The sequence below is a fragment of the Herbaspirillum rhizosphaerae genome (assembly GCF_046025915.1).
Classification (GTDB): Bacteria; Pseudomonadota; Gammaproteobacteria; order Burkholderiales; family Burkholderiaceae_D; genus Herbaspirillum; species Herbaspirillum rhizosphaerae_A.
In genome coordinates, this window is the sequence record NZ_JAQQFR010000011.1 from 172501 (window position 1) to 228048 (window position 55548).

Sequence of the window (55548 nt, forward strand, 5' to 3'; positions counted from 1 at the left end):
GGCCAAGGATGCTGCTGCCGTGACTGAACGCTTCACAGCGCTGCGTACTGAAGGTGTGAAAATGGCCATCGCTGACGCCGTCTCCGATCGTGACTTGTACGTGTTGGGCGAGGCATGCGCTGAACTGAAACTGGTTACCGGCGGTTCAGGTATTGCACTTGGTTTGCCGGAGAATTTCCGTCGTGCCGGATTGCTGCATGCCGCGGGCGAAGCGGCGCAATTGCCGAAGGTTGACGGCTTGTCGGTGGTCTTGGCAGGCAGTGCGTCGAAAGCCACCAATGCGCAGGTCGCCGAATGGAAATCGAAGCATCCCGCTCACCGTATCGACCCGCTGGCGTTGGCGCGCGGCGAAGCGGTCGTGGCACAGGCACTGGCCTTTGCCGACGAGCACATCAAGAAAGAACCGGTGCTGATTTACGCCACCGCGACACCTGACGAAGTGAAGGCGGTACAAAAAGAATTGGGCGTTGCCAAAGCGGGCCATCTGGTGGAGCAGGCTCTGGCCGACATCGCCAAGGGTTTGCGCGAGCGTGGTGTGCGCCAGTTCGTGGTGGCCGGCGGCGAAACCTCCGGCGCTGTGGTGCAGGCGCTCGACGTGCGCGCATTGCGCATCGGACCGCAGATCGATCCGGGCGTACCGGCGACTGCCACGCTGGATGATCAACCGTTGGCACTCGCGCTGAAATCGGGCAATTTCGGCAGCGTCGATTTCTTTGAAAAGGCCTTGCGCTTTCTTGGCGGAGCCAAGGAGTGAATATGAGTAAAGAAATCCAACTGCGCGAAGAGATCTGTCGTACCGGAGCAAGTCTCTTTCAACGCGGCTACACCGTCGGCTCGGCCGGCAACATCAGCGCGCGGCTGCCGGATGGCGAAGGCTGGCTGATCACGCCGACTGACGCCTGTCTGGGCTATCTCGACCCGGCCGGTATTGCCAAGGTCGATGCGAGCGGCAACTGGGTATCGGGCGACAAGCCGTCCAAGACGCTGGCGCTGCATCGCATGGTCTACGACAACAATCCGGAGATGCATGGCGTTGTTCACACGCACTCGACTTATCTGGTCAACCTGACCATCAAGGGTGTGTGGTCGCAAGATGATGTGCTGCCGCCGATCACGCCGTATTACGTGATGAAAGTCGGTCATATTCCCTTGATTTCCTATCGTCGTCCGGGCGATCCGCTGGTGGCGGAACAAGTGAAGCAACTCGCCAACAAGGTGCGCGGCGTACTGCTTGAGCGCCTCGGCCCGGTGGTGTGGGAAAGCTCGGTGTCCAAGGCGGCCTACGCATTGGAAGAGCTGGAAGAAACCGCCAAGCTGTGGCATCTGGCCGGTGGCAATGTCGCGCCTCTGGATGAAGCCGCGTTGCAAGAGTTGCGCGAGGTGTTCAACGCGCGCTGGTAGCAATCCAGAGATTCAGCGATCCGGATCGGCTTCAATAAAAAAATAGCAATCAAGCACGGACGCCGTCTATCGCCGATATCCCAGCAGCAGCATTCACTTTTTTGCCAGCCAAGCGCTAGCCGATTTTGTACTCGTACGTCAGATTTCAAATTGCCGGCGCTAAAGCCGGCGCCATAAACCAACGGCCGTGGGAGCGGCCGTATTAAATCAACAGGAGATTGTCGTAGCATGACTGCATCAACCACACTCGGAGCCGAGTCTAAGCCTAACCTGGGTTCCAGCGCCAACGAACAAGAAAAAAACCGCGTCTATGCAATAGTATTCTGGCGCATCATGCCTTTCCTCATGCTGTGCTACGTCATCGCGTATCTGGATCGCGTCAACGTTGGCTTTGCCAAGCTGCAAATGTCGGTCGATCTCGGCTTCAGCGAAACCGTGTTCGGCCTCGGTGCCGGCGTGTTCTTCATCGGCTACTTCCTGTTCGAAGTGCCAAGCAACATCCTGATGCACAAGGTTGGCGCACGCGTATGGATCGCCCGCATCATGATCACCTGGGGCATCTTGTCGGCAGGTTTCATGTATGTCGAAACACCGATGCAGTTCTATGTGCTGCGTTTCCTGCTCGGCCTGGCTGAAGCCGGTTTCTATCCCGGCATCATCCTGTATCTGACTTACTGGTATCCATCGCATCGCCGCGCCAAGGTGATTGCCGTGTTCATGTCGGGTATTCCGGTTGCGGGCATTCTTGGCAACCCATTGTCGGGCTGGATCATGGACGCCTTTCATGGCACCACCGGCATGCATGGCTGGCAATGGATGTTTGTCATCGAAGCCATTCCTGCGGTCCTGATCGGCCTGGCGACACTGGCCTATCTGGACAACGGCATCGCCAAGGCAAAGTGGCTGAGCGACGACGAAAAGAAATTGCTGGACGACGAAATCGCCGCCGACCAGCACGGCAAGGAAAGCGTGCATTCCTTCGCAGACATCGTCGGCGACAAGCGCGTGTGGCTGATGTGCCTGATCTATTTCTGCTTCGTCATGGGCCAGTACGGTCTGACGCTGTGGATGCCAACCCTGGTCAAGGCGACCGGCGTGACCGGCAACCTGCACATTGGTCTGCTGAGTGCGATTCCTTTCGGCTGCGCGATCGTCGCGATGAACCTGATCGGCCGTAGCGCTGATGCACGCCGCGAACGCCGCTGGCATCTGATCGTGCCTGCCATGATGGGTGCGGTAGGTTTTGTCGGCGCAGCTTTGTTCGCGGACAACACCGCAATTTCGATTGCATCGCTGTCGTTGGCCGCTGCCGGTGTGTTGACCTGCGCACCGCTGTTCTGGTCGCTGCCGACTTCTTTCCTGACGGGTGCGGCGGCTGCAGTTGGTATTGCAGCGATCAATTCGGTCGGTAATCTGGCAGGTTTCGTCAGCCCGTATCTGATCGGTTATCTGAAAGATCTGACCCACAACGGCGCGACCGGCATGTACATGCTGGCAATCATGCTGGTGATCGGTTCTGCGGCTGTGCTCAAAACATCGCCTAAACTAGTCAATAAATAAGCTTTCAACAGATTTATCCGGCGCGCATCCGAACAAGGTGCGCGCCTTCATTCCAAGGAGATCACGATGCTGCGCTTTGCCGCCAACCTGAGCATGATGTACAACGACCATGCTTTCCTCGATCGCTTCGCCGCTGCCGCCAAAGATGGTTTCAGCGGCGTTGAGTTTTTGTTTCCGTATGATTTTCAACCGGAAGAAATCAAATCGCGTCTCGATGCCCACGGTCTGACGCAAGCCTTGTTCAATGCGCCACCGGGCGACTGGGCTGCGGGCGAACGTGGCATCGCCTCCTTGCCGGGGCGCGAAGACGAATTCAAGCGTAGCATCGACACTGCGCTGAAATACACCAGCGTCATCGGCAACAAGACCTTACACGTGATGGCCGGCTTGATTCGTCCTGAGCAGGACCGCGCCAAGCATCGCGCCGTTTATATGGATAATCTGTCGTACGCTGCGCATCACGCCGATCTGGCTGGCGTGACGGTGGTAATCGAGCCGATCAATACGCGCAATATTCCCGGCTTCTTCCTGAATCGTCAGGACGACGCGCAAGCCATCTGTGCAGAAATCGGCGCAGAGAATCTGAAGGTGCAGTTCGATTGTTACCACTGCCAGATCGTCGAGGGCGACGTTGCCGTCAAGCTTAAGCGCGACATGGCCGGCGTCGGTCACATCCAGATCGCGGGCGTGCCGGAACGTCATGAGCCGGACATCGGCGAGCTGAACTATCCCTATCTGCTCAAACTGATCGATTCGCTGGGTTATAAAGGCTGGATCGGTTGCGAGTATGTGCCGGCGGCCGCAACTTCGGATGGTCTGGGTTGGTTGAAAGCGTTGGCAGAGCAAGGATTGACGGAACTCAAGCCACGCTAAGTCAGCTTGCCTGATCAGATTTGGTCAGGCAGATAGTAAAAAAGCGGAGCGACCGTTGAAGGGCGCTCCGCTTTTTTCATTATTGTTTGTCGCTTACCGCTCGTTGGGTTTGACTTGAGCGGTGACGCTATGTTTTGTATTGCATTTGATACAGGTCGCGTAGTGCCAGATGGCGCTGACCGGGATTCTGTAGCCGCTCTTAAGGCCACAAGGGCCGCAGACCAGCTGGCCTTGCTCGGGGATGTTCATGTTGTGTTACTGCGTGATGATGGTTGCTCGAAGTCGCGGAGCCGTCCTGCGGGAGCGTTAATGAAAATCAAACAAAAGCATTAACTAGGGACAACAGTTCACTGACTGGCACTGATTCTACTATCGATTGGAAAAGCCTGCCGGGAGGGGCTGGTTTTTTACATTCATCAAGAAGAGGGGGGGGGGATGGTCAGACACGTAACTTCTTCGGCTGGACGAGTGTGAAAACCGCCAGCATAAATCACCAAAACGAAAAAGCAGCATTACGTGAGTAATGCTGCTTTCGGGTACAACTTTTATTTTTGGTGGCCCGGGGCGGAATCGAACCACCGACACAAGGATTTTCAATCCTCTGCTCTACCGACTGAGCTACCAGGCCAAGAGGCCGAATTATAGCAAGATAATTTTGGAATGCAAAGGGTGCTTCCACTTTTTTTATAAAAAGTTTGTTCGGCCCATTTGTTTTCCATTTGCTGTCGGCTCGCAGGCCTTTATTTATGCGGCATTTCCTTGAGTTTCTTGTGATGGAGATCAAGGAAGGTCATGCCGTGAAGCCGTTTATAATGCTGTCCCATGAATGGTCATACATTAAATTCCTCTTCGGCCGCTGCGCGCAAGGTGACGGATGCGCAGTCCAGCGATATCTGCATCGTCGGCAATGGCGCGATCGGCAAGACGGCTGCGTTGGCTTTGGCGCAAGCGGGCCTGCGTGTCAATTTGCTGGCACCGGTTCAGTCGCACGCGACCTCCGTCGAACAGTCGAGCTGGGATGTGCGTGTCTACGCGGTGAATCAGATCGCGCGTGATTTGCTTTCTTCCATCAAGGTCTGGGATGCGCTCGATGCATCGCGTGTGGCTGCCGTGGATGGTATGGAAGTCTTCGGCGACGGCGACAATCATGCGGGCAAGCTGGCCTTTGATGCGTACTCGGCACATGTCGATGCATTGGCCTGGATCGTGGAGGATCGCAATTTGAATGGCGCGCTCGATGCGGCGCTGAGATTTTCTCCCAATGTGCGTGTGATCAACGGTCGCGCTGTGTCGCTGCGCACGGATGCGCAGGGTGTGGATCTGGAACTGGAAAGCGGCGACGTGCTGAAAGCGTCTTTGCTGGTTGGTGCAGACGGCGGTCAGTCATGGGTGCGTGGGCAATGCGACATCGGACTCGACTATCGCGCCTATGGCCAACGCGCCATCGTCACCAATTTTGCGTGCGAGAAAGCGCATCAGGGCGTAGCTTATCAATGGTTCACCGCGACCGAAGGCATCGTGGCCTTGTTGCCGTTGCCGGGGCAGCGCGTGTCGCTGGTGTGGTCGGCGCCGGATGCGTTGGCCGAAACCTTGCTGCGCCAGCCCGCTGCACAATTGGCGCAACATCTGGCCAAATATGCCGGTTCCGTTCTGGGCGCACTGACGCCGCTGGAGCCGGAGCTGGTGCGTGATTTTCCCCTGACGCTGGTGAAGCCCCACGCGATGACTGCGGCACGCGTGGCGCTCATTGGCGATGCGGCGCATGTGATTCATCCGCTGGCCGGACATGGCATGAACCTCGGCTTTGCCGATGTTGCCGCGTTGCTCAACGTCATCAGCACGCGCGAGCCGCAGCGTGATTGCGGCGATGCACGCGTGTTGGGCCGTTATGCACGTGCTCGCAAGGAAGAAGTTTTGCTCATGCAACTGGCGACCGACGGTCTGGCCCGCCTGTTTGAAACCAATATTGAACCCTTGCGCGTGGTGCGTAATCTGGGATTGAACTTGGTGAATCACCTGCCTGTCTTAAAGCGGCGTTTGATGGCCCACGCGCTCGGCAAACGGACTTAATCGATTTAACTTATAGTGTGGGCAGAATTTGCATGAGCCGGCTGGCAGACAAGATATTGCTGCGAAACCGGTTGCGACGAGACTGTCCTTCCATTGGAATAAACATGAAAAAGATTTTTGCACTTCCCGCCGCACTCTCCGCAGTTGTGGCCGCTGCCGGATTGTTTCTGGCTTGTGTCGGCGGTTCGGCATGCGCTGCCGATACCACCGAAGCCACTATCAAAAAACTGATCGAGCCGCGTCTCGGCGAAGGCGCCAAGGTTGAAGCCGTGACCAAGACGCCGTACTCCGGTCTTTATGAAGTGCAGGTTGATGGCGATGTGATTTATACGGATGCCAAGGCGCAATACTTGTTCATCGGCCGCGTGGTCGATTCGCAAACCTATCGCGACCTCACCAAGGAAAAGATCCAGGCGATCAACAAGGTGAAGTTCTCCGACCTGCCGCTGGATCTGGCGATCAAGACCGTCAAGGGCAACGGCAAGCGTTTCATCGCCGTGTTTGAGGATCCGAACTGCGGTTATTGCAAGCGCTTCCAGAAGACTTTGCAAGAAGTCGACAATGTGACCGTCTATACCTTCCAGTACAACATCCTTGCGCAGGATTCGATTGAGAAGTCGCGCAATATCTGGTGTGCCGCCAATCCGAGCAAGGCCTGGAGCGACTGGATGATGAACGGCAAGGAAGCGTCGGCTGCGCCGGCATCCTGCAATGCACCGCATGAGCAAGTACTGGCGCTGGGCCAGAAGATGAAGGTCACCGGTACGCCGACCATTATTTTTGCGGACGGCTCGCGTATTCCTGGCGCGATTGACGCCAAGACGCTGGAGCAGAAGTTTTCTACATTGAAGTAATTTGCTGAAGAGTTGAAAACGCCGGCAGCCTGCTTGATGCACGCTGCCGGCGTTTTTATTTGGGCGTCGGGTTCCGTGTGAGGCGAGACTATTTCGCCGCTGTATGCAGCTGCATCATGCCGGCTTCAAACTTGCCCTCACACAGCAATGGAATTGCATCGAGGCTCTTCTCAATGGCTTCATTGATCAAGGCCTGTTCTTCCTTGCGTGGACGATGCAGCACGAAGTCGGCGACAGGCTGTTGCAGGCCCATGGTGCGCGGATGGCCGATGCCGATGCGCAGGCGCCAGTAGTCTTGCGTGCCGAGCGCGGCGGTGATGTCCTTGAGGCCGTTATGCCCGCCTGAAGAGCCGCCTTTCTTGATTTTGGCGCTGCCGGGCGGAATATCCAGTTCATCGTGCACGACCAGCACTTCTTCCGGTGCAATCTTGTAAAAACGCGCCAGTGCACCGACCGATTGTCCGGAACGATTCATGAAAGTCTGCGGTTCGAGCAACCAGACTTCATTGCCGCTGATGAATGTTTTCGCGGCCAGCGCGTTAAAGCGGGTTTCGCGCGCAAGACGGATGCTACCGGCGAGATTGTCTACCAGCCAGAAGCCGGCATTGTGCCGGGTTTGCTCGTATTCCGGGCCGGGATTGCCGAGTCCCACGATGAGACGGATAGACATGCTGGATAAAGAATTAACATTAAAGCGAGGATTATCGCGGATATCGAATCGCCTCGTCCAATTGGCGTGAAATTTATGACGATGTATTGTCAAAAAAATAGCCAGAAAATCTCCCTAACCCGCCCCAAACCGCTTGTGCGCCTAGATGCAAGCGATTTATTTCATCTATTTGGCAAGAAATAAGCCCTGTCAAGATTGGCGCATGCGGTTGAATTGCGTATCATCCAACGCTTGTTTTTCAATTCCCGGATTTCATTGTCATGTTGCCTTCCATCGAACAACGTTTAGCTCTTGAACTCGTCGCCAAACCGGTGCAGGTTGCCGCCGCGATTGCCTTACTCGACGAAGGCGCGACCGTGCCGTTTATCGCGCGTTACCGCAAGGAAGCCACCGGCGGGCTGGACGACATCCAATTGCGCTTGCTGGAAGAGCGCCTGCGCTATCTGCGTGAGTTGGAAAGCCGCCGCGCGGCCATCATCGCGTCGATCGAAGAGCAAGGCAAGATGACGCCGGAACTGCTGGATTCCATCGTCCATGCCGAAGACAAGACCCGTCTCGAAGACTTGTACCTGCCGTACAAGCCAAAGCGCCGTACCAAGGCCCAGATCGCAGCAGAAGCCGGTTTGACGGAACTGGCCGATGCGCTGATGAACGACCCGATGCTGAACCCGGAAGAAGAAGCTGCAAAGTACCTCAAGCCGGCCTTCACTACCGACAACGGCGACAATCCTGGCGTGGCCGATACCAAGGCTGCGCTGGACGGCGCGCGCCAGATTCTGATGGAGCGCTTCTCCGAAGATGCGGAACTGCTGCAATCGCTGCGCGAGTACCTGACGGACCACGGCGTGGTTGAGTCGAAAGTGGTTGAAGGCAAGCAGGATGCAGGTGAAAAATTCGCCGATTATTTTGACTACTCAGAAACCATCGGCACCATTCCTTCGCACCGCGCGCTGGCCTTGTTCCGCGGCCGCCGTGAAGAAATGCTGACCGTGACCCTGCGTCTGGATACGGAAGAAGAGAAGCCGAAGTGGGATGCACCGCATAATCCATGCGAAGGCCGTATTGCTGCGCGCTTCGGCGTGAGCAACAAGGGCCGTCCGGCCGACAAGTGGCTGTCCGATACTGTGCGCTGGGCGTGGCGCGTCAAGGTCTTCATGCATCTGGATACAGAATTGATGACCGGCCTGCGCGAGCGCAGCGAAGCGGAAGCGATCAACGTCTTCGCCCGCAATCTGAAAGATCTGTTGCTGGCTGCGCCTGCCGGCCCACGCGCCACCATGGGTCTGGATCCAGGGCTGCGCACCGGCGTCAAAGTGGCGGTGGTCGATGCGACCGGCAAGGTAGTCGACACCACGGCAATTTTCCCGCATCAACCGCGCAATGACTGGGAAGGTTCGCTGCACACGCTGGCCAAGCTGGCTGAGAAGCATAATGTGTCGCTGATCTCAATCGGCAATGGCACTGCATCGCGTGAAACCGACAAGCTGGCGCAAGACCTGATCAAGATGCGTCCTGAGTTGAAGCTGACCAAGATCGTCGTGTCGGAAGCCGGTGCGTCGGTCTACTCGGCGTCCGAATTCGCGTCGAAAGAATTGCCTGATCTGGACGTGTCGATCCGCGGTGCAGTGTCGATCGCACGTCGTCTGCAAGATCCGTTGGCGGAGTTAGTCAAGATTGATCCAAAGTCGATCGGCGTCGGCCAGTATCAGCACGATGTCGGCCAATCGCAACTGGCGCGTTCGCTGGATGCCGTTGTCGAAGATTGCGTGAATGCCGTCGGCGTGGACGTCAATACCGCATCAGCACCGTTGCTGGCGCGTGTGTCGGGTCTGAACGCTGCGGTAGCGCAAAGCATCGTGTCGTATCGCGATATGAAGGGCATGTTTGCTTCGCGGGCTGCATTGCGCGACGTGCCTCGTCTGGGCGACAAGACGTTTGAACAGGCCGCAGGTTTCTTGCGCGTGATGAACGGTGAAAATCCGCTGGACGCTTCGGCAGTCCACCCGGAATCGTATCCGCTGGTAGAAAAAATCCTGGCCGATATCAACAAGGACGTCAAAGGGGTGCTCGGCGAAGCCGCACTGTTGAAGTCCTTGAGCCCGACCAAGTATGCCGATGAAAAATTCGGTGTACCGACCGTGACCGATATCCTGAAAGAGTTGGAAAAACCAGGCCGCGATCCGCGTCCTGAGTTCACGACAGCTACCTTCAAGGATGGCGTGGAAGAGATCAAGGACTTGCGCCCGGATATGATTCTCGAAGGCGTGGTCACCAACGTGGCAGCCTTCGGCGCCTTCGTCGATATCGGCGTGCATCAGGATGGTCTGGTGCACATCTCGGCGTTGTCGAATACCTTCGTCAAGGATCCGCATACGGTGGTGAAAGCTGGTCAGGTTGTGAAGGTGAAAGTGCTGGAAGTCGACGAGAAGCGCAAGCGTATTGCGCTGACGATGCGTTTGTCCGATAGCGCACCGGTCGCCGGCAGCAAGCCGGAGCAGCGTGGCGATCGCAACGACGCACGTCGTCTGTCGCAGCATCAGGGACAGCAATCACGTCAGCAAGCACCTGCAAATAACGCCATGGCGGCGGCGTTTGCCAAGTTGAAGGGTTAAGCCTGCTACCAAAAAAATCAGCGTTTTTTCAGGAAAGCGTTGAGTTGGTGTGAATCAGGAGTAAAGAAAAAGACGCGGCATGCCGCGTCTTTTTTTACGTCTATTTTATTGTGCTGATTTTATATTCCATGTTGGCTTGTTGCCTCCAACCAGCGCGGCAGAATCGAGAAACGTCGAATTAGTAATTGATGATTTCGGTTCGGCTCGCCGTGACAGAAACAGAAACCGAGACGGTTGTGGTCGTGGAGCTGCTGCCGTCGCCGGTTGCTGGTGTCGAGCCGTCATCGGTGGTTGGATTCTTGATCGATGCGACGAAATCGGCGATACCTTTTTTGAGGATCTCGTAAGTCTTGTCGATGTTGCTGGCAATGTCGCCATTGAGTACATTCAGGCCAGACAAGATACCGCGCGCTTCGCTGAAGCCTTGGTCGACGCCTTTTTGAATCAGGCTCATGAAATTGTCAAAGGCAGCGTTATTGTCGGTGCCGGTATCGGGGCTATTGGTCGCATCCGTGCCGTCCGCGCTCTTGGAGTTATTGAGGCTGAACATCTGGAATGTGCTTTTGATAAACGACAGAATGCGCCCTGCAGTCGCTTCAGGGCTGTTGTCCTGAGACGCTGCGTTCTGGATTGCATTTTCACCAAGCTGCGGCTTCAGAATGTCATTGAGGTTTTCAATGGCTGACTTGTAGACCAATGCCAGCGGATCGTTTTGTGAGCTGATCGATACTTCCAGCGATGCCTGCAGAATCGATGCATTCAATTGCTGTTTTGCAATTTCCGGAGTCAATTTGGTTTGCGTAGCGCCATCAGCACCGGTAGTTGCGCCGGTGCCGGTCGCGGTGTCGCTGGCGTCAGTCGCCGTATTGGCCGGCAGGTTGTTGGTCTTTGGGGTGGTGCTTAAAGTATTGATGTCGGTGGTGCTGATTGCCATGGCAGTCTCCTGTACAAGGACCGCACAAAAGAGGGAATAGTACGGCAGTCCATCCCCAACTTACGGCATTAGAAAAGGAATCTGAAGGTCAGAAAGTCGATTTTCGATGTAGGACTTTGCGAGCAGATCCGAGACAATACGTATCGTTTTCGTGGAAATTGAAGATTTTTCGCTTTAAAAGCGCCGTCCCCCTAAGGTTTGGTATCCCCCTGCCGGCATCGTGAACGATTGTTTCCTTTCTTGCGCAAGAGTAATGTCGCGCTAATTCACGATCAGGCCCGCTTTTCCCACGGTTGTCAGGTCGACGTAGGTTGAACCTTGGTGGTTTGTGCTCGAAAAGTTGATGGGATATCCATCGTTCTTGTAATTCTTGCCATTGAGATTTTCCAAAGCGGCAATCAATTTTTCGCGTGTTGTGTGAGGACCTGCGCGTACCAGACCTTCGGACAGAACTCTGGCGGCGATATAACCTTCCAGGCTCAAATAGTTGAATTTTTTGATGCCAGCCTTGGTCATCGCTTTTTGATATTCACCGACAATCGGCAGGGTCGCTTTCCAAGGAAACGGGACGATCTGCGTGATGAGCATACCGGTAGCGGCGTTTTGAAGTTCGTCCGTCAACAAGGGGCTGCATACTAGCGAGGCGCAGTAGAAGTAGCCGAGGTAGCCCTTGCTACGCAGATTTTTGATCAGCGAGCTGCTGATGTCATGCGAAATGCTCATGAGCATGACGACATCGGGTTTGGATTGCAAAAGGTTGTCGGCAGTTTTGCCGACATCCATCCCCAGGCCGCTTTCAAAAGAAACCAGCTGGATGTTAGCTTCGGCCATCAGGCTCTGCATCAATGCGCGATGCGGGAGGCCCGCAGTGTCGTTGAAGATCGCCACGCGTTTGAGACCTATCTGGGCGAAACGCGGCAGCAGGTGGCGATACTCGTCGACATAACTCGCACGAATGGTAAAGATGTGGCGATTAAACGGGGTATAGAGAAGTTTTGCGCCTGACACCGGGGCGAAATACGGGATTCTCTGCTCGGTGATGAAAGGCAGAGCGGCTGCAGCAGTTTTGGCGCTCACGTAACCAAACAGGGTTAGCGCCTTTTGTTCGTTGACCAATTCCTGTGTATTTTTTAACGCTAGTTCAGGATCGTTTTTATCGTCCATGGTCAGGAGGCGGACAGGCCGTCCCTGAATTCCACCGCGTGCATTGAGCTGGGCGAAATAGACATTGGCACCCAGGTTGAACTGACGCGAAACCTGAGCGTAGATGCCGCTCAGATCGGTGGACTGGCCGATGATGATCGGGTTGTCCGGAGGGCGTTCGTCGACGGCGCTTGCATGGCGACAAGCAAGTGCGCCGAGAAGGAAAAGGATGATTGCACCGAGGTGGCGAGTCCGGTGTTGAGCGCATTTCTGCATGATTGCCTCCAGATTAAATATTCTTCCGCAGTCGAGACGTCGAAAAAATAGTCGCTAGATGGTAGCAATCGAAAGAGGCTGCGCAACAAGGGGGGCAGAAATAGTCAGAAAAAGAGAAATAGATTTGCAGACTATTAAAAATTATTCTGAATTTTCTACTAAAGTTCTTCCACCATGAACAGGCGGCGGTGTTCACGCATGGCATAGCGATCCGTCATGCCTGCGATGTAATCGGCTACCTTGCGGGCCTGGCGCCGACGCGTATCGTCGTCTTCGCCGCTTACCGGCACCGCAACCTGATAGTCCGGCGGCAGCAGGTTGGGTTGGGAAATGAACGCATGAAACAACTCGGCAATGATGCGGCGCGCCTTGCTGGTCATCCGATTGACCTGATAGTGGCGATACAGATTCTGGCGCAGGAAGCGCTTGAGGATCGCAGCCTCTTCTTTCATCGGTTCAGAGAAGGCGATGAGTGGCACCGCATTGCGCACATCGTCGATACTCTTCGGATCGACGGCGGCGATGTTGGCCTGCGACGTGTGGATCAAGTCGACGATGAGTGCATTGATCATGCGCCGCACGGTTTCATTGATGGCGCGGCGGCCGGTAATGCCCGGATAGGCTTGCGCCGCTTCGTGCTGATGGCGCGCGAAAAAATCCACTTCGCCCAGTTGTGCCAGCGTCAGCAGGCCGGAGCGCAAACCATCATCGATATCGTGATTGTTGTAGGCGATCTCATCGGCGAGATTGGCCAGTTGCGCTTCCAGCCCCGGTTGCTTCTTGTCGATAAAGCGTTGGCCGATCGCGCCGAGTTGCCGCGCGTTGGGCAGTGAACAATGCTTGAGGATGCCCTCGCGCGTTTCGAAGGTCAGGTTGAGACCGTCAAAAGCGCCATAGTGCTGTTCCAGATCATCGACTACACGCAGGCTCTGAAGGTTGTGTTCAAAGCCGCCGAAGTCTTTCATGCAGCTATTGAGCTCATCCTGACCTGCATGGCCGAAGGGGGTATGACCAAGGTCATGCGCCAGTGAAATGGCTTCCACCAGGTCTTCATTCAGGCGCAGGTTGCGCGCGCAGGATCGCGCGATCTGTGCGACTTCGATACTGTGGGTGAGACGTGTACGGAACAGGTCGCCTTCGTGATTGACGAAGACTTGTGTCTTGTATTCGAGACGGCGGAATGCTGTGGAATGGACGATACGGTCGCGGTCGCGCTGAAACTCAGTGCGCGAACCGGGCGCCGGTTCCGGAAAGCGCCGACCTGCCGATTTTGCTGCGTGTGCGGCGTAGGGAGCTAATTGGAGCGGCGCGTCTTGGGTCATGTCAGGAACTCATTTCATGAAGGTTCTTCAATGCAGCACAAAACAGGGACAGCGGGACAGGAGATCAGCGTCAAATCGGCGTCAATTCTCCGTACATGCTGCCAGTGTTTGCAGCAGGATGTCTTGCGGCACGCTGGTGATCAGTGGCTGACCGAGCGGTTTGATCAGGATGAACTTGATCTGGCCGCCTTCATTTTTCTTGTCGACTTCCATCAGTTCCAGCCAACGCTGCGTACCGAGATTCGGTGCGACGACCGGCAGGCCGGCAGCGTTGATCAGCGCGGTCAGGCGATCCTTGGTGGCGATGTCGATGAAGCCGAGGCGTTGCGACAGATCGGCCGCCATCACCATGCCGCAGCCGACAGCTTCACCGTGCAGCCATTCGCCGTAGCCGAGGCCTGATTCGATGGCGTGGCCGAAGGTATGGCCGAAGTTGAGAATCGCGCGCAGACCGCCTTCGCGTTCATCCTGACGCACAACCTCTGCTTTTATTTCGCAGGAGCGCTGGATCGAATACGCCAGTGCGGCATTGTCCTTGGCGACGAGCTTGTCGATGTTGGCTTCGATCCAGTCGAAGAAGGGCGCGTCAATGATGGCGCCATGCTTGATGACTTCAGCCAGGCCGGCCGACAGTTCGCGTGCCGGCAGCGTGTGCAGCGTCGCGGTATCGGCGATCACGGCTTGCGGCTGATAGAAGGCGCCGATCATGTTCTTGCCGAGCGGATGATTGATGCCCGTCTTGCCGCCAACTGAAGAGTCGACCTGTGACAGCAACGTGGTCGGGATTTGAACGAAAGGCACGCCACGCATGTACGACGCTGCGGCAAAGCCGGTCAGGTCGCCGATGACGCCGCCGCCCAGTGCGATCATGGTGGTCTTGCGATCGCATTTTTCAGCGAGCAGCACATCGAACACCTTCATCAGGCTGTTCCAGGTTTTCTCTTCTTCGCCGTCCGGCAATACGATGGCGGTGACTTGCTTGCCTGCGTCTTCCAGCAGTTTCTGCACTTGTGCCAGATAGAGCGGGCCGACCTTGTCGTTGGTGACGATGGCGGCACGCTTGCCGGCGACGTGGCGCGTCAGCAATTCTGGATTGGACAGCAGGCCGTAGCCGATGGTTATCGGATAGCTGCGTTCTCCCAGGTCAACTTGCAGGGCAATGGTGGAATGGGTAGATGCAGTCATGGTGGATTCGGCTGAAATGGTGTTGATTGATGCAAAGACAAATGTAGATGAGGTCGCCGCAGTAGCTGCGCTTTCAGGCCCGGCCTCTGCCATTAACATGTCGGCAGTCGGCTTTGGCGTGAGTTCAAGCTGGCTCAGTATGGATTGCACCAGAAATTGTATGTTCGGGCGGCCGGTTTCAATGACGAAGTCGGCGACTTCGCGGTAGTAAGGATCGCGCTGACGCGACAGTTCTTCGAGCTTGCGGCGTGGATCCGCTGTTTGCAGCAGTGGCCGGTTTTTGTCGCGGCCGGTGCGTTGCAGGATCTGATTGATGCCCGCGCGCAGATATATCACGGTGCCACGCTGTTTGAGGTATTCACGTGTTTCGGCGCGCAGAATGGCGCCACCACCGGTGGCAAGAACAATATCTTGCTGGGCGCTCAGTTCGCGGATGACGTCAGCTTCACGCCTGCGAAAACTTTCCTCGCCTTCGATCTCGAAGATCACGGGGATGGTTGTGCCGGTACGCGACTCGATCTCGTGATCCGAATCGACGAAGCGCTTGTTCAATTTTTTCGCCAGGGCACGCCCTATGGTTGTCTTACCGGCACCCATCAGGCCGACAAGAAAGATGCTTCCATTCATACTAGAACTCATTTCATCAATATCCATGAGTGCGAACGATCCTGTTTGGGATGTAGTGCAAGGCGCGTTGCGCAGCCAAGGGTGGTTCCCTTGGCAAGAGGCGCAACGCAGCAATACGCCAAAACAGGACGTTCCCTCCGGGTTCTTACTCAAAGAGGCACTGGCTGCGTTGCGCTCCTTGCGCGTGGGGCCGCCACGCGAGGCGTCGCAGGCCTTGCCAGTGCCTCTTTGAGTAAGTACGCATCTCACGGATATTCATGAAATGAGTTCTCGGTTCGCTGCGGGATTGTCCGAAGGCCTGTTGCGTGCAGGAGGCAAGCATGTTCTTGGCATGTTTTGTGCGCCTTCCCACGGCAACGGGCTGCAACCGTCGATTTTACCGTCTGTTGCAGTGTTGTCGTGAAAATATCGGGAAAAAGATGGCTTAAGGCTGGTTTCAGCGTGAAAAACGCTGATCCAGCACGATTTTTGGCGTCAGGAAGATTAGTAATTCCGTTTTTTCATCGATTCTGCTCGTACTTTTGAATAGATTGCCGAAGACAGGAATGTCACCCAGCAATGGAACCTTGGAAACCGTCGTCGACTCGGTCTGGGTGTATATCCCGCCAATGACGACGGTGCCGCCATTTTCAACCTGTACCAGCGTTTTGACGTGTTTGGTATTGATGGCCAGACCGCCTGGCGTAGCCGTCCCGCGGCTATCCTTGTTGATGTCGACACTGAGGATGACGTTGCCGTCAGGCGTGATTTGCGGTGTGACTTCAAGCTTGAGATTGGCTTTCTTGAACGCTGTCGATGTCGCTCCGCTGCTTGTGGCTTGTTGATAGGGAATTTCTTCCCCTTGCTCGATCAGGGCGGCTTGCTGGTCGGCGGTGACAACGCGTGGACTGGACACGATTTTTCCCTTGCCGTCCGCTTCCAGTGCCGACAGCTCAAGGTTGAGAAAGCGATTTGCAGCAGCGTTGAAGAGGCTCAGCGCAAAGCTGCCGGCGTGGGCGCCGCCGATGGCAGACGCCGGCAAATTGACTGCGTGGTTGTTGGCATAGGAGGTCGGCGTGGCTGGTGTCAGACCGGCCAGTTCTCCTACGCTGTTGTAAGTATTGCCTGCGGCGAAACCATTTGCCTTTGTCGAGAAGCCGAGCCGCACGCCGAGATTGCGGCTGAATGAATCATCGGCTTCGACAATGCGCGCCTCGATCAAGACCTGGCGCGATGCGATGTCCACTTTTTCCAGCAATTTGCGGATGTTATCGAGGACGGATGGCGTATCCGTGATGAACAACTGGTTGGTGCGTTGATCCACCATGGCGCTGCCGCGTCGCGACAGGATGCTGTTGTGGCTGTTGCCGTGAACGGTGTTGCCGCTGACGTCATCGCTGATACCGAACGCCTTGCGGAATGCGTCCGCTTTTTGATAATTCAACTGGAACACTTCCGCGCGCAAGGGCTCGAGGTCGGCGATTTGCGCACGTTGTTCGAGCTCCAATTTTTCCTTGGACAGCAATTCGGCGTGTGGTGCAATCCAGATGACTCCGCCGTTGCGGCGCATGTCCAGACCGCGTGCCTGCAACACGATATCCAGCGCCTGATCCCAAGGAACGTCCTTGAGCCGCAAAGTCAGTGCACCGCCGACGCTGTCACTGGTAATGATGTTGAGGCCGGTGAAATCTGCAATGACTTGCAGGATGGCGCGCACTTCAATGTTTTGAAAATGCAGCGACAGTTTTTCGCCGCGATATTGCTGTGTACGTTTCCCCCTTTCGGAGGGTGTATGGAGGTCAATGACGAGTTGCGTGTCTTTTTGATAGGCGTTGTATTCCCACGCTCCTTCGGCATCAATCAGTATGCGTACATTGGATGACTCTTGCGTGCTGCGTATGTTTCGTACCGGCGTGCCGAAATCACTGACATCTAGGTTGCGACGCAGAGATTCCGGCAGACCGGTGTTGCTCAATTCTGCGATCAACTGCTTTCCCTGCTGCCGGATATTGAGCATGGTGGAGGTGCCGGGAAGATCAACGACGATGCGGCCTTCCCCTTGCGATCCGCGCCGGAAATCAATGTTCTTCAGCATCGGAAGAGATTGTGGCGGCGATGGTATCGCGTTGACTTGTACGTTGGATGACGGGAGAGCCTCGATCCGCAGCAGCAGGAGATTATCTTCTATGCTGAGGGTATAAGGCATTGCTTGCCCGAGAATGAAAACAATCCGGCTACGCTCTTCCGATTGCGCGATGGCGTAGGAGCGCAGGGCGTGTAGATTGACGGTCCGATTTGATGCTTCTGTTGCGTTATCGGTAGCGGGAATGTCGATTGCAATGCGCGCCGGATTGGCCGTGGAGAAATGCGGTGGTGTGGATGTCAGTGGGTTGCGCAGTCTGATGCGCACTTCGATGTATTTTCCTGCTTTCGCTGCGTCGATCGAGAGAATGGCATTTCGTGTGTCATGCGTCTGAGCGTTGGCCTCGGAGGCTGCGAAGCTGCAGCTCAGAAGTAAGAGCAAAGCCAGCGAAACCAGGAAGGCAGATATCGCAGATGTCGTGACAAGTGCGGTGGCGACATAATGCACATTGAGTTTGCATGCGCTGTAGATGTCGGCGTGCTGATTCATTTTCCAGATCCTTGTAATGCCAGTGTTGCCTGACGGATCGTCCATCGTCTCTCCGCGGCTGGCAGCAGTTCTTCCAGTTCGATTTCGCTATCGGAAATGCGTAGGATCATGCCGAAATCCTTACCCACATAATCGCCGACGCGGGCCATATAAACTATTCCATTGGCGCGAAGCAATGCGTGGTGGCGACCATCTCGGGAAATCGTTCCGACCATTTGTATGGATTCCAGAGGAAATTCTTCCAGCGCTTGGACACCGCCTCGTTGTCTAGGGCGGGCGCGAGTCGTGTCTGGCTCGTTGGCGTCCACGGACGCAATAGTCTGGACTCGGCCGAAAGGTGTGTGATCAGTGTCCGCTTGGTAGGTCAGTGGCAGGAATGTCGACGAAGTAACTGCTTGCGGCGGCAATGCAGTTCTGTTGCTGCGCAGAGCATTTATCCATGCCTGCAGCTGCGCGCTCGTTTCGTGGTCGGCACAGGCGCTCACCCCTGCGACAAATATCAACGTCAGCGAGAGCCTGAGAGCGCTGTTGCAGTGAATGCGTCGCTTCATTGTGATCTTCTCAACGATACATCGCTGTTCTCGTCGGAGTCGCTTGCCGTCGTACCCCGGTGATAGCTCACCGCCACGACGTCCATGACGACGGTGCCATCGGCATTCACCGTGAGCTGCAGGTCATTCAACGTGACGATGTATGGCATGGCAGCGATGTCGGCAGCGAAACTCCCCAGTGCGTGATAGTAGCCGCTCAGTCGCATGCCGATGGCGTAGCTTGTGTAGTCCGGTTTGATTTCCATCTGACCGGGTCTGATGGATTCAAGCAACAAGCCATGTGTTCGTGCGGCTGACGCGATGTCTTGCAGCAGTGTGTTGCGCTCTTCCTGCGCGACGAGAGGTTGCTGTACTTGGCGTAGTGCATCGGCTGCCTGTTGTTGCTGTTGATGCAGTAACGGCAAGCTGGCGGTGATTTTAATTTTTGCCACGTAGGTGTTTTTCAGCGCTTGTTCTTCCTGCTCATATCTGGCCAAGCGAGCCATGTCGGGTTGCAGATGAAAATGCCATCCCAGTAAAACGACCAGCGCCAAGGCGCCGAAGCAGATCAGTGCTTGCCAGGCTCTCGGCCAATCTGCGGGATGGCCAAAAGGCAAGAATCGTTCCGGTCGAAAGCTGATCATTGCGCGGCTTTGCTGTTGTGTATGGCTAAGTTCGTTGCCGGAGCCATGATCTCTGCGGTGATGACAAAGCGATGACTGGTACTGCCCGGAATGTCGCTTCCCGACTGCGGGCGCGCGGTGCTGATATCCGTCAATGTGACTTGCGTCAGCATGCCGCGGTTAAGACTTGCCACGAACTGTAAGATGTCAGCAGGCGCAGGAGCATTGCCGTTGAGCGTAATGCGCGCGGCTTGCTGTTTCAAGGTTTGCAGATGAACGTTGGACGGAGTCTGATCTGCCAGTGTTTGCAGCAGCTGAGTCGTCTGATTTTGTCGCAGACGCAACCTCATCAATTCTTGTCGTCGCTGCGTCAGGTCGATAATTTTGGCGTGAAGGATTTTTGCATCGTTCAATTCCGTATCGAGTTTGCCGTGCTCCATTTGAAGTGTTTGCATAAGCAGGCTTTGTTGCGTGATCTGCTGATCGAGGGTCATCCCGACCGCCAGCACGGCGACGATCCCAGTCGTCATGAAGCCTCCTAACCATCCATAGAAGCGCTGTTGCCGTTTCTTGTTCTCGGTCAGTCGATGCGGAAGGAAGTTGAGTTTTACCATCAGTCAAACCCTCGCAACGCCAGTCCGCAAGCGACCAGGTAAGCGGACGCTTCCACCAGCAAATGTGCGGGATCAATGCCGGCTGCCAGGGCCATGCCGGCAAACGGGTTTGCATTCTCGCTTGCACCGGATAACTGCAATGCGCTTTGCCTGGCGTAACTCTCGGCATCGGCGACGGTTGTACGAAGGCCGAGCGATTCTGCTACCGCGAGGCGGTCTTCAACGCAGTCTCTGCGCGCTGCGGCGACCAGCATATTGATCTGGCCGGAAGGCATTGATGCCGGTTCGATGGTGCAAAAATCGATGCACGCATCCGCAACGTTATAGTCCAGCAAAGCGGCGATGTGTCCTTCAGCGAGTTGCTCCCGCTGACCCTCGGTGTTCGCTTGATCTGTAGCGAAGACATGGGTGGTCACTGCGCTGGGCGGGATACCAATTGCAGCCTTGCGCGCCGTGAAGTGCGATCGCTGCCACAAGCGCTGCGCTGCGGCCATGACGTGTTCCAGATCGTGAATGTCTTCGTCGTCGACGGTGCCAGCGATGAGATGTTCGCTACCATAGTTTTGCAGGCAAAAGGCAGCGGCCTTGTTGCGAGACAGCTCTACCATGCGCACGGCGTCGCGGCCGATATCGATGCCGACAAAGCTTGAGTTTGGCAGTCGGAGGAGTCGCGTGAGATCAATCACGTCAGACTTTCTGGCGGTCGGGGAAGTTTTATCAAGACAATCATGGTGAACCGGATAGTGATGATAATAATTATCATTATTGCAACATGCGGCATCCTAGCAACAAGATTTGTTGTCTGTAAAGAAATTTTCTCTCAAGTAATAAAAACCGTTTTACAACGCAAAAGAGAAACTTATTGTCGAAAATGCTCTCAGAACACCGCTTCTCGTCCGCTGCTGCGTCGGCAAGCGCACGTTGGCGCTCCGCCCGGATCGGGATTCGTCTCGATTGCCACACAATTGCCGAGCAATTGCCGGATTTTCCCTCCTTGCAAGTCGTTATAATGCGAGGATTGTCTTTCTCAAGCCCAGCCTCAACGCATGACCACCCCTGAAAACAACGGCAAAGCGCCAACTCCAGCTCCTGCTGCCGCGCCTAGCCCTGAACCAACCACTCCTGTCGCTGCTCCCAAGACCAAGAAACGTTTGCATCCGGTCATCCGCATTTTGCTGGGGACGGTCGGCACGCTGGTGGCGCTGGTGCTCATGGCGGTGCTCGTGCTGGGGTTTGTGGTGACGCTGGCCTATCCGAAGCTGCCGGATCTCGATTCGCTGACCGACTACCGTCCCAAGATCCCGCTGCGTGTGTTTTCCGCTGACGGCGTACTGATCGGCGAGTTTGGCGAAGAGCGCCGCAACCTCGTGCACATCAAAGATATTCCGGACATCATGAAAAAGGCTGTGCTGGCGATCGAAGATGATCGTTTCTACGAGCACGGTGGCGTTGACTACCAAGGTATCGTGCGCGCCAGCTTCGCCAATCTGTCGGGCGGTAGTGGTGGCGCCAGTACGATCACGCAACAGGTGGCGCGTAACTTCTTCCTGACCAGTAACGAGCCGACGTTCTTGCAAAAGGCCTCGCGTAAATTCCTCTACGAAATTCCACTGGCCTGGAAGATCGAGCGTAATCTGACCAAGGATCAGATCCTTGAGGTCTACATGAATCAGATCTACCTCGGGCAGCGCGCATATGGTTTCTCCTCTGCTGCACAGATTTATTTCGGCAAATCGCTCAAGGAACTGACCATCGCCGAATCGGCCATGCTGGCGGGTCTGCCGAAAGCGCCGTCGGCCTACAATCCGGTGGTCAATCCCAAGCGCGCCCATGCGCGTCAGCAATACATCCTGCTGCGCATGCGTCAGCTCGGTTACATCACCGACCAGCAATATACGCAGGCCAAGGACGAAGAGCTGAAGGTCAAGACCGACAGCACCGCTTTCGGTGTGCATGCCGAGTACGTTTCTGAAATGGCGCGCCAGCTGGTCTACGCACAATTCAAGGACGACACGTACACGCGCGGTCTGAACGTGTTCACCACCATCACCAAGGCAGATCAGGACGCTGCCTATCTGGCGCTGCGCCGCGGCATCATCGACTATGAGCGCCGCCACGGCTATCGCGGTCCGGAAGGCTACATGGAGATTCCGGCCACCTCCAAGGAGGAGGCCGACGATGCGATCGAGTCTGAGCTGGCCGATCATCCTGACAGCGACGATCTGGTTGCCGCCGTGGTGCTGGAAGCGACTACCAAGGAAATCACCGCAGTATTGGCCACCGGTGACGAGATCAAGATTTCCGGCTCCGGTCTCGGTTTTGCCGGCAACCTGCTGAGCGAAAAAGCGCCTCCGCAAAAGAAGATCAAGCGCGGTGCCATTATTCGCGTCTTCCAGGATGGCAAGAACTGGATCGTCACGCAGATGCCCGAAGTCGAATCGGCTTTTGTCTCGGTCAATCCGAATGACGGTGCGGTGCGTGCCCTGGTGGGTGGCTTCGACTTCAATCGCAACAAATTCAATCACGTGATTCAGGCGTGGCGTCAGCCTGGTTCGTCGTTCAAGCCTTTCATCTATTCGTCGTCGCTGGAAAAAGGTTTGTCGCCGGCCACCATCATCAACGATGCGCCTTTGACCTTCACCCAGACCGGTGGCCAGGTATGGCAGCCGAAGAACTACGGCGGCAAGTTCGAAGGCCCGATCTCGATGCGTCGCGCGTTGCAAAAATCGATCAACCTGGTGTCGATCCGTATTCTTGAGCGCGTCGGCGTCAAGTATGCGCAGGAATACATCACGCGCTTCGGCTTCGATGCCGACAAGAATCCGCCTTACCTGACCCTCGCGCTGGGTGCCGGCGCGGTGACGCCGTTGCAGATGGTGGGCGCGTATTCTGTGTTCGCCAACGGCGGCTACAAGATCAATCCTTATCTGATCTCCAAGATCACCGACAACAACGGCAACACCCTGTCCGAAGCGCAACCGGCCAAGTCCGGTGACGAAGCCAACCGTGTTATCGATGCGCGCAATGCCTTCGTGATGGACAGCATGCTGCGCGACGTCGTGCGTCACGGTACTGCGGTCAAGGCCTTGTCGCTCAAGCGTACCGACCTCGCAGGCAAGACTGGTACCACCAATGATTCGATGGATGCCTGGTTCGCCGGTTATCAGCCGAATCTTGTGGGTATCGCATGGATGGGCTATGACCAGCCGAAGAGCCTCGGTGATCGCGAAACCGGTGGCGGCCTGGCCCTGCCGATCTGGATCAGTTACATGCAGAAGGCACTCAAGGATGCGCCGATGGTCGATCGTACTGTCCCGAGCGGCCTGATTGAGTCGGGTGGTGAATACTACTATTCGGAATATCCACCAAACGCCAGCGTGCGTGATCTGGGTATGGGCGACCACGGTACGACTGCGTCGCCGGAAGAGGAAAAAGCCAAAAATCAGATGAAGAACGAGTTGTTCTGATACAGATTTGAGGACTGATTTGCTGTTGCGCCCCGAAAGCGCAGCAGCAAAGAAAAACGGCAGGCGGGGCGATCCCGATCCTGCCGTTTTTTTATGCCGCGAAAACTGTTTTGAGAACTGCTTACGCTGCTTGCGTGTATTGCTGATAACCACGCGCACGCAGGTCGCAGGCCGGGCAGGTGCCGCAGCCATAGCCCCAGTCATGCAGCGCGCCGCGCTCGCCGAGGTAACAGGTGTGCGTGTCCGAACGGATCAGATCCACCAGCGTTTTCCCGCCCAGTTCATTGGCCAGACGCCAGGTTGCCGCCTTGTCGATCCACATCAGCGGTGTTTCTACTTTTAACCTCGTGGCCATGCCAAGATTCAGCGCGACTTGCAGTGCTTTCATCGTATCGTCACGGCAATCCGGATAGCCGGAAAAATCCGTCTCGCACATGCCGCCGACCAAAACATCCAGTCCTCGCCGATAGGCTACGGTCGCCGCTACCGTCATGAAGAGCAGATTGCGTCCCGGTACGAAGGTATTCGGCAGCCCATTTTCCTGCATCGAGATGGCGACGTCGCGCGTCAATGCCGTATCGGAAATATCGCTGATCAGCGAGAGATCGATCATGTGGTCTTCGCCAAGTTTTTTTTGCCATTCAGGCGAGAAGCCGCGCATCTTTTCCAGCAGTGTGGGCCGTACTTTCAGCTCAATGGCATGACGCTGGCCGTAGTCGAAACCAATGGTTTCGACTTTGTCGTAGCGGGACAATGCCCAGGCCAGGCAAGTGGTGGAGTCCTGGCCGCCGCTGAACAATACCAGCGCGCGATGCGAGAGAGAGGGGCGGGGAGTGTTCATGTTGTTGTTTCCGACATTCATCTTTTTTAAATCTTAACCGGGTTTCTTGTTAACGGTATCCAGCGTCTGTTCGATGAAATCGCCATCTGGATCGGTAAAGCGCAAGCGTGCAGGATACCAGTCCGACGATGGTGCAAGCCAGATATCCAGCTTTTGTCCCTTGTCGTCCGGAGGCGGTGCGCGCAGCACGTGGACGGCGTTGAGCTCACCTTGCTTGGTCTTGATCTTTTCACGGCCGACCACCTTGAAACTCCATTGCTCGGCATCCCGCGGGCCGGCGACGAAGAACAGCCATTCCGAGCCTGGGGTGAATTTGTCGGCATTGCCGCGGGCGACGGCGATCAGTTGCCAGATGATGCTGGCGCGATCCTGCTCGCCACCTTTCAGCGGATATGTTTCGGCCGATTGCGTAAAGGTGATGGCGTTGGTCTCACGATTGAAAGTCGTGGTCGATGCTTCGCGGCGGAAGCGTTTGTCGACGAAACGTGTCGGCGCCAGACCATAGCTGTCGATGTCGCCTTCACTAGTGGTTTCGAGAATTTTGCCCAGCATCATGGCGCGGGTTTCCGTAGTCACGATGTACTTGGCGCCACTGTTACTCCATTTGACCAGCGCTTCACCGTTGACTTGCAGGCCACTTTGCTTGGCCTCGATATTGTAGTGGAGTTCGGCCGATGGCGGCAGGCTGATCTTGCGCTTGATCACCGGATGCTCAGCGGGATCTGCAGCCAAGGCGGGAGTGGAGAAAACGGATGCAGCGGCGCTCGTCAGAAGCAGAGTGCCAAGCAGCCGCGAGAGTGTACGGAATGCGCGGCGCGGGGTAGTAGATATCAGCATGTGGATTCACTTGAAAATTCGACAACTGTCCGGCGGGCAATCTGCTATTGCAGTGACATGGCGGGAGCTGTGCCTACGGTTTTTCGGAGCGGTGCGGGGCGAGGTGCGGTCTGTCGGGGACCTCGGCCAAAAACCCTAGTTTACCGAGTTTTGAGATTGGACAACGACATCTCCAAATAATCTCCATTTGTTTCGGTGAACCTCAAACGCGCCGGATACCACTGCTTGTCCGGAGTCAGCCAGATGTCGAGCCGCTGATCGTAGGAGCCAGGGCGAGGCTGGCGTACGACGTGCCAGGCCTGATGCGCGCCGTCGGACAGGCGGATTTCTTCTTTTCCAATGATTTGCATGCGCCATACCTCGCCATCCCGCACGCCTGCGACAAACATGTCGATGACCGCTCCTGGCGCGAATTTGGACGCATCGCCCCGACCAATCGCGGCAAGTTGCCAGATGATGCTGGCGCGGTCTTGCTCACCGCCGACACGGGGATACGTGATGGTGGAGGACGAAAAACTCACAAGATTGCGTTCACGGTTGAAATGCGTGTTGGTCGCCGGGCGGTTGCGTTTCTTTTCCGTATAGATCTCGGGAGAGACACCGAACTCGTTGAGGTCGCCCTGGCTGGAGTAGGTCAGGAAGGTGATCTTGGCGAACATGCGGACATAGACTTCGCCGTCAACGGAATAACGGTTATCCCCGGTTTTCCAGATTTGCGTGCTGGTGCCGTGCCAATCCAGATTATCGAAAAAAGCATGGACGTCGTATTCCAGATCAGCCGATGGTGGCGGATCGAACTGATATTGCGTGCCTTGTTCCGTTTTTGGCGTGGTCTTGTCGGCAGCAGGGCTGGGCGTTGATGCATCTGCTGCCAGCGCTGCGGCAGCAGCAGTTTCTCCTAAAGCCGGTCCAGGCTGAGCATCGGGAACCAGCGCTGAGGATGTTTCGACGATGGAACTTGTCGGCTCCTCCGTCGGTGGAGGCGCTTTCGGGACTGGCGTCGGCCGTGGTTTTGGCGGTTTCTGTTTGGCTGCAACCGGCAGGGATACCGGTTGTTTTGGCTGTTCCAGCTGCACCAGCGTCACGTTCATGCTCGTTGACGCCTGATCGTCAGCCTTGGCGGCGTTGAACGAGGCTGCGCCCCAATGGATCGCCAGCACATGCAGCAAGATGGTGCAGACGATCAGCGCCACAATGCGCCATCGTCTGCTCGAAGGGAAAGCCTTTGTTTCTGTCATGGCGTAAGTGTATCGCGGCTCTTGAATAGTGCCTTGTTTTACCGGGTATGAATGCGGCAACGCGCAATTCAAACGACGTACAATGCGATTTTTCGACTAAAACGTTTATCGTTGATGACGAGAGTGCATGTTTCCTAGTGGCGACGTTGTTGCGCCGCATGAGGAAGGAGTGCATGATCAAGGCACTTTCTGCATAGCAGCGGCATAGCGGCGGCAGATGTTTCAATTGAGCGTAAGTTGCGTGTACCGACAGGAGACTGAAATGCTGAATCACAACAACATGCCTGGCGCCGGATCGATTGCCGACACCATGGAATTCATGCGTAAGATGTGGGGCAGCATGGGCACGCCGGCAATGGGCATCCCATCGCTTTCGGTCGAAGAAATCAACAAAAAGATCGCCGATCTCAAAACTGTCGCGTCATGGCTGGAACTCAACATGAACATGCTGCGCGCGACCATCCAGACCCTCGAGGTGCAAAGCGCCACCTTGTCGACTTTGCAGGCGATGGGGGCGATTCTGACGCCGCGTGATGCTGATGAAGCAGCGAAGGCTGCGAAAGCCGCTTCGCCGTTCGGTTTTCCAGCTTGGCCGCCGCAAGCGGCAGAGTCACAGAAAGAAGATAAGAAGGACCCTCCGCGCAGCGCTTCGACACCGCAGCCCGAACCTGCTGTGGAAGACGAAGAGGACGAAGAAGGCGCCGACGAAGACATGCCGGAGGATTTGTCCGCAAAGGGCAAAGACGCCGCTGCGGCGTCCGAGGCAGCCGGGCAAAAGCCGGAGACTGCCTCAAATCCGATACCTGCTCCGGATTTTCAGGCGTCGATGGCGAATCCAAACGCCTGGTGGAATCTGTTGCAGGAGCAATTTCAGCAAGCCGTCGGCAATGTGCTTGCCGATCAGGTTCCTGCGGGGAAAGATGCTGCAAAATCCAAACCGGCCGCCAAGCCTGCAACTAAACCTGCTACTAAGCCAGCCGGCAAGGCCACAAGCAAGGCCAGCAGCGCATCGACAGGGCCGAAAAAAACAACAAAACCCAAGGCTGAGGCCAAACCGCGAACACGCGCCAAATCGACTGTTGTACAATCTCGCCAATCCAAGCCAGCCTCCCGCAAGCCAAAATCCCCTTGATCGGCGCAAAACAACAACATTTGTCCGCAAATGTGTGCCACTTTGTCGCTTGTCATCATTCTGAAACGTAGCCGTTTTAGTATGGGGATGGGGAAAACTCTTGGTAAAATCAACAAGTTAAATCATAGGCAAGGTCAGAATGCTGTACCCAGAACTGTTTAAATCGCTCGAACAAGTCCGCTGGAATATGGATAAAGATATTCCTTGGGATAAATTCGATGCGTCGATGCTCTCCGACGAGCAAGCCCAGACCATTCGCATGAATGCGATCACTGAATGGTCGGCGCTGCCTGCAACGGAAATGTTCCTGCGCGACAACCGCGGTGACAGCGACTTTTCCGCTTTCATGTCGGTGTGGTTCTTCGAAGAACAAAAACACTCTCTGGTGCTGATGGAATATCTGCGCCGCTTCAAGCCGGAATTTGCGCCGACGGAAGAAGAACTGCACAACGTGCGCTTCGAATTTGATCCAGCGCCTCCGCTCGAAACCCTGATGATGCACTTCTGCGGCGAAATCCGCCTGAATCACTGGTACCGCTGCGCCTCCGACTGGCACACCGAACCTGTCATCAAGCAAATCTACAAGATCATCAGCCAGGACGAAGCACGCCACGGCGGCGCTTACCTGCGCTACATGAAAAAGGCCCTGGTCGAAGTCGGCGATACTGCACGTGCAGCCTTTGCCAAGATCGGCGTGCTGATGGCATCCGCTCGTCGCACCGAAAAGCCTCTGCATCCGACCAACCTGCACGTCAATCAGGCGCTGTTCCCGAACGACACCGTGCAAAGCCGCCTGCCGGATCCGGAGTGGCTGGAACATTGGCTCGACACGCAGATCAAGTTCGACAGCGAGTGGGAAAAGAAGGTTGTCGACCGCATTCTGCACAACATGTCCCTGCTGTTTGAGCGCACCTTTGAAACCGTGCAAGAACTCAACCGTTATCGCAAGGAAATCGTTACCCGCATGGCGCCGGCAGCACCGGTGCAACCTGCTGCTGCCTGATTTTTTGCCTGACTCTGATCAGCTTGCAGTCTGACGACGAAAGCCGCACACTACGTGCGGCTTTTTTATTTGGAAAAACAGTGTGAATAAGCGCGCATGGCAGCAGCGTTGTGCGTAGCCAGAACAGGAGAAAGAACCCGATGAGCGATTTTGAGAAGAAGATTTGCAGCCGTGCCGAACTGAAAGCACGTGTCGCTGCGTTGCCGCAGCCGGTCGTGCTGACTAACGGCGTGTTCGATATTTTGCATCGCGGTCACGTGACCTATCTGGCGCAGGCGCGTGCAGAAGGCGCGTCGCTGGTGGTAGCTGCCAATACCGATGCCTCGGTCAAACGCCTTGGCAAGGGCGACGACCGTCCGATCAATACTTGCGATGATCGCATGGCGGTGCTGGCTGCCTTGGAGTCGGTGTCGCTGGTGGTGCCTTTCGACGAAGATACGGCGCTGGAAGTGGTGCAGGAAGCCCGTCCGCAGATTTATGTGAAGGGCGGCGACTACGACATGGCGGCCATTCCTGAAGGGCAAGCCGTCGCGGTCTATGGCGGCAAGTCGGTGGCCATCGCTTTTGAGCATGATCGCTCCACTACCAAGCTGCTGGCCAAGGTGCGCAAATAAACGCAGCCAGGTCAGAGCCCGGCAGCAATGCCGGCAATAAAAAAGCGACCCGAGGGCCGCTTTTTTATTGCCCGTTTCCTGAATCGGGTTTGCTACTGAACGTACTACCGATCAATGGTGCATGTGTTCCATGCCGCCCTTGTCGCCGCCTTTATCGGCTGTCTTGTCTTCGACGTAGACTGAGACTTCCAGCTTGCCGGCTTTTTCAAACGTCAGCGTCATCGGGATTTTGTCGCCGGCCTTCAGCGGCTGGCTCAGGCCGATCAGCATGATGTGATAGCCGTTGCCCGGCTGCATGGCGATTTTTTCGGTTGGCTTGATGTCGATGCTGCCGACTTCGCGCATCTTCATCACATTGCCTTCCATGGACATGGTGTGGATTTCGGTCGACTTGGCGATGGGGGAGGCGACCGCGATCAGCTTGTCGCCAGCTTTGCCTTTGTTTTCAATGCTCAAGTAAGCGCCGCCGGAGGGTTGACCCGGCACGGTCGGGCGCGCCCATGGATGGCCGACTTGCAATTCTGCGACCTTGTAATCATGCGCATAGGCGGTGCCAGTCAGGGCGAGGGCGGCAACGAGAGTGAGTAAATGACGGTAAGACATGAGAATCCTTTGAATGTGGTGAGTAAGTCGGGAGGCTGATGCACAGAGAGGTAGAACACTCAGATCGGCGGTGCTCTAGCCCGATTGTCTGCTCTCGATAAGTGCTGAAAGCCATCCCGTTCAGGCGTCGGTGCAATCAGATACGCCGATGTTGCCCGGAATGCATCAACATTGCTTCCTGGTAAATTCAATACGTAGGGCTGACCGCTGCTGCAATAAGTGCAATGGGTGTGCGCCGCCTGACCGCCGGGAGAGCCTGGGTTCTGCCACGATGCGCTCGCACTGGTGGAGCAAATCGCCATGGCGGATGCCGGTATCTTGGCCGTTGCCGCGGAGGCGAGCGGCAACAGACTGCCGAACGCGAGGCAGGCGATGGCAATCCAGGCGGCGAAGGAGCGAAGGGCGGTTGGCATGGGCGCAGATTATATCAATTGAGGTTTTCGTGCTTTTCTCAGCCCTCAATACGAGTCGCTTTTGGCGTCTGTCATGCAATATTCGGCCGGTTTTGCGATAAATAAGAACGGATGTGCGAAAGATCGTGCCGGATGGTCGATTTTTGATGGTGATGGCGCGCCCGATAGCCGTTTCGGGCATGCTTCAAAATTGTTTACGTAAATTGATTGTTGGCAGGCGCTAGGCTAGACTTACCGTCTTTTGTCGCTTTCACCTAATAATTTTGAGGAGACACTCATGTCCAGCATCAAAAAATTGTCGTTGCGCACTTTAGTTAGCACCCTGGCTTTGGCTGCGGTCTGCTCCGCGCCGGCTTTCGCAGCGGACAAAACGGTCCTGGTCACAGCTATTGTTGAGCATCCTGCTCTTGACGCAGTTCGTGACGGCGTCAAGGATGAACTCAAGGACGAAGGCTTCGAAGCCGGCAAGAACCTGAAGTGGGAATACCAAAGCGCTCAGGGCAACACCGGTACGGCTGCGCAGATTGCCCGCAAGTTCATCGGCGACAAGCCTGACGCCATCGTTGCCATCGCGACACCATCGGCCCAAGCCGTCGTGGCCGCCACCAAATCGATTCCTGTCGTCTACTCCGGCGTCACCGACCCGGTTGCTGCGCAACTGGTCAAGGACTGGAAGCCGTCTGGCACCAACGTCACCGGCGTGTCCGACCTGCTGGAACTGGAAAAGCAAGTCGACCTGATCAAGCGCGTCGTGCCTAACGTCAAGCGCGTCGGCATGGTTTACAACCCGGGCGAAGCCAATTCCGCCGTCGTCGTGAAGGCATTGAAAGAACTGCTGGGCAAGTCCGGCATCAGCCTGGTTGAAGCCGCCGCACCGCGCAGCGTCGATGTCGGCTCCGCCGCCAAGAGCCTGATCGGCAAGGTCGATGTGATCTATACCAACACCGACAACAACGTGGTGTCGGCCTACGAGGCGCTGGTCAAAGTCGGCAACGACGCCAAGATCCCGCTGGTGGCTTCCGATACCGACAGCGTCAAGCGCGGCGCGATTGCTGCTCTGGGCGTGAACTACTATGACCTCGGCCGTCAGACCGGCAAAGTCGTGGCGCGTATCCTGAAGGGCGAAAAGCCGGGCGATATCGCTTCGGCCACCAGCAGCAAGCTGGAACTGTTCGTCAATACGACCGCAGCACAAAAGCAGGGCGTGACCTTGTCGGCTGACCTGATAAAGTCGGCCAAAACAGTCATTAAATAAGTCATCAAAATATTGAGAAAAAACAAGCGCCCGCCAAGAGGCGCTTTTTCATACACACCGCATCACATAAAGAACTACACGAGGAGAGGATATGTTCACATTGGCTAAAACTTTGCGCATCATCACCGGCGCGCTTGCGCTGGCTGCTGTTTGCGCCGCCCCGGCGCTGGCCGCCGACAAGAGCGTGCTGACGACATCGATCGTCGAGCATCCGGCATTGGATGCCGTACGCGACGGCACCCGCGACGAGCTGAAGGCAGAAGGCTTCGAGTCCGGAAAGGGCTTCAAATGGGAGTTCCAGAGCGCCCAGGGTAATGCCGGCACGGCCGGTCAGATCGCCAAGAAATTCGTCGGCGACAACCCTGACGTGATCGTCGCTATCGGCACCCCGTCGGCGCAGCCGCTGGTGGCGTCGACCAAGACCATTCCTATCGTCTATTCGGCCATCGCCGATCCGATCGCTGCACAACTGGTCAAGGACTGGGGCCCGTCCGGCACCAACGTCACCGGTCTGTCGCACATGCTGGATCCGGTCAAGCAAGTCGAGATCATCAAAAAAGTGGTTCCCAGCGCGAAGCGCGTCGGCATCGTTTACAATCCGGGCGAATCCAATTCCGTCTCGGCGCTCAACGCGCTCAAGGCGGTACTGGAGAAGCAAGGCATGACGCTGGTGGAAGCCGCATCGCCGCGTTCGGTTGATGTCGCGCCTGCCGCCAAGAGCCTGATCGGCAAAATCGATGTGATGTACACCACGACCGATAACGTCGTCGTGTCGACCTTCGAGTCGCTGGCCAAGGTTTGCAACGACGCCAAGATCCCGCTGATCGCTTCCGACACCGGCAGCGTCAAGCGTGGCGCGGTTGCTGCACTGGGCGTGAATTTCTACGACCTGGGCCGTCAGACCGGTAAAATCGTGGCGCGCATCCTGAAGGGCGAAAAGCCGGGCGACATTCCATCGTCGACCAGCAAGAACCTGGAGCTGTACATCAACACGAGCGCCGCGCAAAAGCAGGGCGTGACGCTGAGCCCGGACTTCCTGAAGTCGGCGACCAAGGTTATCAACTGATCAGTTGACGCACCTTGCAGCCTGGTTTTGCCGGGCTGTATTTCGTCGCTTTCGTTGTACTGATAGTCGTATTCAGTCGTACTCGATGCATGCCGTGCGGCGCCACCAGCGCTCCACGGCATGATTTTCAGAGGACATTCGGCATCGACCAGCATGTTACCCACATGCCGTACAGGTCAATGCCGAATGTGTTTTTTAAGAAAGACCTTTTTATGTCGCTGTATACGCTCTTGGGCGCACTGGAAATCGGGCTGATTTTCAGTCTGGTCGCCCTTGGGGTGCTGATTTCCTTCCGCATCCTCACTTTCCCCGATCTGACGGTTGACGGCAGCTTTCCGCTAGGCGGCGCCGTGGCCGCAACGATGATCGCTGCGGGCTATAACCCGTTCCTGGCGACTGGCGTAGCGATCCTTGCGGGCGCACTGGCTGGTTTCACGACCGCCTGGCTGAACGTGCGCCTGAAGATCATGGATCTGCTGGCCAGTATCCTCATGATGATCGCGCTGTACTCCATCAACCTGCGCGTGATGGGCAAACCAAACGTGCCGCTGATCAGCGAACCGACCATTTTCAGCATCCTGCTGCCGGACTGGATGCCCGACTATGTCGAACGTCCGCTGGTGCTGATCGTGGTGGTGGTGCTCGCCAAGCTGCTGCTGGACTGGTTTTTCTCTTCCGAAATCGGCCTGGCCATGCGTGCCACCGGCGCTAACGCCCGTATGGCGCGTGCCCAAGGTATCGCTACCGGCCGCGCCACGCTGGCCGGTATGGCGCTGGCCAATGCATTGGTGGCCTTGGGCGGCGCCTTGTTTGCGCAGACTCAGGGCGGCGCCGACATTTCCATGGGCATCGGCACCATCGTGATCGGCCTTGCGGCCGTGATCATCGGCGAAAACATCCTGCCGGCGCGTCGCCTGGTCTGGACGACGCTGGCCGTGATCCTCGGTGCGATTCTGTACCGCTTCTTCATCGCGCTGGCCTTGAACAGCGATTTCATCGGCCTGCAAGCGCAAGACCTGAATCTGGTCACCGCCGTGCTGGTCATGCTGGCGCTGGTGCTGCCGATGGGCAAGCGCAAGCTGAAACTGCTGCGTAAGGGAGCCTGATATGTTGAAGGCAAACGATCTCAAAATCACCTTCAATCCGGGTACACCGATTGAAAACCCCGCGTTGCGCGGCCTCGACCTGGAAATCCCGACCGGCCAGTTCGTCGCCGTGATCGGATCCAACGGCGCCGGCAAGTCGACTTTCCTCAATGCGATTTCGGGCGACCTGCTGGTGGATTCCGGCAGCATCGAAATCGACGGCGTCGACGTCACCAAGAAACAAGCCTGGGATCGCGCCGGCATGGTGGCGCGCGTGTTCCAGGATCCGATGGCGGGCACCTGCGAAGCGCTGACCATTGAAGAAAACATGGCGCTGGCGATGGCGCGCGGCAAACGTCGCGGCTTCGGCTTCGCCATCAAGCGCAACATGCGCGAACTGTTCCGCGAGAAGCTGTCGATTCTGAATCTCGGTTTGGAAAAACGTCTGACCGACCGCATCGGCCTGTTGTCCGGCGGCCAGCGTCAGGCCGTCAGCCTGCTGATGGCATCCTTGCAGCCGTCGCGCATTCTTCTGCTGGATGAGCACACTGCTGCGCTGGATCCGAAGACTGCCGCATTCGTGCTGGAACTGACCGCCAAGATCGTCGCCGAAAGCAAGCTGACCACCATGATGGTGACCCACAGCATGCGTCAGGCGCTGGACTACGGCGACCGCACGGTGATGCTGCATCAGGGTAAAGTGGTGCTGGACGTGTCCGGTGAAGAACGCGCTGGTCTGGATGTGCCTGATCTGCTGAAGATGTTCGAGCGTACACGTGGAGAAGTGCTCTCTGACGATGCGTTGCTGCTGGGGTAATCGCAGCGATAAAATAAAAAAGGCCGCGTTTGCGGCCTTTTTTATTGCCCGAACCGGCCGGCGATGTCAGCTGCCGCCAGCAAAGCCATTCTGCCGCCACGCTTCATACACTACCACTGCAACCGTATTCGACAAGTTCAGGCTGCGATTGTCCGGCCGCATCGGCAGGCGGATGCGCTGACTGGTAGGGAAGGATTCACGCAGTTCCGGCGCCAGACCGCGCGTTTCTGCGCCGAACACGAACACGTCACCGGGACGGAAGGCGACTCCGGCAAACGGTGTCGAACCATGCGTGGTCAGCGCGAACATGCGCGCCTCATCAAATTGTGGATCGGCCCGGCGTTTCTCGATAAAGGCGTCCCAGTTGGGATGCACCTGCATGGTCGCGTAGTCATGATAATCCAGCCCCGCACGTCGCATCTTGGCGTCGTCAAGCGGAAAGCCGAGCGGCTCGATCAGGTGCAGTTGCGCGCCGGTGTTGGCGCACAGGCGGATGATGTTGCCGGTATTGGGTGGAATTTCCGGCTCGACCAGAACGACGTGAAACAAATGATTCTCCTTGAATGAAGCAACTGATGATGCAGGCGAGAGTTTGCGCTATTTCGATATCGTGCGGGAAAACACGATATTGGTCACGCGCCGGGCACCAAAGCGCTTGAGCGTGGAAGCGATTTCGTTCAGTGTCTCGCCGGTGGTGATGACGTCGTCGATCACGCCGATATGCGCGCCGCGCACGTAGTTCATCGCTTGCGTCGGCACCACGAAGGCGCGGCTGATGTTGCGTCGGCGCTCTTCGGTGGGTAGCGTCGCCTGGGCCAGGGTGTCGCGCAGGCGAACCAGCAGCGGCTCAAGCGGGATATTGAGTTGGCGCGACAGCGGCCGTGCGATCTCCAGAGATTGGTTGAAGCCGCGTTCCTGGAGTCGTGATTTTCCCAGCGGCACCGCTGTCAGCAGTGTCGGCAGCGCCAGGCCGCGGTCGGCGTAATGCACGGCTGCGTCCCGCAACATTCCGGCCATCAGGGGCGCCAGCGGCAGCTTTGCGCCGAACTTCAGTGCCAGCACCAACTGGTCGGCCGGTGCGGCATAGTCGGCTACCACGATGGTTGCGTCAAAGGCAGGCTTGTTCTTCAGACAGTCGCCGCAGCGGATTTCCTTTGCTGTGGTCGGAACCGGCATGGCGCATTGCACGCAGCGGCGTGGGCGCGTCGTGAAATGTTGTTCGTGGCAAGGCTCGCAGACGGCGTTACGGTCGGTTTGGCCGCACAGCACGCAGGATGACGGCAGCAGTTGCGGCAGCCAACGCGGCCACAACGGGCTTCCGGTCACGCTTTTAGTTACACCTTGCAGGCGGACGAACATGGGCGGGAGATCCTGACGGCTATGGCCGGGTTTGCACCAAAAATGGGGATTTGGACTACACTAGCGGCGATTATCTCATCTTGCCCGCCCGATTTTTCATGTCTTTGCCTCCGCCTAACGCCAGCGCCAAATTGAGCGCACCGATCGATCTGCCTTTGGTGCGTCGCCTGTTTTCCACACCGGCGCGCGTCGCTGAATCTGACTTTTTGCGCCGTGAAGTCTCGGCTCGCATGCAAGAGAAGCTGCTACTGATCAAAATCGAGCCTCAGCGTGTGCTGGACGCCGGGTGCGGCGAGGGCGCCGACATCGCCGTCCTGCAAAAACGCTTCGCCGATGCACAGATCATCGGCCTGGATGGCGCTTTCAGCATGCTGGCCGTTGCACAGCAGCGCCAACAGGCGGCGCAATCCGCCGTCAACCGCCTGCTGACCAAATGGTTGCCGTCGTCCGGTTCCGGCAGCGCCGGCAGCCTGGCGTGCGCCGATTTCGCCCAACTGCCGTTTGCCGCCAATGCGTTGGACGTGGTCTGGTCCAATCTGGCTTTGCAGTGGCATCCCCAGCCGGATCGCGTCTTTGCCGAATGGCGCCGCGTTCTGCGCGTTGAGGGTTTGCTGATGTTCTCCTGCTTCGGCCCGGATACCTTCAAGGAAGTGCGGGCGGCCTTCGAAACCGTGGATGCGGCCCCGCACAGCCTGCCGTTCGTTGATATGCATGACTTTGGCGACATGCTGGTCAATGCCGGTTTTTCCACGCCGGTCATGGATATGGAAAATATCACAGTCACCTACGAAACACCGCAGCGTCTGCTGGCAGATGTCGGCGCCTGGGGTGGCAATCCGCTTGAAAGCAGGCGGCGCGGCCTGCTCGGACGTGCTGCTTACGGCAAAGTAGTCAACGCACTGGAGCAATTGCGCGGCGCCGATGGCAAGATACCGCTGACGTTTGAAGTGATTTATGGCCACGCCTTCCGCCCGGTACCCAGGACCACCGCCAGCGGAGAGTCGATTATTCGTTTCGATTTACCGAAAAAATAGCCATGCGGGCCGCCGATTCGACATTTCATCGTGTTGTATCGTCGTCCGGAACGGATTTTTTTGGTGCAGGCGGATGCTTTCCGAAGGCTGAAAAGGCATTGTGTCAAGAGCGAAAAAGCGACTTTATTCCGCTTGATAACATTTATAGTTACCCCTTATACTCCGAGGGTTTTAGCTTGTGCGGACGTGCTCGACCTCGCGGTTTGGAGGGTAATAACAAGAGCATGCCGTGGTAAAGCGGGAGTGGATGTTGAAGCGCAACTGTTCGATTGCGCCGCACCAATTGGGGCAAGTTTTCGCGATCCTCTGCGCGGTTTCTTTGACAGTAGCGTTTATTTTCACTTTGCGTGGAGCCTGGTACATATTAGTTTTCTCTGTACTTGAGTTGTCCGCAGTCGGTTTTGCTTTTCTGATTTATGCACGTCATGCGACTGATCGCGAATATATCGCGCTGGTCGAAGATTGTTTGCTGGTCGAATTTGTACGCGCAGGAAAAACGAGTCGCTTCAGGCTCGATCTGCATAAGATACGAATCGAACCGGCAGGGTCTCACCGCAAATTGGTGAGGCTGGAGTCCTCTGGAATACGAGTCGATGTAGGTCGGTACCTGACGGAATGGAAGAGACGCGAGTTCGCACTGGAGCTGAGGCAGGAAATCAGCAAGCAGTAGCGTCAGGTAGTTGGCACAATTCTTATAATTATTTTGGGCTTTTGAGGAAATCATGATAATTGCGAAGCGCCTTCATTCTTTGCTGCTCGGTGCATCGCTCCTGGCGGCGTCAGTGCCGTCATGGGCATGGGGTGATAAAGTCGTCGATAGCAAGGGCGGTCCGGCCGTATTGCAGACTAATTTCCAGCCACCGGTCACGCAGATCGCTGAGCAGATCTATGATTTGCATCACCTGATGCTGATCATCTGCCTGGTGATTTTCCTCGCCGTGTTCGGCGTCATGTTTTACTCCATCCTCAAGCACCGCAAGTCCCTCGGCCACAAGTCGGCCAGTTTCCACGAAAGCACTACCGTTGAAATCGCCTGGACTGTGGTTCCTTTCCTGATCGTGATCGGCATGGCACTTCCCGCCACCAAGACCGTCGTCGCGATGAAAGACACTTCCAACGCCGACCTGACCATCAAGGTCACCGGCATGCAGTGGAAGTGGGGCTACGATTACCTCAAGGGCGAAGGCGAAGGCATTTCCTTCCTGTCCAATCTGGCCACCCCGCGTGAACAGATCGTCGACTCTTCGCTGAAGAAAAACGACAACTACCTGATCGAAGTCGACAATCCAGTCGTCGTGCCGGTCAACAAGAAGGTCCGCATCGTCACCACCGCCAACGACGTGATCCACTCGTGGACCATTCCGGCGTTCGGCGTGAAGCAGGATGCGATTCCCGGTTTCGTGCGCGACACCTGGTTCAAGGCCGAGAAGATCGGTACTTACCGCGGTCAGTGCGTTGAGCTGTGCGGCAAAGACCACGCCTTCATGCCTATCGTCGTCAATGTGGTCAGCGAAGCCGACTACAAGACCTGGGTCGAGGGCAAGAAAAAAGAAATGGCCGCCAAAGCCGATGATCCGACCAAGGTCTGGACCATCGACGAACTCAAGCAGCGCGGCGAAAAAGTCTACACCTCCAACTGCGTGGTTTGCCATCAGGCCAACGGCAAGGGCGTACCCGGCGCATTCCCTGCACTGGACGGCGACCCGGTCGTGAACGGTCCGAAGGCTGCGCAGATCAATACCGTGTTGAACGGCAAGAACGCGATGCCAGCCTGGAAGTCGGTACTGAACGACACTGAAATCGCTGCCGTGATTACCTACACACGCAACAGCTGGTCCAATAAAGCACAAGAAAATATCGTTCAACCAGCTGACGTACTGGCTGCGCGCAAGTAACTGAACTGAGTGAGAACCTGAGCGCTTACTTCGTACGCGCACATGTATCGAATTGGGAGACTGAAATGAGCACAACAGTAGTCGATCACGGCCACGATCATTCGCATGACCACGTACATGGTCACGATGATCACGGACATCATGACCACCCGCACGGCTGGCGCCGCTGGATCTTCGCCACCAATCACAAGGACATCGGCACGCTGTACCTGTGGTTCTCGTTCACCATGCTGCTTTCCGGCGGCGTGCTGGCGCTGCTGATCCGCGCTGAGCTGTTCCAGCCAGGCCTGCAATTCTTCCGCCCTGAATTCTTCAACCAGCTGACCACGATGCATGGTCTGGTGATGGTGTTCGGCGCGATCATGCCGGCCTTCGTCGGCTTCGCCAACTGGATGATTCCGCTGCAGATCGGCGCCTCCGACATGGCGTTCGCCCGCATGAATAACTTCTCGTTCTGGCTGTTGCCGCCTGCGGCACTGCTGCTGGCCGGTTCCTTCCTGGTGCCGGGCGGTGCGACTGCCGCCGGCTGGACCCTGTATGCGCCGCTGTCGACGCAAATGGGCCCTGGGATGGACATGGGTATTTTCGCGATGCACATCATGGGCGCATCGTCGATCATGGGTTCGATCAACATCATCGTCACCATCCTCAACATGCGCGCTCCCGGCATGACGCTGATGAAGATGCCGATGTTCTGCTGGACCTGGCTGATCACTGCTTACCTGCTGATCGCCGTGATGCCGGTGTTGGCTGGCGCGATCACGATGACGCTGACTGACCGTCATTTCGGTACGTCCTTCTTCAACGCAGCCGGCGGCGGCGATCCGGTGATGTATCAACACATCTTCTGGTTCTTCGGCCACCCTGAGGTCTACATCATGATTCTGCCTGCGTTCGGCATCGTGTCGCAGATCATCCCGGCCTTCGCCCGCAAGCAATTGTTTGGTTACGCTTCGATGGTCTACGCGACTGCATCGATCGCGATTCTGTCCTTCATCGTCTGGGCTCACCACATGTTCACCACCGGCATGCCGGTGACTGCACAGTTGTTCTTCATGTACGCCACGATGCTGATCGCCGTGCCGACCGGCGTGAAGATCTTCAACTGGATCGCAACGATGTGGCGCGGTTCGATGACATTTGAAACACCGATGCTGTTCTCGGTTGGCTTCATCTTCGTGTTCACCATGGGCGGCTTCACCGGCCTGATCCTGGCGGTGACCCCGATCGATATCCAGATGCAGGATACCTATTACGTGGTGGCGCACTTCCACTACGTGCTGGTGGCTGGTTCGCTGTTCGCGCTGTTCGCCGGTTTCTACTACTGGGGTCCGAAGTGGACTGGTTTCATGTACAACGAAACCCGCGGCAAGATCCACTTCTGGAACTCGCTGATCTGGTTCAACGTGACCTTCTTCCCGATGCACTTCCTGGGGTTGGCCGGCATGCCGCGTCGCTATGCCGACTATCCCGCGCAGTTCACCGACTTCAACATGCTCGCGACCATCGGCGCTTTCGGTTTCGGCCTGTCGCAGGTGTACTTCCTGTTCTTCGTCGTGATCCCGTCGATCAAGGGCGGCGTCAAGGCAGCAGACAAGCCATGGGAAGGTGCAGAAGGCCTGGAGTGGACAGTGCCGAGCCCGGCGCCTTTCCACACATTCGAAACGCCACCGACAGTTAAATAAAGGGAGCGGCAGGCTGGTCCTGCCCACTCTGTATGACAGATCGTAAAAAGCCGAATAATCTGCGCACAGGCTTGTTGCTGGCGCTGGTAGCAGCAGGGTTCTTCATAGGTATCTTCATTAACCGCATCTGGTTCAAATGACGACCGATCGCAAACTGAATCGGCAGATGCTGGGGAAGTTGCTGGTCATCGCCGTCCTGATGTTCGGATTCGGGTACGCGTTGATTCCCGTGTACAAGAAGATTTGTGAAGTGACCGGCGTCAATTTTCTGACGCCCAAGGATGTAACGGTCGAAGCGCCGACGAACAGCCAGATCGACAAAAGCCGTACCGTGACGATCGAGTTCGACGGCAATTCGCAAGGGCCTTGGCGCTTCCGCCCGACGGTGGCAAGCATGCAAGTGCATCCGGGCGAAATGACGCAGGTGCTGTACGAAGTGGTCAACACGCAGGCGCGCAGCGTCGATGCGCAGGCAATACCGAGTTACGCGCCGCAGCAGTCGGCGGCCTTCTTCAAGAAGGTGGAGTGCTTCTGTTTTACGCAACAAACTCTGGGGCCGAATGAGGCCAAGCAGATGCCGGTGGTGTTCTACATCGATCCGGCGCTGCCCAAGGATGTGAAGACAATTACGCTGTCTTATACCTTCTTCGAAATTGAAGGATTGAACAAGAAGGCAAGCTGAGGCAAACCGGCGGCAGACATCTGCTTCCTGCAGTAACAGAAGTCCCGGAAGGAAAGCGGCAAATGAGCGACTTGAAAGACGCAACGCAGCGCAAGGCATCATTTGCGGCGACGATGAAGGCGGTGTTCTGGTCCTTCTTCGGCGTGCGCAAGCGCAGCGATTACGAAAGCGATGCCGCCAAGCTGAATCCGCTGCATGTCATTATTGCCGGCGTCATCGGTGCAGCGATTTTTGTGACCGTATTGGTGTTGATAGTAAAGATGGTGGTGGCTCAGTAAGGCTGAGTAAAAACATAGTAAGGCACAGTAAAAACAAGCACTCGATGAAGTGCGACTGTGCAACCAAGGGATGTGGCAGTGCCAGTCTGAAGCAGTCATTTATAAAAGATCCGAATTTTGTATTGGGAGATGGAGATGAGTTCTCAACACGCTAAAGCACCGTACTATTTCGTACCAGGTCCATCACAATGGCCGGTGCTGGCGGGCATATCGATGCTGGTCACCATGGCCGGCGCTTCGGCCTGGGTCAACGGCCATTCCTGGGGTATGGCGCTCAACATTATCGGCATCCTCGCGGTGCTGGTGGTGCTGTACAAGTGGTTTGGCCAGGCCATCGGCGAGTCCGAGTCCGGCCAGTACAGCGAGCGCATCGACGCCTCCTTCCGCTGGAGCATGGGCTGGTTCATTTTCTCGGAAGTGATGTTCTTCGCCGCCTTCTTCGGCGCACTGTTCTATGCGCGCAGCATCACCATGCCATGGCTGGCCGATCTGGATCACAAGGTGATCTGGCCCGACTTTGCTGCGCACTGGGGTAATGCCGGTCCGGCCGGTACGATCGAATCGTTCCAGACCATGGGCCCGTTCCCGATCCCGACCATCAATACGGCCTTGCTGTTGCTGTCGGGCGTGACGCTGACGATTTCGCATCACGCGCTGCGCGCCGGTCATCGCACCCAGACTGCGATCTGGCTGTTTGCAACGATCCTGCTGGGCGCGATCTTCATGGGCTTCCAGGCTTATGAGTATCACCACGCCTACAGCGAACTGAACCTGAAGCTGACCTCGGGCGTTTATGGTTCGACCTTCTTCATGCTGACCGGCTTCCACGGTTTCCACGTGACGATGGGCGCGATCATGTTGTCGGTGGTGCTGTATCGCTTACTGCGCGGCCACTTCACGCCGGAGCATCACTTCGCCTTCGAAGGCGCCGCCTGGTACTGGCACTTTGTGGACGTAGTCTGGCTGGGCCTGTATGTCGTGGTCTACTGGCTGTAAAGATCAGGCAGTCAGCCAGCAAAAAAGCCGCACTTCGGTGCGGCTTTTTTACGATCAGACGATGGCTCGAAAATAATTGAGAAACGTGTAACCTTCCGGTTGATTCTTTGTCGAAGCAGCCGGATTCCCCAGCGCGACGTCAGCGGAGTCCGGTGGGCTGGATCAGACCGAATTTATATGCCACCAGCAGCAAGATAAACAGCAGCACCGAAAAGCCGACGCGCAATGTAAGCGCATACACCGTACGGTTACTCTTGCCCTTGTCGCGCATCAGGAACAAGAACGCGGAAGCAAGGCTACCGAGGATCAGGATGAAAGCAATGGCGACGATGATTTTCATGGCGGAGTCTGTCTCGGAAGCGGAAGCGTCTCCATCGGCGGCCTGCAAAATCGTATGCCGCGTAGAGACTATTGTTGTATTGAGTGAAATGACATTGTAATGCCAATCAGATTCCGGGTTAGATGGGTTCCGCTGGTCGCGACGCTGATTGTTGCGGCCATCGGCGTATCGCTGGGGCAGTGGCAGACGCGCCGCGGCGACGAGAAACAGGCGATCCAGAACAAAATGGCAGAACGTCAGGCCGCACCTGCAATGACGCTGACCGGCAATGCGCAGCAACTGGACGTGGGGCAGAGTGAATACCGGCATGTCCGGGTGAAGGGCGAATTCATCTCTGCGTGGACCAGCTATCTCGACAATCGCCCCTACAATGGTGCGCCGGGATTCTACGTCCTGACCCCGTTTAAAATAGCGGACTCGGATGCCTCGGTACTCATCGAACGTGGCTGGACGCCGCGCGACATCACCGACCGCACCAAGGTGCCCGTGCTGCCGACACCAACGGGCGTTGTCGAGATCGAAGGCGTGATCCGCCGCGATGCCGGCCACTTGCTGCAACTCGGCACCGCAGAGGCACCGAAGCCGGGCGCGATCATGCAGAATCTGGATCTTCCGGCCTATGCCGCTGCCAGCAAGTTGAAGCTCGCTCCCTTCCTCATCGAGCAGGGAGGCGCGATGAAAGACGGATTGGTGCGCGACTGGCCCGCGCCGTCGCTGGGTATTGAACGTCATCGCGGCTACGCCGTGCAATGGTATGCGCTGGCCTTGATGGCCGTTATTTTCTTTGTTGTGACAGGATTTCGAAGTGGAAAAAAGTAAAGTACAGACGCCACAAATTCAGCCAGAAGTACAACGCAAACGCGGCCGCTGGAAGCTGCTCCTGGTCGTCGCCGTGTGCGCCGCGCCGATGATCGGTTCCTACCTTACCTATTACGTGATCAAGCCGCAAAGCCGCACCAACTACGGCGCGCTGATCGACCCACGTCAATATCCCATTCCTGCGCTCGGCAGTACTGAGCTCGACGGCAAGCCGGCCAAGCTGGAAGACTACAAGGGTAGATGGGTGATGCTGCAGGTGGCCGGTGGCGAGTGCGATGACGCCTGCAAGACGCGTCTGTTTGCCATGCGCCAGCTGCGGCTGATGCAAGGCAAGGAAATGGAACGCATCGAACGCGTCTGGTTGATTACCGACGCCAAGCCGCTCGATACTGTGCTCATGCGCGAATACGACGGTACCGACATGTTGCGCGTCGATGCAAAATTGTTGAAGGCATGGCTGCCGACCGACGAAGGTACCTCAATGGAAGATCACATCTACCTCATCGATCCTCTGGGCAACCTGATGATGCGCTTCCCCAAGGATGCGGATCCCAACAAGATGAAAAAAGACATCAGCAAACTGTTGCGCGCCTCGGCGATAGGGTGATGCCGTTATGCTGATTCAACTTGCCATCATGGGTTTGCTGGTCGCGCTGATTCCGCTGACGCTGACCTGGGTTTCCAACGACGTCAACAAATACCGGAAGCTGGTCTGGGTCACGCTGTTCCTGACCTTCGACCTCATCATGTTCGGCGCTTTCACGCGTCTGACCGATTCCGGACTCGGTTGCCCCGACTGGCCGGGCTGTTACGGTCACTCCAATCCGTTGTTGGCGCATGAGCACATCAGCGCTGCGCAAGAGGCCATGCCGACTGGTCCCGTGACGGTTGCCAAAGCCTGGATCGAAATGATCCATCGCTATCTGGCAATGGCGGTCGGCGTGTTGATCATTACCTTGATGGTGATTGCATGGCGACGCTGGATCAAATCCCGGCACATTGAAATCAAGTTTCGGCCGTGGTTTCCGAGCGCGCTGTTTTTGTTCGTATGTCTGCAGGGCGCGTTCGGAGCCTGGACTGTGACCATGAAGTTGCAACCTATCATCGTCACCATTCACCTGCTGCTTGGCCTGACGCTATTGGCGATGCTGGCCTGGCTGGGCGCGCAACAGAATGAGCATGTGCCGGTATCGGCGCTGGGACGGGCATTGGCATGGCCGGCATTGATCGGGATGTTGCTGTTGGTCGTGCAGATTGCACTGGGCGGCTGGGTCAGCACCAATTATGCGGCGTTGGCCTGCAATGATTTCCCCTTGTGCCATGGCACGGTGATTCCGCAGATGGACTTTGAAAACGGCTTTACCCTGTGGCGTCATCTGGGCAAGACCGCCGACGGTGAATATCTGCCGTTTCCGGCCCTGACAGCGATTCATTGGGTGCACCGTTCCTTTGCTTTTGTGGTCATCGCCTATGTCGCCTGGCTGGCGCACAAGGCGCTCAAGGATGCGGGCTTGCGCAAAACCGGGCGTTGGCTGCTGATCGTGATCGCACTGCAACTGGTGACGGGTTTGTCGACGATTTACCTGAACTGGCCGCTGGCGATTGCCGTTATGCACAACGGTGGGGCAGCCTTACTTCTGCTTTTGCTGGTCATGCTAAACTACAAGGCTAGGTACGCACCGCTTGCCGAGGGGAAAACGGCCCGTATTTCCGTCCTGCGTGCAGGGGAAAACACCGCGCCGACAATCTGACATGACCACATTGACCGTACAAACCAACCGAATTGCCCAGTATTGGGCGCTGACCAAGCCGCGCGTGACCCAGCTCGCGGTGTTCTGCGCCGTCATCGGCATGTTCCTGGCCACGCCGGAATTGCCGGACTGGCGCAAGGTCGTGTTCGGCACGATCGGCATCTGGCTGCTGGCCGGTGCTGCATTCGCCATCAATTGCCTGGTGGAACGCGAAATCGATTCGCGCATGGCCCGTACCGCACGCCGCCCGATGGCGCGCGGCGAAATCACCGTCACGCAGACGCTGGTATTTTCCGGCGTGATCGGCGGCATGGGCATGTGGGTGCTGTACAACCTGGTCAATCCACTCACCATGTGGCTGACACTGGCGACCTTCGTCGGCTACGCCGTCATTTATACGATCATCCTCAAACCGTCGACGCCGCAAAATATCGTCATCGGCGGCTTGTCCGGCGCAATGCCGCCGGCATTGGGTTGGGCTGCAGTTGCCAATGATGTACCAATGCAAGCCTGGATTCTGGTGCTGATCATCTTCATCTGGACGCCGCCGCATTTCTGGGCGCTGGCCATGTATCGCCGCGACGACTATGCAAAATCCGGCTTGCCGATGCTGCCGGTCACGCACGGCATGAAGTTCACGCAACTGCAGATCCTGCTGTACACGATCGCACTGTTCGCCACCACCATGCTGCCTTTCGCCGTCGGCATGAGCGGCCTGATCTATCTTGCCAGCGCTGTCGTGCTGGGCGGAATTTTCTTCTATTACTCCTGGCAGATCTATCGCCACTACACGGACTTGATCGCGCGCAAGGCGTTTACCTATTCGATCATTTATCTGTCCCTGTTATTTGCTGTACTGCTGGTCGACCACTATTTCCTGTTCAGGACTTTCTGATGAAGCGTTTGCGTTCGTTGTTGCCGGCAGCGTTGCTGGCCTTGTCCACATTGATGCTGGCTGCTTGCCAAGGCAATACCGAGAAGTTCGTCAACACCGATGTCACGGGCCTGGAATACGCAAAAGACTTCGCCCTGACCGACCACAACGGCAAGCCGCGTACCTTGGCTGACTTCAAGGGCAAGGCGGTCGTGATGTTCTTCGGTTACACGCAATGCCCGGATGTCTGCCCAACCACGATGGCCGAGATGGCCAATGTGATGAAGGAGCTTGGCCCACAAGCCGACAAGGTGCAGGTATTGTTCGTCACTGTCGATCCGGCGCGCGATACGCCGCAGATTCTGTCGCAGTACGTACCGGCTTTCGACAAGCGTTTCCTCGGCTTGTATGGCGATGAGGCTGCCACCGCAAAGGTCGCCAAGGAATTCAAGGTGTTCTTCCAGAAGGTGCCGGGCAAGACGCCGGGCAGCTACACCATGGATCACACCGCCGGAAGCTATGTCTTCGATCCGCGGGGACACATCCGTTTGTTCGTCAAGCATGGCCAGGGCGCTGAGCCCATCGTGCATGATTTGAAATTGCTGTTGTCGTAAGCGATGCCGCATTGAATGCTGCGAAGGCGGCGGACAAAAGATAGAAGATGCAGGCAAAAGAAAAGGCGCTCAAAGAGCGCCTTTTTCATTACTACGGATGACTTTGCAGATCAGGAAAACGCTTGCAGCGCGCCCTTCATCTTCTTCAGGGCAACCGCTTCGATCTGACGAATGCGTTCGGCAGACACGCCGAATTCATCAGCCAGTTCGTGCAATGTAGCGCCGCTGCCGTCGTCGTTTGCCAACCAGCGTGCTTCCACGATGCGGCGCGAACGATCATCCAGCTTGCTCAACGCCACTTCCAGACCTTCCGATTGCAGACGGTCGTATTGCTTGGCTTCCATCACACGGGTCGGTTCGCTGTTGTCCGAGGACAGATAAGCGATTGGCGCGAATTTGTCATCTTCGTCGTCGGTCGGCGCTTCCAGTGCCACGTCGCGGCCGGACAGACGGGTTTCCATCTCGATGACTTCTTCACGCTTCACGTCCAGCGTCTTGGCCAGCGCGTCGACTTGCGCCGGCGTCATGGCGTCCAGACCTTCCTTGTGGCTGCGCAGGTTGAAGAACAGTTTGCGTTGAGCCTTGGTGGTCGCCACTTTGACCAGACGCCAGTTCTTCAGGATGTACTCGTGCATCTCGGCCTTGATCCAGTGCATCGCGTACGACACGAGACGCACGTTTTGATCCGGATCGAAGCGTTTGACTGCTTTCATCAGGCCGATATTGCCTTCCTGGATCAGGTCGGCGTGCGGCAGGCCGTAGCCCAGATAGCCGCGAGCGATCGAGACCACAAGGCGCAAGTGCGACAGCACCAGTTTTTGCGCTGCAGCGAGGTCATTCTTGTCGCGCAGACTTTGCGCGAGCGACACTTCTTCAGCCTGCGTCAGCATAGGCAGGCGATTGACGGCCGAAATGTAGGCGTCAATATTGCCCAGGCTGCCGGAGAAGCCGAGCGCAAGCGCATTGGTCTCGACGGGCATAAGTGCAGTAGCTGATTTCATTGATTCTCCTTGGTTCCTAAATGAGGAAGCGATGCATAAATTAAGCAGTTGCTTTAAAGCTGGAGTATTTCTATCAACTATTCTAGCACTCCTTCCAGGGGAGTGCTAATAACGAATCTGGAAGGGAGGAATAGCTAAATTCTATGGTTGTTTTTAATGCAATTGGCTTTCATCGCAAGAATTAGAGGGAATCTGAGGGGCAAAGTTGCTTCTTTCAAGAAGAAAGCTGTAACAATTTTTGCAGGGCAACAATGAACAAAGGCCGTCATTTTTATCGAAAAATGACGGCCTTGCTTGCGGAGGGCAGAACGCTGAAGGGGCGAGGGATTAGGTCACGTCAGCCTGGACAGGTGCCGCTTGACTGACAACATGGCGCCAAACAGGCCGAGCAGGGCGCTCGCACCAAGCAGGAAGGCGATGGCTTCGATGCTAGGCGGCGCAAGGCGGAATTCCGAGGCGTAAAGCCGGGCGAAGTCGGTGATTGCCAGATTCAGCGGTTGCAGCGCCAGCACCACCAAGCCCAACGCGAGGCCGCCGGCGCACAGGCCGAGCAGGGCACCGGTGTAATAGAACGGGCGATGGATGAAGGCGTTGGTGGCGCCCAGCAGGCGCGAGACCTCAATTTCTTCATACTGCGTCATTACTTGCAGACGGATGGTGTTGAACACCACCGCTACCACCACCGCACCGAGCGTGATACCGAGGAACAGCAACACCAGCCGCAGGATCCGCAGCAATGCCGCCAGGCGTTTGACCCAGGCCGAATCGATCTGGACGGTGTCGACGCCGGGCATGGCTTTGAGCTTCTGGGCGATGTCATCGACACGGCTGGCGTCCATGGCATTCTGGAATCCCGAGAGTTTCAGGACATAACTGTCCGGCAAAGGATTCGAGCCCAGCGTCGCCAGCACATCATTGAGGCCGGTTTTGCTCTTGAGCGAATCGAAGGCTTTTTCGCGCGGTGTGAATTCAACCTTGGCCGTGCTGCCGCTGCTTTGCAGGATGCTATTGATGGTGCTGCTCAGTGCCGTAGCCTTGTCGCGCGAGACGTCCATTTTCAGGAAAATGCTGATTTCCGGCTCGACAGCCAGTTGTTCAGACACCGGTCGTACGTTTTCCAGCACGGTCAGGCCGGCGAAGGGCAATGCCAGCGCAATCGAGACCACCAGCACATTGAGTACGAAATTGCCCGGCGAACGCAGCAGATGGCTGAAAGCATCGGCGAAGGCGAAGAAATGTTGACGCAGCCAGTTCATTGAGAAATCTCCACCGGATGGCTGACGCCATTGTGCCAGCCGTCAACGATACGGCCGCGGTCCAGATAGACGATACGGTCGGCGCCGGTCAGGTATTGCTCGTCATGGGTCGAGATCAGGCAGGTCACGCCGACGCCATGGAAGGATTTGAGCGCAGCCAGTACCTTGTTGGCGTTGTCGCGGTCGAGATTGGCAGTCGGCTCGTCGGCCAGGATGATTTGCGGGCGGTTGACGATGGCGCGGGCAATCGCCACGCGCTGCTGCTCGCCGCCGGAGAGTTCTTGCGGGCCCGACGTCGCCTTGTCGAGCAGGTCGACCTTGTCCAGTGCAGCGCGGGCGCGTTTTTCGGCGTCCGAGCGGGCGGCACCGGTGACGATCAGCGGCAACATGACATTGGACAGGATGCTGCGGTCTTGCAGCAAACGCTGCTGCTGGAAAATCAGGCCGAGGTTGCGGCGCAGATACGGCATGCCGGACGGTTTGATGGTGTTGATGCTCTGACCATTGACGCTGAGGGTGCCGCTGCTCGGGCGCTCCATGGCGGCGATCATTTTCAGCAAGGTGGATTTGCCTGCGCCGGAGGGGCCGGCAAGGAACAGCAATTCGCCTTTTTGCACCGACAGCGTGATGTCGCGCAAGGCGAACACATCGCGCGAGTATTGTTTGGAGACCTTGGCGAATTCAATCATCGTCGGTTGTTTGATCTTTTCTTTTTGGCGTATTTCAGCTTTGTGTATCGATTAACTTGCTTATTAACTTAACAACGCATCCACGAATTCTTCGGCGTCGAAAGCTTGGAGGTCGTCGATCTGTTCGCCCACGCCGATGAAATACAGCGGCACCGGACGGGTCTTGGCGATCGCCGCCAGAATGCCGCCCTTGGCGGTGCCGTCCAGCTTGGTCACGATCAGCCCGGTCAGGCCGAGCGCATCGTCGAAAGCCTTGACCTGCGCCAACGCATTTTGGCCGGTATTGCCGTCGATGACCAGCAGTACTTCGTGCGGTGCGGTGTCCATGGCCTTGCCGATAACGCGTTTGATCTTCTTCAGCTCGTCCATCAGGTGCAATTGTGTCGGCAAGCGACCGGCGGTATCAACCATGACGACATTGGTGCCGCGCGCCGTGGCCGAATGTACGGCGTCGTAGGCGACGGCGGCCGGATCGCCGGACTCCTGCGAAATCACGGTGATGTTGTTGCGCTCGCCCCAGATCGTCAGCTGTTCGCGGGCCGCGGCGCGGAAAGTGTCGCCGGCGGCCAGCAGCACGGATTGGTCATGCGCCTGCAAATGCTTGGCCAGCTTGCCGATCGTGGTGGTCTTGCCGGCGCCGTTGACGCCCGCAATCATCATCACCAGCGGTTGATGGCGGCCCAGCACCAGCGGCTTTTGCAACGGGCGCAGCATATCGATCAGCAGCGTACGCAGGGCCTGACGCACCTGGTCGGCTTCGGTCAGTTTTTCGTCCCTGACTTTTTTCTTGAGCGAAGCGAGCAAAAATTGCGTAGCTTCGACACCGGCGTCCGAGACCAGCAGTGCGGATTCCAGTTCTTCATAGAGGTCGTCGCCGATCTTGGCGCCGACGAACAGCGTGGTCAGATTGCTGGAGGTTTTGGACAGACCGCTCTTGAGACGGGCCAGCCAGGAGCGCTTGGCTTCCGGCGATGGCTGTGCCGCTTCGACGATTTCTTCAGCAACAGGCGCGGACACTGGCGCGGGTGTTTCAGGTGTCGTCACGACAACAACAGGAGTAGATGCAGTTGCAGGCGCGGCTTCTTTGGCGACGACGGGGTCTGGCTGGGGCTTTTTCTTGAAGAAACTAAACATCGGATGCTGGGCTGATTCGTCGAATGTGGCTGCGGTGTCGGATGAGGGTGCGTTTCCCTGGTTTCCCGGAGGGAAAAGCGCGATGAACAAGGTACAATTGGCCAGCCTTACGCCCGGATACTGTCGTCCGGGCCGTCCTTGGCCAGCCCCCGCATTCTATCAGAGCACAGCGAATGAAATTGAAGATCAGCGCAATCCTGTCGACCGGTTTGTTATTTGGCTGCCTGGCAGCATTGGGGCCCGCTGCTCTGGCCCAGTCCGCACCTTCCGTCGCCTCGGAGTTCATGCTCAAAAACGGCATGAAAGTGATCGTGAAAGAGGATCACCGCGCGCCGACGGCAGTGCAGATGGTCTGGTACAAGGTCGGCGCCATTGACGAGACCAACGGCACCACCGGCATCGCCCACGCGCTTGAGCACATGATGTTCAAGGGCACCCAAAAGCACAAGACCGGCGAATTCAGCCGTCTGGTCGCCGAACTGGGCGGCCGTGAGAACGCCTTCACCAATCGCGATTACACCGCCTATTTTCAGCAGGTCGAGCACTCCCGCCTGGAAGCAGTCATGGCGCTGGAAGCCGACCGCATGCGCAATTTGCAATTCGACAAGAACGAGTTCGCCAAGGAAATCCGTGTCGTCATGGAAGAGCGCCGCTGGCGCACCGACGACCAGCCGCAAGGGCTGATGAATGAAGCGCTGAACGCCGCCGCCTTCGTCGCGCATCCCTATCATCATCCGGTGGTCGGCTGGATGGACGACCTGCAGAACATGACGATTGCCGACATTGAAGCCTGGTATCGCCGCTGGTACGCACCCAACAACGCCACGCTGGTGGTCAGCGGCGACGTCAGCGCCGACAAGGTGGTGGCGATGGCCGAGAGGTATTTTGGCAGCATCCCGGCCAAAACCATCGTGCGCGGCAAGCCGCAAAACGAACCTGAACAACACGGCCTGCGCCGTGTCACCGTCAAGGCACCGGCCGAGAATCCTTATGTGATCCTGGCCTTCAAGGTACCAAGCTTGCGCGACGTCGAAAAGGACCAGGAAGCCTACGCTCTGGACGTGTTGTCGGCAGTCCTTGACGGCTACGACAACGCTCGTCTGAATGACAAACTGGTACGTACCGACAAGGTCGCCAACAGTGTCGGCGCGGGCTATGACGACATCACGCGCGGCCCGACCCTGTTCACGCTGGAAGGCAGTCCGGCCGCCGGCACCACCACCGCGCAGCTGGAGGCGCTCTTGCGCGCCGAAGTCTCACGTATCGCGAAAGATGGCGTATCAGAGCAAGAACTGCAGCGTGTGAAAACACAACTGATCGCTTCGCAAATTTACAAGCGCGATTCGATCTTCGGCCAGGCCATGGAAATCGGTGTGATGGAAATGTCCGGCCTGTCGCACAAGAACATCGATCGCATCGTCGACAAGCTGAAAACCGTGACGCCGCAGCAAGTGCAGGCTGTCGCGCAAAAGTATTTCACCGACGACAAGCTGACCGTGGCCACGCTGGAACCCTTGCCTTTGTCTGGCAAGAAGCTGGGGCCGCCACCGGGCCCACTGCGGTGAGCAGCTCAGTAGTTTGATTGAATGACGATATTTGTCCCAAAACCTGACCGAGCGTTGCACTCTTACGGAGGAAAAACATGCCAGTGATCGTCGTTGCGAACCCCAAAGGCGGCGTAGGTAAAAGTACTCTCTCCACCAACCTGGCCGGTTACTTCGCCAGCCGCGGGCACGGTGTGCTGCTGGGCGATATTGATCGCCAGCAATCGGCGCGTGCCTGGCTCAACATCCGGCCACCGGCAGCGACGCAGATCGCCACCTGGGATATCAGCGAAGACTACATCGCTAAGCCGCCCAAAGGCACTACCCATGTGGTGCTGGATACACCGGCCGGCTTGCATGGATGGCGTCTGAATGATGTTCTGAAAATGGCAGACAAGGTAATCGTGCCTCTGCAGCCGTCGATCTTCGACATTCTGGCCACGCAGGATTTCTTGCGTCGTCTGGCGGAAGAAAAATCCGTCCGGCAAGGGGAAATCGATGTCGGCATCGTCGGCATGCGGGTCGATGCACGGACGCGTTCGGCGGATCAGTTGCATCGCTTCATTGAAGGCCTGAACCTGCCGGTACTGAGCTATCTGCGCGATACGCAGAACTACGTGCAACTGGCGGCGCACGGCCTGACACTGTGGGACATCGCGCCGTCACGCGTGCAGCGTGATATCGAGCAATGGCAGCCGATCATCGACTGGGTTGAAGGCAAACCGATTCCTGCACCCGCCGTATCGGCGATCACCATGCCGCCGCAGTCATGACGGTTTTCACGATTTGTATGTTTATTCAGTCAGTAACAAGATGAAAAAATATTGCTTGGTTTGTGCGCTTCTGCTCGCCTGTTTTGCTACGCAGGCGCAGGCCGCTCTGCAGATTCAGTCATGGTCTTTGCCCAACGGCGCGCGCGTGCTGTTTGTCGAGAACCATGCAATTCCCATGCTCGATCTCAGTGTCGAATTCGATGCCGGCACGCGCCGTGATCCGCTTGGTAAATCGGGTTTGGCATCGTTGACCAACGCCATGCTGACGCGCGGTGCCTCTGCCTCTGCCACTGCGGATGCGCCGGCTCTGTCGGAGGCGCAGATTCTGGATGGTTTCGCCGATGTGGCGGCACAGCGCGGCGGTGGCGCCAGCCTGGATCGCGCCGGCGTCACCTTGCGTATGTTGTCGAGTGCCGCCGAGCGTGACGCCGCATTGGGTTTGCTGGCGCGGACTCTGGCGCAGCCGAGTTTCCCGGCGGACTTGTTCGCGCGCGATCAGGCGCGCACCATCGCTGACGTCAAAGAATCGCAAACCAAGGCGGAAGAGATCGCCGCCAAAGCGTTCTGGGCCGCACTCTATGGCGACCATCCTTATGCACGTCAGGAAAGTGAGGCTTCGGTCGCCGGCATCACACGCGACGATCTGGTGAATTTCCATCGTGCGCATTACGTCGCCAACCGCGCCGTCATTGCCATGATCGGTGACGTCACGCGTGCGCAGGCTGACCAGATTGCACAACGCCTGACCCAGCAATTGCCGCAAGGCGCAGCGCTGCCGGCCTTGCCCGAAGTACTTGCCGGCAAAGCGACAGAACAGCGTATCGCGCATCCCGCATCGCAGTCGCATATCCTGATCGGCATGCCGGTGCTGGTGCGCGGCGATCCGGATTTCTTTGCGCTGACGGTCGGTAATTACATCCTCGGCGGCGGCGGGTTTGTGTCGCGCTTGACCAATGAAGTACGGGAGAAGCGCGCGCTGAGTTACAGCGTCTACAGCTATTTCTCGCCGCTGGCGCAAAAGGGCCCGTTCCAGATCGGCTTGCAGACCAAGCAGGAGCAAACCAACGAAGCGCTTGGTGTGGTGCGCAGCACGCTGGCGACCTATTTGCGAGACGGCCCGACGGCGGCCGAGCTGAAAGCGGCCAAGGACAACCTGGTTGGCGGCTTCGCCTTGCGTATCGACAATAATCGCAAGATTCTCGACAACCTGGCGGTGATCGGTTATTACGGTTTACCGTTGGATTATCTCGACACTTGGAGCACCCATATCGGCAAAGTCACGATCGCGCAGATTCGCGATGCCTTCAAGCGTAAAATTGCGCCCGATCAATTGACGACTGTCGTGGTGGGCGAGGCAAATTAAAATATGAGCAAGACTGTAAGAAAACATGGTGCGGCAGTGCATAGCCGCAGCGCACATCAGGTCCGGATTATCGGTGGACAGTGGAAGCGTACGCCGCTCCCGGTGCTGGAAGCGGAGGGCCTGCGGCCGACGCCGGATCGTGTCCGCGAAACGGTATTCAACTGGGTAACGCATCTGATCGACGGCAACTGGGAGCAGGTGAGTTGTCTTGACTTGTTCGCCGGCTCCGGCGCGCTTGGCTTCGAGGCCGCCAGCCGTGGCGCGCCGCGCGTCGTGATGGTTGAAAACCACACACCGGCGGTGCGTCAGCTGGAAGCGAATAAAGAAAAACTGCAGGCCGCGCAAGTCGAGATTCAGCGCGGCGACGCCTTGGCGCTATTGCAGGGATTGAGCACGCGCACCACAACTGCCAACGGATTTAATCTTATTTTCATCGATCCGCCGTATCATCAAAACTGGTTGGCGAAAATCATGCCGGTATGCGAGCAATTGTTGGCAACCAAGGGTCTGATGTATGTTGAATCAGAGCATTCACTGGAGGGCGATGCACTCCCGGACTGGATGGTGCCGTGGGAAGTTGTTCGTGCCGATAAGGCAGGCGTGGTGTTTTATCACTTATTGCAGCGCAAAAACATCGGTTAATTCAGGCATAATGCGCGTTCTGATTGCTTAGCTGGTGAGGAGAGACCCTGATGGTAACAGCTGTTTATCCGGGAACATTCGATCCGTTGACACGTGGCCATGAAGATCTGGTAAGACGCGCATCGGGATTGTTTGACAAGTTGGTCGTAGGCGTAGCGGACAGCAAAAACAAGAAGCCGTTTTTCTCCCTCGAGGAGCGCCTGTCGATAGCAAATGAAGTATTGGGACATTACCCAAATGTCCAGGTGGAAAGTTTTTCCGGCCTGCTCAAGGATTTCGTGCGGCAAAACAATGCCCGCGTGATCGTGCGCGGCTTGCGTGCGGTATCGGACTTCGAATATGAATTCCAGATGGCCGGCATGAATCGTTATCTGTTGCCTGACGTGGAAACCTTGTTTCTGACCCCGTCGGACCAATATCAATTCATATCGGGCACGATTGTGCGCGAAATCGCCCTGCTGGGCGGTGACGTATCGAAGTTTGTATTTCCCTCAGTCGAAAAGTGGCTGAAGGAAAAGATGGCAAAGATGGATCTGTAGCGGA

At 56.8% G+C, this 55548-nt stretch carries 56 protein-coding genes and 1 tRNA gene (1 of these 57 only partly in view); 34 read left to right on the top strand and 23 right to left on the bottom strand.

All coding sequences use genetic code 11. From position 1 onward, the window contains the following. From otnK to otnI, 4 genes are all read left to right on the top strand, one after another. Positions 1-754, top strand: the 3' portion of a protein-coding gene (otnK, locus tag PQR63_RS17365) for a 3-oxo-tetronate kinase (protein ID WP_408169236.1). Its footprint begins 539 nt before the window's first position; only the last 754 of its 1293 coding nucleotides appear in the window; the start codon falls outside the window, past its left edge; the stop codon is at positions 752-754. A gap of 2 nt (positions 755-756) precedes the next feature. Further along, positions 757-1401 (top strand): 3-oxo-tetronate 4-phosphate decarboxylase, encoded by a 645-nt coding sequence (otnC, locus tag PQR63_RS17370; RefSeq protein ID WP_408169237.1) that lies wholly within the window; start codon positions 757-759, stop codon positions 1399-1401. A gap of 228 nt (positions 1402-1629) precedes the next feature. Next, positions 1630-2961, top strand: coding sequence for an MFS transporter (locus PQR63_RS17375; protein WP_408169238.1), 1332 nt, complete (start codon positions 1630-1632; stop codon positions 2959-2961). 66 nt (positions 2962-3027) lie between these two features. Beyond that, entirely contained in the window at positions 3028-3834 is an 807-nt protein-coding gene (otnI, locus tag PQR63_RS17380; protein ID WP_408169239.1) for a 2-oxo-tetronate isomerase, read from the top strand. 552 nt (positions 3835-4386) lie between these two features. Here the strand turns inward: otnI and PQR63_RS17385 are convergent. Then, positions 4387-4462 (bottom strand) — tRNA-Phe (locus PQR63_RS17385). 194 nt (positions 4463-4656) lie between these two features. Between PQR63_RS17385 and PQR63_RS17390 the strand changes: the two genes are divergently transcribed. Next, positions 4657-5904, top strand: a complete 1248-nt coding sequence (locus PQR63_RS17390) for an FAD-dependent monooxygenase (protein WP_408169240.1) — start codon at positions 4657-4659, stop codon at positions 5902-5904. A gap of 104 nt (positions 5905-6008) precedes the next feature. Beyond that, the gene (locus PQR63_RS17395) at positions 6009-6758 is read left to right on the top strand and encodes a DsbC family protein (protein ID WP_408169241.1); all 750 of its coding nucleotides are present in this window, start codon (positions 6009-6011) and stop codon (positions 6756-6758) included. Between the two features lie 88 nt (positions 6759-6846). Here PQR63_RS17395 and pth read toward each other — a convergent pair whose 3' ends face one another. Further along, on the bottom strand, positions 6847-7428 hold the full coding sequence (pth, locus tag PQR63_RS17400) for an aminoacyl-tRNA hydrolase (protein ID WP_408169242.1): 582 nt from the start codon (positions 7426-7428) through the stop codon (positions 6847-6849). 260 nt (positions 7429-7688) lie between these two features. On the opposite strand from pth, the gene PQR63_RS17405 reads away from it, so the two are divergent. Further along, on the top strand, positions 7689-10040 hold the full coding sequence (locus tag PQR63_RS17405; protein WP_408169243.1) for a Tex family protein: 2352 nt from the start codon (positions 7689-7691) through the stop codon (positions 10038-10040). Positions 10041-10218: 178 nt separating this feature from the next. On the opposite strand, the gene PQR63_RS17410 is transcribed toward PQR63_RS17405, so the two are convergent. The 4 genes from PQR63_RS17410 to aroKB form a co-directional block, all read right to left on the bottom strand. Next, entirely contained in the window at positions 10219-10974 is a 756-nt protein-coding gene (locus tag PQR63_RS17410) for a DUF5610 domain-containing protein (protein WP_408169244.1), read from the bottom strand. Between the two features lie 261 nt (positions 10975-11235). Continuing rightward, the gene (locus PQR63_RS17415; protein WP_408169245.1) at positions 11236-12393 is read right to left on the bottom strand and encodes an ABC transporter substrate-binding protein; all 1158 of its coding nucleotides are present in this window, start codon (positions 12391-12393) and stop codon (positions 11236-11238) included. 158 nt (positions 12394-12551) lie between these two features. Further along, on the bottom strand, positions 12552-13715 hold the full coding sequence (locus tag PQR63_RS17420) for a deoxyguanosinetriphosphate triphosphohydrolase (RefSeq protein WP_408169246.1): 1164 nt from the start codon (positions 13713-13715) through the stop codon (positions 12552-12554). Positions 13716-13796: 81 nt separating this feature from the next. Further along, positions 13797-15527 carry a bifunctional shikimate kinase/3-dehydroquinate synthase AroKB gene (gene aroKB, locus PQR63_RS17425; protein ID WP_408169247.1) on the bottom strand — a complete coding sequence of 577 codons (1731 nt, stop codon included), beginning with the start codon at positions 15525-15527 and terminating at the stop codon, positions 13797-13799. Between the two features lie 25 nt (positions 15528-15552). Between aroKB and PQR63_RS17430 the strand changes: the two genes are divergently transcribed. Then, positions 15553-15759 carry a hypothetical protein gene (locus PQR63_RS17430; protein WP_408169248.1) on the top strand — a complete coding sequence of 69 codons (207 nt, stop codon included), beginning with the start codon at positions 15553-15555 and terminating at the stop codon, positions 15757-15759. Positions 15760-15963: 204 nt separating this feature from the next. On the opposite strand, the gene PQR63_RS17435 is transcribed toward PQR63_RS17430, so the two are convergent. From PQR63_RS17435 to pilM, 5 genes are read right to left on the bottom strand one after another with little or no spacing between them, the layout of a single operon-like run. Further along, positions 15964-18138, bottom strand: coding sequence for a type IV pilus secretin PilQ (locus PQR63_RS17435; protein ID WP_408169249.1), 2175 nt, complete (start codon positions 18136-18138; stop codon positions 15964-15966). Then, positions 18135-18689, bottom strand: a complete 555-nt coding sequence (locus PQR63_RS17440) for a pilus assembly protein PilP (protein WP_408169250.1) — start codon at positions 18687-18689, stop codon at positions 18135-18137. The genes PQR63_RS17435 and PQR63_RS17440 overlap by 4 nt, the downstream gene beginning before the upstream one ends. Then, complete coding sequence (locus tag PQR63_RS17445; RefSeq protein WP_408169251.1) at positions 18686-19312, bottom strand: type IV pilus inner membrane component PilO; 627 nt, start codon at positions 19310-19312, stop codon at positions 18686-18688. Before PQR63_RS17445 ends, PQR63_RS17440 begins: the two co-directional genes overlap by 4 nt. After that, positions 19309-19905, bottom strand: coding sequence for a PilN domain-containing protein (locus PQR63_RS17450; RefSeq protein ID WP_408169252.1), 597 nt, complete (start codon positions 19903-19905; stop codon positions 19309-19311). The genes PQR63_RS17445 and PQR63_RS17450 overlap by 4 nt, the downstream gene beginning before the upstream one ends. Then, positions 19905-20591, bottom strand: coding sequence for a type IV pilus biogenesis protein PilM (gene pilM / locus PQR63_RS17455; protein ID WP_408169253.1), 687 nt, complete (start codon positions 20589-20591; stop codon positions 19905-19907). Before pilM ends, PQR63_RS17450 begins: the two co-directional genes overlap by 1 nt. 360 nt (positions 20592-20951) lie before the next feature. Between pilM and PQR63_RS17460 the strand changes: the two genes are divergently transcribed. Further along, a complete protein-coding gene (locus PQR63_RS17460; protein WP_408169254.1) occupies positions 20952-23372 on the top strand; it encodes a penicillin-binding protein 1A in 2421 nt (806 codons plus the stop codon). A gap of 121 nt (positions 23373-23493) precedes the next feature. On the opposite strand, the gene queC is transcribed toward PQR63_RS17460, so the two are convergent. From queC to PQR63_RS17475, 3 genes are all read right to left on the bottom strand, one after another. Then, on the bottom strand, positions 23494-24213 hold the full coding sequence (queC, locus tag PQR63_RS17465; protein WP_408169255.1) for a 7-cyano-7-deazaguanine synthase QueC: 720 nt from the start codon (positions 24211-24213) through the stop codon (positions 23494-23496). Between the two features lie 33 nt (positions 24214-24246). Next, entirely contained in the window at positions 24247-25050 is an 804-nt protein-coding gene (locus PQR63_RS17470) for a DUF3108 domain-containing protein (protein ID WP_408169256.1), read from the bottom strand. A gap of 140 nt (positions 25051-25190) precedes the next feature. Continuing rightward, on the bottom strand, positions 25191-26288 hold the full coding sequence (locus PQR63_RS17475; protein WP_408169257.1) for a DUF3108 domain-containing protein: 1098 nt from the start codon (positions 26286-26288) through the stop codon (positions 25191-25193). A gap of 262 nt (positions 26289-26550) precedes the next feature. Between PQR63_RS17475 and PQR63_RS17480 the strand changes: the two genes are divergently transcribed. From PQR63_RS17480 to rfaE2, 3 genes are all read left to right on the top strand, one after another. Continuing rightward, entirely contained in the window at positions 26551-27420 is an 870-nt protein-coding gene (locus PQR63_RS17480; protein WP_408169258.1) for a PhaM family polyhydroxyalkanoate granule multifunctional regulatory protein, read from the top strand. 139 nt (positions 27421-27559) lie between these two features. Then, on the top strand, positions 27560-28423 hold the full coding sequence (locus tag PQR63_RS17485; RefSeq protein ID WP_198361779.1) for a ferritin family protein: 864 nt from the start codon (positions 27560-27562) through the stop codon (positions 28421-28423). Between the two features lie 140 nt (positions 28424-28563). Further along, a complete protein-coding gene (gene rfaE2 / locus PQR63_RS17490) occupies positions 28564-29037 on the top strand; it encodes a D-glycero-beta-D-manno-heptose 1-phosphate adenylyltransferase (RefSeq protein WP_408169259.1) in 474 nt (157 codons plus the stop codon). Between the two features lie 111 nt (positions 29038-29148). Here rfaE2 and PQR63_RS17495 read toward each other — a convergent pair whose 3' ends face one another. Both PQR63_RS17495 and PQR63_RS17500 read right to left on the bottom strand, forming a co-directional pair. Further along, the gene (locus tag PQR63_RS17495; protein WP_408169260.1) at positions 29149-29640 is read right to left on the bottom strand and encodes a copper chaperone PCu(A)C; all 492 of its coding nucleotides are present in this window, start codon (positions 29638-29640) and stop codon (positions 29149-29151) included. Between the two features lie 59 nt (positions 29641-29699). Beyond that, positions 29700-30053, bottom strand: a complete 354-nt coding sequence (locus PQR63_RS17500) for a DUF2946 family protein (protein ID WP_408169261.1) — start codon at positions 30051-30053, stop codon at positions 29700-29702. A 277-nt stretch (positions 30054-30330) separates the two neighbouring features. On the opposite strand from PQR63_RS17500, the gene PQR63_RS17505 reads away from it, so the two are divergent. The 4 genes from PQR63_RS17505 to PQR63_RS17520 all read left to right on the top strand — a co-directional run bounded on the left by PQR63_RS17505 (position 30331) and on the right by PQR63_RS17520 (position 34276). After that, the gene (locus PQR63_RS17505; protein WP_094562458.1) at positions 30331-31308 is read left to right on the top strand and encodes an ABC transporter substrate-binding protein; all 978 of its coding nucleotides are present in this window, start codon (positions 30331-30333) and stop codon (positions 31306-31308) included. A 91-nt stretch (positions 31309-31399) separates the two neighbouring features. Then, complete coding sequence (locus PQR63_RS17510; protein WP_408169262.1) at positions 31400-32374, top strand: ABC transporter substrate-binding protein; 975 nt, start codon at positions 31400-31402, stop codon at positions 32372-32374. Positions 32375-32586: 212 nt separating this feature from the next. Beyond that, the gene (locus PQR63_RS17515) at positions 32587-33480 is read left to right on the top strand and encodes an ABC transporter permease (protein ID WP_094562460.1); all 894 of its coding nucleotides are present in this window, start codon (positions 32587-32589) and stop codon (positions 33478-33480) included. Between the two features lies 1 nt (position 33481). Continuing rightward, the gene (locus tag PQR63_RS17520) at positions 33482-34276 is read left to right on the top strand and encodes an ABC transporter ATP-binding protein (protein WP_094562461.1); all 795 of its coding nucleotides are present in this window, start codon (positions 33482-33484) and stop codon (positions 34274-34276) included. 66 nt (positions 34277-34342) lie between these two features. Here the strand turns inward: PQR63_RS17520 and trmL are convergent, their stop codons facing one another. After that, entirely contained in the window at positions 34343-34825 is a 483-nt protein-coding gene (gene trmL, locus PQR63_RS17525; RefSeq protein ID WP_408169263.1) for a tRNA (uridine(34)/cytosine(34)/5-carboxymethylaminomethyluridine(34)-2'-O)-methyltransferase TrmL, read from the bottom strand. 48 nt (positions 34826-34873) lie between these two features. Beyond that, positions 34874-35635, bottom strand: coding sequence for a phosphoribosyltransferase family protein (locus tag PQR63_RS17530; RefSeq protein WP_408169264.1), 762 nt, complete (start codon positions 35633-35635; stop codon positions 34874-34876). 98 nt (positions 35636-35733) lie between these two features. Between PQR63_RS17530 and PQR63_RS17535 the strand changes: the two genes are divergently transcribed. The 8 genes from PQR63_RS17535 to PQR63_RS17570 all read left to right on the top strand — a co-directional run bounded on the left by PQR63_RS17535 (position 35734) and on the right by PQR63_RS17570 (position 42205). Then, positions 35734-36669, top strand: a complete 936-nt coding sequence (locus PQR63_RS17535) for a methyltransferase domain-containing protein (RefSeq protein ID WP_408169265.1) — start codon at positions 35734-35736, stop codon at positions 36667-36669. Between the two features lie 229 nt (positions 36670-36898). Continuing rightward, entirely contained in the window at positions 36899-37339 is a 441-nt protein-coding gene (locus tag PQR63_RS17540) for a DUF2244 domain-containing protein (RefSeq protein ID WP_408169266.1), read from the top strand. Positions 37340-37391: 52 nt separating this feature from the next. Beyond that, a complete protein-coding gene (coxB, locus tag PQR63_RS17545) occupies positions 37392-38564 on the top strand; it encodes a cytochrome c oxidase subunit II (RefSeq protein ID WP_408169267.1) in 1173 nt (390 codons plus the stop codon). Between the two features lie 65 nt (positions 38565-38629). Further along, positions 38630-40249 carry a cytochrome c oxidase subunit I gene (gene ctaD / locus PQR63_RS17550; protein WP_408169268.1) on the top strand — a complete coding sequence of 540 codons (1620 nt, stop codon included), beginning with the start codon at positions 38630-38632 and terminating at the stop codon, positions 40247-40249. 32 nt (positions 40250-40281) lie between these two features. Next, entirely contained in the window at positions 40282-40389 is a 108-nt protein-coding gene (locus PQR63_RS17555) for a cytochrome oxidase small assembly protein (protein WP_232511845.1), read from the top strand. Further along, positions 40386-40931, top strand: a complete 546-nt coding sequence (locus tag PQR63_RS17560) for a cytochrome c oxidase assembly protein (protein ID WP_007879570.1) — start codon at positions 40386-40388, stop codon at positions 40929-40931. Before PQR63_RS17555 ends, PQR63_RS17560 begins: the two co-directional genes overlap by 4 nt. 62 nt (positions 40932-40993) lie before the next feature. Then, positions 40994-41209, top strand: a complete 216-nt coding sequence (locus PQR63_RS17565) for a DUF2970 domain-containing protein (RefSeq protein ID WP_007879574.1) — start codon at positions 40994-40996, stop codon at positions 41207-41209. Positions 41210-41344: 135 nt separating this feature from the next. Next, positions 41345-42205: a cytochrome c oxidase subunit 3 gene (locus PQR63_RS17570; protein WP_408169269.1), complete on the top strand. Its 861-nt coding sequence runs from the start codon at positions 41345-41347 to the stop codon at positions 42203-42205. A gap of 139 nt (positions 42206-42344) precedes the next feature. Here the strand turns inward: PQR63_RS17570 and PQR63_RS17575 are convergent, their stop codons facing one another. Next, a complete protein-coding gene (locus tag PQR63_RS17575) occupies positions 42345-42545 on the bottom strand; it encodes a twin transmembrane helix small protein (RefSeq protein WP_408169270.1) in 201 nt (66 codons plus the stop codon). Between the two features lie 99 nt (positions 42546-42644). On the opposite strand from PQR63_RS17575, the gene PQR63_RS17580 reads away from it, so the two are divergent. The 5 genes from PQR63_RS17580 to PQR63_RS17600 are packed head-to-tail and all read left to right on the top strand — an operon-like array spanning position 42645 to position 46603. Then, positions 42645-43364 carry an SURF1 family protein gene (locus tag PQR63_RS17580; RefSeq protein WP_408169271.1) on the top strand — a complete coding sequence of 240 codons (720 nt, stop codon included), beginning with the start codon at positions 42645-42647 and terminating at the stop codon, positions 43362-43364. Continuing rightward, the gene (locus PQR63_RS17585; RefSeq protein ID WP_408169272.1) at positions 43351-43971 is read left to right on the top strand and encodes an SCO family protein; all 621 of its coding nucleotides are present in this window, start codon (positions 43351-43353) and stop codon (positions 43969-43971) included. The genes PQR63_RS17580 and PQR63_RS17585 overlap by 14 nt, the downstream gene beginning before the upstream one ends. Positions 43972-43978: 7 nt before the next feature. Further along, positions 43979-45115: a COX15/CtaA family protein gene (locus PQR63_RS17590; protein ID WP_408169273.1), complete on the top strand. Its 1137-nt coding sequence runs from the start codon at positions 43979-43981 to the stop codon at positions 45113-45115. Position 45116: 1 nt separating this feature from the next. Next, positions 45117-46010 (top strand): heme o synthase, encoded by an 894-nt coding sequence (gene cyoE, locus PQR63_RS17595; protein ID WP_408169274.1) that lies wholly within the window; start codon positions 45117-45119, stop codon positions 46008-46010. Beyond that, positions 46010-46603: an SCO family protein gene (locus PQR63_RS17600; protein WP_408169275.1), complete on the top strand. Its 594-nt coding sequence runs from the start codon at positions 46010-46012 to the stop codon at positions 46601-46603. Before cyoE ends, PQR63_RS17600 begins: the two co-directional genes overlap by 1 nt. A 110-nt stretch (positions 46604-46713) precedes the next feature. On the opposite strand, the gene rpoH is transcribed toward PQR63_RS17600, so the two are convergent. The 4 genes from rpoH to ftsY form a co-directional block, all read right to left on the bottom strand. Further along, a complete protein-coding gene (gene rpoH, locus PQR63_RS17605; RefSeq protein WP_408169276.1) occupies positions 46714-47604 on the bottom strand; it encodes an RNA polymerase sigma factor RpoH in 891 nt (296 codons plus the stop codon). Between the two features lie 332 nt (positions 47605-47936). After that, entirely contained in the window at positions 47937-48860 is a 924-nt protein-coding gene (ftsX, locus tag PQR63_RS17610; protein WP_408169277.1) for a permease-like cell division protein FtsX, read from the bottom strand. Further along, complete coding sequence (locus PQR63_RS17615) at positions 48857-49549, bottom strand: cell division ATP-binding protein FtsE (RefSeq protein ID WP_408169278.1); 693 nt, start codon at positions 49547-49549, stop codon at positions 48857-48859. Before PQR63_RS17615 ends, ftsX begins: the two co-directional genes overlap by 4 nt. Before the next feature lie 63 nt (positions 49550-49612). Next, the gene (gene ftsY / locus PQR63_RS17620; protein WP_408169279.1) at positions 49613-50683 is read right to left on the bottom strand and encodes a signal recognition particle-docking protein FtsY; all 1071 of its coding nucleotides are present in this window, start codon (positions 50681-50683) and stop codon (positions 49613-49615) included. A 173-nt stretch (positions 50684-50856) separates the two neighbouring features. Between ftsY and PQR63_RS17625 the strand changes: the two genes are divergently transcribed. The 5 genes from PQR63_RS17625 (at position 50857) to coaD (ending at position 55544) form a co-directional block, all read left to right on the top strand. After that, complete coding sequence (locus PQR63_RS17625; RefSeq protein ID WP_408169280.1) at positions 50857-52248, top strand: M16 family metallopeptidase; 1392 nt, start codon at positions 50857-50859, stop codon at positions 52246-52248. Positions 52249-52325: 77 nt separating this feature from the next. Then, entirely contained in the window at positions 52326-53000 is a 675-nt protein-coding gene (locus PQR63_RS17630; RefSeq protein ID WP_094562479.1) for a nucleotide-binding protein, read from the top strand. Positions 53001-53040: 40 nt separating this feature from the next. After that, entirely contained in the window at positions 53041-54363 is a 1323-nt protein-coding gene (locus PQR63_RS17635) for a M16 family metallopeptidase (RefSeq protein ID WP_408169281.1), read from the top strand. A 3-nt stretch (positions 54364-54366) separates the two neighbouring features. Continuing rightward, positions 54367-55005, top strand: coding sequence for a 16S rRNA (guanine(966)-N(2))-methyltransferase RsmD (gene rsmD / locus PQR63_RS17640; RefSeq protein WP_408169282.1), 639 nt, complete (start codon positions 54367-54369; stop codon positions 55003-55005). A 50-nt stretch (positions 55006-55055) separates the two neighbouring features. Then, positions 55056-55544, top strand: a complete 489-nt coding sequence (coaD, locus tag PQR63_RS17645) for a pantetheine-phosphate adenylyltransferase (RefSeq protein ID WP_007879597.1) — start codon at positions 55056-55058, stop codon at positions 55542-55544. Positions 55545-55548 lie beyond the last annotated feature (4 nt).

What these genes read in the sequence shown, in the direction of transcription:
- otnC (WP_408169237.1), top strand. Translation starts at nt 757, where the DNA reads ATGAGTAAAGAAATCCAACTGCGCGAAGAGATCTGTCGTACCGGAGCA.
- PQR63_RS17375 (WP_408169238.1), top strand. Translation starts at nt 1,630, where the DNA reads ATGACTGCATCAACCACACTCGGAGCCGAGTCTAAGCCTAACCTGGGT.
- otnI (WP_408169239.1), top strand. Translation starts at nt 3,028, where the DNA reads ATGCTGCGCTTTGCCGCCAACCTGAGCATGATGTACAACGACCATGCT.
- PQR63_RS17390 (WP_408169240.1), top strand. Translation starts at nt 4,657, where the DNA reads ATGAATGGTCATACATTAAATTCCTCTTCGGCCGCTGCGCGCAAGGTG.
- PQR63_RS17395 (WP_408169241.1), top strand. Translation starts at nt 6,009, where the DNA reads ATGAAAAAGATTTTTGCACTTCCCGCCGCACTCTCCGCAGTTGTGGCC.
- pth (WP_408169242.1), bottom strand. Translation starts at nt 7,428, where the DNA reads ATGTCTATCCGTCTCATCGTGGGACTCGGCAATCCCGGCCCGGAATAC.
- PQR63_RS17405 (WP_408169243.1), top strand. Translation starts at nt 7,689, where the DNA reads ATGTTGCCTTCCATCGAACAACGTTTAGCTCTTGAACTCGTCGCCAAA.
- PQR63_RS17410 (WP_408169244.1), bottom strand. Translation starts at nt 10,974, where the DNA reads ATGGCAATCAGCACCACCGACATCAATACTTTAAGCACCACCCCAAAG.
- PQR63_RS17415 (WP_408169245.1), bottom strand. Translation starts at nt 12,393, where the DNA reads ATGCAGAAATGCGCTCAACACCGGACTCGCCACCTCGGTGCAATCATC.
- PQR63_RS17420 (WP_408169246.1), bottom strand. Translation starts at nt 13,715, where the DNA reads ATGACCCAAGACGCGCCGCTCCAATTAGCTCCCTACGCCGCACACGCA.
- aroKB (WP_408169247.1), bottom strand. Translation starts at nt 15,527, where the DNA reads ATGAATGGAAGCATCTTTCTTGTCGGCCTGATGGGTGCCGGTAAGACA.
- PQR63_RS17430 (WP_408169248.1), top strand. Translation starts at nt 15,553, where the DNA reads ATGAGTGCGAACGATCCTGTTTGGGATGTAGTGCAAGGCGCGTTGCGC.
- PQR63_RS17435 (WP_408169249.1), bottom strand. Translation starts at nt 18,138, where the DNA reads ATGAATCAGCACGCCGACATCTACAGCGCATGCAAACTCAATGTGCAT.
- PQR63_RS17440 (WP_408169250.1), bottom strand. Translation starts at nt 18,689, where the DNA reads ATGAAGCGACGCATTCACTGCAACAGCGCTCTCAGGCTCTCGCTGACG.
- PQR63_RS17445 (WP_408169251.1), bottom strand. Translation starts at nt 19,312, where the DNA reads ATGATCAGCTTTCGACCGGAACGATTCTTGCCTTTTGGCCATCCCGCA.
- PQR63_RS17450 (WP_408169252.1), bottom strand. Translation starts at nt 19,905, where the DNA reads ATGGTAAAACTCAACTTCCTTCCGCATCGACTGACCGAGAACAAGAAA.
- PQR63_RS17460 (WP_408169254.1), top strand. Translation starts at nt 20,952, where the DNA reads ATGACCACCCCTGAAAACAACGGCAAAGCGCCAACTCCAGCTCCTGCT.
- queC (WP_408169255.1), bottom strand. Translation starts at nt 24,213, where the DNA reads ATGAACACTCCCCGCCCCTCTCTCTCGCATCGCGCGCTGGTATTGTTC.
- PQR63_RS17470 (WP_408169256.1), bottom strand. Translation starts at nt 25,050, where the DNA reads ATGCTGATATCTACTACCCCGCGCCGCGCATTCCGTACACTCTCGCGG.
- PQR63_RS17475 (WP_408169257.1), bottom strand. Translation starts at nt 26,288, where the DNA reads ATGACAGAAACAAAGGCTTTCCCTTCGAGCAGACGATGGCGCATTGTG.
- PQR63_RS17480 (WP_408169258.1), top strand. Translation starts at nt 26,551, where the DNA reads ATGCTGAATCACAACAACATGCCTGGCGCCGGATCGATTGCCGACACC.
- PQR63_RS17485 (WP_198361779.1), top strand. Translation starts at nt 27,560, where the DNA reads ATGCTGTACCCAGAACTGTTTAAATCGCTCGAACAAGTCCGCTGGAAT.
- rfaE2 (WP_408169259.1), top strand. Translation starts at nt 28,564, where the DNA reads ATGAGCGATTTTGAGAAGAAGATTTGCAGCCGTGCCGAACTGAAAGCA.
- PQR63_RS17495 (WP_408169260.1), bottom strand. Translation starts at nt 29,640, where the DNA reads ATGTCTTACCGTCATTTACTCACTCTCGTTGCCGCCCTCGCCCTGACT.
- PQR63_RS17500 (WP_408169261.1), bottom strand. Translation starts at nt 30,053, where the DNA reads ATGCCAACCGCCCTTCGCTCCTTCGCCGCCTGGATTGCCATCGCCTGC.
- PQR63_RS17505 (WP_094562458.1), top strand. Translation starts at nt 30,331, where the DNA reads ATGTCCAGCATCAAAAAATTGTCGTTGCGCACTTTAGTTAGCACCCTG.
- PQR63_RS17510 (WP_408169262.1), top strand. Translation starts at nt 31,400, where the DNA reads ATGTTCACATTGGCTAAAACTTTGCGCATCATCACCGGCGCGCTTGCG.
- PQR63_RS17515 (WP_094562460.1), top strand. Translation starts at nt 32,587, where the DNA reads ATGTCGCTGTATACGCTCTTGGGCGCACTGGAAATCGGGCTGATTTTC.
- PQR63_RS17520 (WP_094562461.1), top strand. Translation starts at nt 33,482, where the DNA reads ATGTTGAAGGCAAACGATCTCAAAATCACCTTCAATCCGGGTACACCG.
- PQR63_RS17530 (WP_408169264.1), bottom strand. Translation starts at nt 35,635, where the DNA reads ATGTTCGTCCGCCTGCAAGGTGTAACTAAAAGCGTGACCGGAAGCCCG.
- PQR63_RS17535 (WP_408169265.1), top strand. Translation starts at nt 35,734, where the DNA reads ATGTCTTTGCCTCCGCCTAACGCCAGCGCCAAATTGAGCGCACCGATC.
- coxB (WP_408169267.1), top strand. Translation starts at nt 37,392, where the DNA reads ATGATAATTGCGAAGCGCCTTCATTCTTTGCTGCTCGGTGCATCGCTC.
- ctaD (WP_408169268.1), top strand. Translation starts at nt 38,630, where the DNA reads ATGAGCACAACAGTAGTCGATCACGGCCACGATCATTCGCATGACCAC.
- PQR63_RS17555 (WP_232511845.1), top strand. Translation starts at nt 40,282, where the DNA reads ATGACAGATCGTAAAAAGCCGAATAATCTGCGCACAGGCTTGTTGCTG.
- PQR63_RS17560 (WP_007879570.1), top strand. Translation starts at nt 40,386, where the DNA reads ATGACGACCGATCGCAAACTGAATCGGCAGATGCTGGGGAAGTTGCTG.
- PQR63_RS17565 (WP_007879574.1), top strand. Translation starts at nt 40,994, where the DNA reads ATGAGCGACTTGAAAGACGCAACGCAGCGCAAGGCATCATTTGCGGCG.
- PQR63_RS17570 (WP_408169269.1), top strand. Translation starts at nt 41,345, where the DNA reads ATGAGTTCTCAACACGCTAAAGCACCGTACTATTTCGTACCAGGTCCA.
- PQR63_RS17575 (WP_408169270.1), bottom strand. Translation starts at nt 42,545, where the DNA reads ATGAAAATCATCGTCGCCATTGCTTTCATCCTGATCCTCGGTAGCCTT.
- PQR63_RS17580 (WP_408169271.1), top strand. Translation starts at nt 42,645, where the DNA reads ATGCCAATCAGATTCCGGGTTAGATGGGTTCCGCTGGTCGCGACGCTG.
- PQR63_RS17590 (WP_408169273.1), top strand. Translation starts at nt 43,979, where the DNA reads ATGCTGATTCAACTTGCCATCATGGGTTTGCTGGTCGCGCTGATTCCG.
- cyoE (WP_408169274.1), top strand. Translation starts at nt 45,117, where the DNA reads ATGACCACATTGACCGTACAAACCAACCGAATTGCCCAGTATTGGGCG.
- PQR63_RS17600 (WP_408169275.1), top strand. Translation starts at nt 46,010, where the DNA reads ATGAAGCGTTTGCGTTCGTTGTTGCCGGCAGCGTTGCTGGCCTTGTCC.
- rpoH (WP_408169276.1), bottom strand. Translation starts at nt 47,604, where the DNA reads ATGAAATCAGCTACTGCACTTATGCCCGTCGAGACCAATGCGCTTGCG.
- ftsX (WP_408169277.1), bottom strand. Translation starts at nt 48,860, where the DNA reads ATGAACTGGCTGCGTCAACATTTCTTCGCCTTCGCCGATGCTTTCAGC.
- PQR63_RS17615 (WP_408169278.1), bottom strand. Translation starts at nt 49,549, where the DNA reads ATGATTGAATTCGCCAAGGTCTCCAAACAATACTCGCGCGATGTGTTC.
- ftsY (WP_408169279.1), bottom strand. Translation starts at nt 50,683, where the DNA reads ATGTTTAGTTTCTTCAAGAAAAAGCCCCAGCCAGACCCCGTCGTCGCC.
- PQR63_RS17625 (WP_408169280.1), top strand. Translation starts at nt 50,857, where the DNA reads ATGAAATTGAAGATCAGCGCAATCCTGTCGACCGGTTTGTTATTTGGC.
- PQR63_RS17630 (WP_094562479.1), top strand. Translation starts at nt 52,326, where the DNA reads ATGCCAGTGATCGTCGTTGCGAACCCCAAAGGCGGCGTAGGTAAAAGT.
- PQR63_RS17635 (WP_408169281.1), top strand. Translation starts at nt 53,041, where the DNA reads ATGAAAAAATATTGCTTGGTTTGTGCGCTTCTGCTCGCCTGTTTTGCT.
- rsmD (WP_408169282.1), top strand. Translation starts at nt 54,367, where the DNA reads ATGAGCAAGACTGTAAGAAAACATGGTGCGGCAGTGCATAGCCGCAGC.
- coaD (WP_007879597.1), top strand. Translation starts at nt 55,056, where the DNA reads ATGGTAACAGCTGTTTATCCGGGAACATTCGATCCGTTGACACGTGGC.